Raw genomic sequence first — 57,671 nt, 5'->3', positions numbered from 1 at the left:
CGTTTGCGTGGTGCTGGGCGTGGCGGCTTGCTCGACCACCAGTCCAGGTGCCCAAGCGCCCGACATCCAGTATATTTTAGTCAACTTCACCGACCCGTCCGAAGCAGCGTTCCAAGAAGTGGCCCGTACCATCGGGGAGCAGAAAAACCCAGCCGTAAAAGTGGGTGTTGGTGTCATTGTCTCGTACTTAAGCTACCCGCCTGAAGAAGCCGCGGCCAGGCTACGGAGGTACCTGTCGTATGCCGAGCAATACGACCTACCAATCATCGTGCAGATCGATGGCGAGCAATGGTTGGAAAACCGCCCCGACCTGTGGAATTGGTGGGACCCGGACCAACCGGGGTTCAACCCCGAAAACCGGCACAATGTGGAGTGGACGAGCTGGGATCCGGCTGATGCTGTTAAGATTGGGTGGCGGGACTGGGGCCGGCAGCTGCGCGTGCTGCCCATGCCCAACCTCATGAGCCCCGCCTACCGCGAAGCCTGCCGCGCCGAAATGGAAAAGCTGGTTCCCATCGTGGTCGACTGGTACGCGGGGCTGCCAGAAGAGAAGCGCTACCTATTTGTCGGCGTAAAAGTGGGGTGGGAGAGCTCCATCGGCGTTAACAACTGGTACTACCCGGATGGGAATGACCTGCTCGACCGTCCGGAGAAGGACGACCCGAAATTCGGGAAAACCATTGACGATTTGCCGAGCCGCGGTGTAACGGCCATGGGTTATGCCGCGGTGACTACGCTGGGGCTGGCCAACGGCAGCGAACTGACCGAAGAACACCTCACCGAGGTGGTCCGTGTGCACCTGGAAGACCTTAGCCGCACCTGCGCGCAACTGGGTGTGCCCCGCGATCACCTGTTTACACATAGTGGGGGCTGGAGCCAGGGGGAATCCCTGTATACTGCCGCGCTCAACGAGTACGCCAGCCCGGGCTGGAGCTTTTACGACTTCGCGGGCAACCCCTCGCTGGATACGACAGCCATGAATGCATTGGCAATGAGCGATGCGCCGTATTGGGGAGCAGTGGAGTGGCTTTACAACGGCAAGCATGCCGATGATTGGCACACGGCAATCACGCAAACCTTGTCCCTACCCGCTATCAAGTACCTCTGCATTTACAATTGGGAAGGGATACGGGCGGACGAACAGTCGGTAAACGCCATAAAGCAGTTTATGGGGCAATAGGTCTGAAATATCGCATCGCTGTAAACCAAAATATGCTATCTTTAAGCCATCTAACTCATGTGCTAACAGCAAATAAACAGCTCAAACGATGCCATACAATAGGAGAACATTTATACAGCATGCCTCGGCGGCCGTGGCGGGGAGTATTGTTGTTCCCAGCCTAGCGTGGGGAAAAAAACACACCGTAATAGGTGCCAATGACAGATTGAATGTAGCATTGATCGGTTGCAAAAATATGGGGTGGGCCAACCTCACGGATTTTTTGACCCAAGAAAACACGCGATGCGTAGCGCTATGCGATATCGACCGGGGTATACTCGATGCCCGCGCCGCAGAGCTAAAGAACTTACAGGGAGCGGCCCCCGACGTGTATGGCGACTACCGGAAAATGCTTGATCGCCAGGATGTAGACATCGTCATCATCGCCACGCCTGATCATTGGCACTGCCTGCAATTTGTGGATGCTTGTAAAGCCGGCAAGCACGTTTATATTGAAAAGCCGATAGGGAACAGCATTGCGGAATGCGATGTGATGGTGCGTGCCGCTCAACGTTATGGAAACATTGTGCAAGTGGGGCAACAGCAACGAAGCGGCAAACTGTGGAAGGATATGGTTGCTTACATTCAAACGGGCCAGCTGGGGCGAATCGGTAACGTGCACGTGTGGGCCAATTTTGGTTATGCGGCGCTGGGGTCGCCTGTTCCCGATAGCTCCGTTCCGCAAGGTGTCGATTTCGATACCTGGCTGGGCCCTGCCCGCCAACGTCCGTTTAATCCGCAGCGGTTCCACGGCGTGTGGCGTCTTTTCTGGGACTATGGCGGCGGGTTGATGACGGATTGGGGCGTTCACCTGCTCGATATGGCACTCTGGGCGATGGATATCGACCACCTGGATGTAACTATCGCCGCTCGCGGAGGCAATTTCCTGTATCCCGAAGGCGCACATGAGACGTTTGATACACAGCATGTAATCTACGGATTTGATCATTTCACCATGACGTGGGAAAATCATGCCAGACCAGAACCGGGGCCTTACGGTAAACACTATGGGGTTCTTTTTAATGGAACCAATGGAACATTGGTGGCAAACCGGGAAAGCTGGGAAGTATATCCGGATCGTGAAAAAATAGCAGTAGAAAAACGAACGACGGACCATCAGGATCACCGGGATCATGTGAATGATTTCCTTACGTGCATTAAAGAAGGCCGGCGAAACACCGCTTGTCCCATCGAAGTAGGAAGCCTGTGTGCTAAATACGCGCAGATCGGAAACATCAGCGCACGGATAGGCGGAGCAGCATTGCGGTATGACGACAACAAGCGAACGTTCAACAATAAAGCGGCGGACGCCTATCTCAAGCCCCGATACCGTACGCCCTGGGTTTTTCCTAACGTATAACACCCCGGCTACAGCATACGTGCCTCATCCGAAGTGACCACAGGTAACGCAACTTTAATGTATCTTTGCGCGCTTAACGCCCGAGCATGCGCGCATACATCCAGCTATTCGATTTTAAGCAGAAGGTAAATTACAAAACCGAGGTCCTCGCCGGGCTCACCGTGGCGATGACCATGATTCCCGAGTCGCTCTCATTTGCTATTCTAGCGGGGTTATCGCCGCTTACCGGCCTATACGCTGCGTTTCTGATGGGCTTGGTTACCGCCATTCTCGGTGGCCGGCCGGGCATGGTCTCGGGCGGTGCCGGGGCCACCATTGTGGTGCTCATCGCGCTGGCTAAGGGCCACGGCGTGGAATACCTGTTTGCAGCCGTGGTCCTCGCCGGGCTGCTGCAGTTCCTGGTGGGCGCATTCCGCCTCGGTAAGTTCGTGCGGCTTATCCCCCAACCGGTGATGTATGGGTTTCTGAACGGCCTCGCCGTCATCATTTTCATGGCACAGCTTGAGCAATTCAAGGTCGCCGACGGCGGTATCACCGCCTGGCTGTCCGGCATGCCGCTTTACATCATGGGCGGACTTACACTGCTCACCATCGCCATCGTGCTGGCGGTGCCGCGCATCACTAAGGTCGTCCCCGCCTCGCTCATCGCCATCCTCGTGGTTTTCGGCCTCGTGCTTGGGTTCGGTATCGATACCAAAACCGTGGGCGACATTGCCAGCATCCAAGGCGGTTTCCCGTCGTTCCACATCCCCATGGTGCCGTTTACGCTGGAGACCCTGCAAATCATTTTTCCTTTCGCTTTGGTGATGGCCGGCGTTGGGCTGGTAGAATCGCTGCTTACGTTATCCATGGTCGATGAAATTACCAATACGCGCGGCAGCGCCAATCGTGAAGCTTTGGCGCAGGGTACGGCCAACGTGGTAAACGGCTTCTTTGGTGGCATGGGAGGCTGTGCCATGGTGGCACAGACGTTGGTGAACCTCAACGCCGGCTCGCGCGCGCGGCTGGCCGGTATTGTTGCGGCCATCACTATCCTGCTCATCATCCTGGTTGGAGCGCCGGTCATCGAGCGCATCCCCATGGCTGCGCTGGTTGGCGTGATGGTGATGGTGGCCATCGGCACGTTCGAGTGGGTGTCGCTGCGGATCATCAACAAAATGCCCAAATCCGATATTTTCGTGGGTATGCTCGTTGCGGTCATCACCATTGTGCTCCACAACTTGGCGTTGGCGGTATTGGTCGGTGTGATCATCTCCGCGCTGGTATTCGCGTGGGACAATGCCAAGCGTATCCGTGCGCGCAAACATATCGATGCCACGGGTGCCAAGGTTTACGAGATTTATGGGCCGCTGTTTTTCGGTTCGGTAGCCTGCTTCTTGGAGAAGTTTGATGTCGAGGGCGATCCAGACCAAGTGGTCATCGACTTTCGGGAAAGCCGCGTGGCCGATATGAGTGCCATCGATGCGCTCAACAAAATCACGGCCCGCTATTCCGCGGCGGGCAAGCAGGTGGTGTTGAAACACCTCAGCACCGACTGCCGCAGTAAGCTCAAGAAAGCCGAAGGTATTATCGTGGTTACGTTGGCAGAAGACCCCACGTATAAAGTGGTTGCCGATCGATAGGCTTTTTTGCAAGTAAGTTACCAATTACGGCTTAATCGGGTCTATGCAATTGATTCCTCCTACACGTTTAAAATCTTTTACATTACGAGTGTACAGATCTAAATTATGGATTATTGCGGTTGCGGCGATAATGCTATCACCCAATTTTAGCTTATAACGTCTTCTTATTTCAATCGCTTCATCAAAAATTGGTTGGTCGGGCGTTATGATTGATACGTAATCAAACACGTCTAAAAAATACATTTGATCAGCATCATTTAAACCATGGTAGCCTAAGACCTCCACACGAGAAATTTCAGACACATAACAATGGCAAATCACGGTCTTCCCGTTCTCGTCTCTCCCATTCTGCTGCGTCTCCGAACTGACTTTTGTTTGTAGCTTTAAAATTTAATATACGATCCTTCAACGCATCCGCTCGCGATTCGTCAACCGACGTAGTTTTTCTCTCCACGCTTACCTTTAGTTTCCTTGCCAATGCAATAATCTTAGCGATGCTTTGCTCATTATTCGATTTAACAATCAATTCCATAGCGGTCGGATATTCTTACTTAGACACAAATCTAGCTAATCTTGCTGTTAAAAGCAAGCGCTATTCGGCGGCAATCAAACACGTGGTGTTGAAGCACCTCAGCACCGACTGCCGCAGTAAGCTCAAGAAAGCCGAAGGTATTATCGTGGTTACGTTGGCAGAAGACCCCACGTATAAGGCTACTCTTTATCCCGGGTATTGCGCACCAGCGAAATGCCCGACAGGAAAAAGATCAACCCGATGACGCCCACCACAATCAGCTCACGCGTCCCGCCCGTTTGCTGTACCACCATGGCACCGGTGTAGATGAGGCCCCCAATACCCAATATGGTAAGGATGGTGCCGAAAATTCGCTTTACATTCATATCCGAGCTGTTTAGCCGTTTAAGGATATACAAATAACCGCCCGGATTGTTGGGCTATAAAATTATTTTTTCCCTCCCACCCCCCCACGTTGCTACTTTTCCGGTATTACCTTAAAAAAGCAGCATGGAAAACGAGTCATCACGTATCGAAGCGCTCCTCCGTAAATACCGGTCGGATACGATTTCGGAAGCGGAGCGGGCAGAATTACTGGGACATGCGGAAAAGCATGAGACGCTGAAGGCGCTGCTGCGCGATATGCGCCATTCGTTCGGGGAAGCGACCCGTGGCAACGCCGCTCCCGGTGGCGCAGCCCCCCACGACGTGCTTGATGACACCCGGGCCACGCGCATGCGGGCCGACATCTGGCGGTGGGTTGCCCCCGAAAAGGCCATCCGCCGTATTCCTCGATGGCGCATCCCCGCGGCGGCCGCGCTGGTGTGCCTGTTGGGCGCTGCTTATTTCCTTCAGCGCAATGCTGCCGAACCGGTCGTTTGGCAGCAGGTTGCCACCACAGCTGGCGAACAGCAGCGCCTTGTGCTGCCCGATAGTTCCGTGGTTTACCTCAATGGCAGCTCCACCCTGTCCTACCCGCAAGAATTCGGCGGCACACAGCGCGTGGTACATTTAGCTGGCGAAGCTTTTTTTGATGTATCGCGCAACCCGCAGCAGCCGTTTTTCGTGGTAGGGAAAGATTTTACCACCAAAGTATTGGGCACCGCCTTCAACGTAGATACCGACTTGGCGCCCGGTATTGCGGTGGCTGAAGGAAAGGTCCAAGTGGTGCGTATACCACAAGCGATCGTACAGCAGACCTTGGATCGATCAGCATCCTGGCAAGCGAGGGTTGGTCTGCGCCAGCCGGCACGGGTAGACGACGCATGGGCCGCTGAAGGCCCACGCAACGAGGCATTCGTCACTGCAGATCAATATGTATCGGTAGATACCGTATCGGGTATACTGGAGATCGGACAGGGCAGCGCTCCCAACTGGCGGGCGGGTGAACTCGCTTTTTATAACACGCCTATCGGGCAGATCGCCAAACAGCTAACCCGTTATTACGGCGAAGAAATTGCGGTTGAGGAGACCATCAGCGGCTGTGAAGTTACCCTTCCAGCCATGAACAAACCCCTCGAACAAGTGTTGAGTACGTTGGCGCGCCTGCGGCAGGGCAGTGTAGTGAAAATACAAGAAACATGGCATCTCCGAGGGCGGGGGTGCTGATCGTAAACTTCGATAACTAACCAACCTGATGATGAAGAAGAAAAAAGCCCCCGAATAATGAGCCTCGGCCCAAAACAACAAAGTCGGCAAAACCATGTTTCACCGACTCCTTCACTGAATGGTAGGTGCAACGCCAAGCCTGAGAAACTTGTTGCAGCTACCTGAGTCAATACAAATTATTTACCCTATTCAGTTATGCAAATATGCAAAAAATTATATGTTTAAGTAGTTGTATATCATCTAAATTCATTATGCGGTTATCGGTGTTTGTTTGCGTGTCGGCCATGGCATTAGGCTTAGTGTTCGCTGCCAATCCCGGATATTCACAACACGAGCTTGAGAAACGGGCGCATGTTGCGTTCAACGGCCTGCCGCTCGCCAAGGCACTGGAGCAGCTGCAGCGGCAAACGGGTGTACCGTTGGCGTATCAGCCATCGGCATTGCCGTCGTCGCCCGAGGTTACCTACTCGGCCAATAAGAAGGTGAAAGTCATATTGGCCGATGTGCTTAGCCAATACAACCTCACCTATGAGGTGAAGGATGGCTTCGTTTTACTCAAGCCGCGGCCCAAGCATACCGAAGCGATGCCCGTTACCGCTGCCGCGCCCCAGCCCGCAGAGATTACCGGCACGGTGCAAGATACGGCGGGCAACTTCCTCACCGGCGTAACCGTCTATGTGGCGGGTAGCCCCCAGATCGGATCGGCTACCGACATCAATGGTCGCTTCGTGCTCGCCGCGCCGCCAAATGCCACCTTGGTATTCACCTACCTCGGCTACGTGGAACAGCGGATCACACCGGGCGCCCAGCGCACGCTCAACGTGGTGCTTCAGGCCGCCGAAGAGTCGAGCCTGGACGAAGTCGTGGTGGTGGGCTTTGGCCAGCAGAAGAAAATCAGTGTGGTGGGTTCGCAAGCCACCATCAAGCCGGAAGAACTGAAGCTCCCCGTGCGCAACCTGTCCAACTCCATCATTGGCCGCATCCCCGGCATCATCGCCGTGCAGCGCAAAGGCGAGCCCGGGTATGATGGCTCAGATATCTGGATACGCGGCATTGCCACGCTCGACGCCGGTCTGAGCCGGCCACTGATCCTTGTAGATGGCGTACCGCGCAGCTTCAGCAACATCGATCCCGAGGATATCGAGAGCTTCACGGTGCTCAAAGACGCCTCAGCCACGGCCGTATATGGCGTGCGTGGTGCCAATGGGGTCATCATCCTCACCACCAAAAAAGGGTCGCCCGGCAAGCCGCGCTTCAACGTGCGCTACAACGAGGGCATCACCCGGTTCGTGAAGCTTCCCGAGTTTGCCGATGGCCCCACCTTCATGGAGATGGTCAACGAAGCAAACATCAATATGGGGCAAACGCCAACCTACTCGCAAGAAAAAATACAGGAAACGCGCGACGGTGCCGACCCGTACCTGTCGCCCAACGTCGACTGGTTCGATGAGCTGTTCCGCGATTTTGGCCGCATGCGCTCCATCAACGCCAACATCGACGGCGGTTTCGACCGCGCCACCTACTACGTTGGCCTGGGCTACTACCAAGAGGAGGGGCAGTACCGCGACGTGGAGACCATCGACTATGACTTCCAGTCTAAAGCCAAGCGGTTCAACGTCACTACCAACCTGACCTTCAAGCCTACGGTCACCACCGATATCCAGCTGGGCATTCAGGGATACCTCATGGTGGGCAATTCGCCCGGCAGGGGTGAGGGCGCCATCTTCGGGGCCGCGTATGAGCGTACGCCCATATCATTCCCCGCGCGGTATCCCGACGGGCGCATTGGCGACCTCAGCACCAGTGGCCTCACCAGCCCCTATGCCCTCCTCACCCAAACCGGGTATTCCACTTATTGGGACAACAACGTGATGTCCAACCTGCGCATCACCCAGCAGCTGCCCTTCGTGCTCGACGGCCTGTCGTTTACGGCCATGGCTTCGTTCGATGCATCCAACTACAACAAACAGAACCGCACGAAAGCATCTGACACTTGGCATGCCGAGCGGCGCAACGCCGAGGGCGAGCTGGAATTCATCCAGAAATACACCGGATCACGCTTCCTGAGCTATAACAAAGAGGCGGCCGGATCGCGGCAGCTGTACGTCGAGTCCGCGCTGAACTACGTTAAAACCGTGGGTGACCACAACGTCACGGGCATGTTCCTCTTCAACCTCAGCGACCAGTCCAATTCGCAGGCGGACAACCTGGAGTCTTCCCTGCCTTACCGCAGCCTCGGCATCGCCGGCAGGGGTACCTATTCCTTCCGGAATAAATACCTCGGCGAGGTCAACTTCGGCTATAACGGGTCTGAGAACTTTGCGCCCGAAAAGCGGTATGGCTTTTTCCCGTCGGTGGGCCTGGGATGGGTAGTCTCTGAAGAGCCGTTCTTCGAAGGCGTCAAGCCGGTGATGAACTTTCTGAAATTCCGCGCCACCTGGGGTAAGGTGGGTAACAGCAATATCGGCGGCCGCCGCTTTGCCTACCTCAATACCGTATACGAGAATGTAGACGGTTACCAATTCGGCAAAGACCAGAGCTACGGGTATAACGGTAAGGCGCAGAATGAAATCGGTGTCAACGTGGGGTGGGAAACCTCCATCAAGTACAACCTCGGCATCGAAGCTTGGTTTTTCAACAGCATGCTGAATATCCAAGCCGACCTGTTCAAGGAGCACCGCGAAGACATCTTCCTGCGTCGGCAGGGCTTGCCCGGTTACCTTGGCGTACGCAACGCACCCTATGGCAATATCGGCAAAGTAGACAACCAAGGCATCGAAGGGCAGCTCACTTTCCAGAAGGCGTGGGGCGACGTCCGTCTGCAGGTATTGGGCAACTTCACCTTCAATCGCAACGAAGTGGTGGAGGACGACCGCCCCTGGCCATACGAATGGCAATACCGCAAAGGGCGCAAGGTCGGCCAGAACTTCGGCCGCATTGCCCTCGGTTACTTCAAGGATGAAGCCGAGATTGCCAATGCCCCCTTCCATACCGGCACCGTGCGGCCAGGCGACATCCGCTACAAAGACATCAACGGCGACGGGAAAATTGACAGCAACGACGAGGTGCCCATCGGTTACGGCGACATCCCCGAGATCGTCTATGGCGCCGGCTTCACGTTCGGCTACAAGGCCTTCACGCTATCGGCACTCTTCCAGGGCATCAGCAACGTGGATATCCTCGTCAACGGCGAAGGCGTCTTCCCGTTCCGGTTCAGCACCAACAACGGTAACCTGATGAGCAACATCGGCGACCGGTGGACCGAAGCGAACCCCAACCCGGATGCGTTTTACCCCCGCCTGAGCATCGGCGAGCTCAATGCCAACAACGTTACCAGCACGCACTGGCTGCAAAACGGCCGGTACCTCCGCTTGAAATCGCTGCAGTTTGCATACGACCTACCCAAAGCCTTTGTGGCCAAGGCGGGCCTGCGGGGCGCAAACATCTTCTTTTCGGGCATCAACCTGCTTACCCTGTCGGAGTTCAAACTCTGGGATGTCGAGTTGGGCAATGGCCGGGGGTCTACGTACCCCAATGTGGCGACGTATAGCTTCGGCGCAACCCTGAATTTTTAAGAACCATCAACGAAGAATAACGAATGAGACGCATATATCTTTTATTAACCCTCCTGTCGCTGTCGCTTCTGCAGGCGTGTAATAGCTTTTTCGATCAGATGCCCGACGACCAGCTGACGCTGGACCTGGTGTTTCAAAGCAAGCAATATTCCGAAGAGTTCCTGGCCCATGCCTACAGCTACGTGCGCGACGAAGCCGACCGCAAGGGTGGGGTGCCGTTCGATCCGCTATCGGACGATTTCGATGTGCCCTATAGCGAGTCGCCCGCCTATCCCTTGAATATCGGCAACTGGAACGCCGCTTCCGGCAATTACAATTTTTGGCACGACTATTACCGGGGCATCCGCCAAGCCACTTATTTCATCCTGCACATCGAGGAGAACCGCGAGCTGCAGGGCATGGCCGGTGGCCCCCAGCTAATCAAACAGTACAAAGCCGAAGCCCGTTTCCTGCGCGCGTTTTTTTATTTCAACCTGCTGCGGCAATATGGCCCCGTCATCATCATCGGCGATGAGATCATCGATAGCGACCTGGAGGGGAGCGACCCCAAGATGAACCTGCCCCGCATGCCGTACGACGCGTGCGTCGACTACATCGTCAGCGAACTAGACCTAGCCGCCGTAGACCTGCCGCTGCACTTCACGGCGCAGAGCGAACGCGACTACGGCCGCGCCACCAAAGTAGCCTGCATGGCCGTGAAAAGCCGCCTCCTGCTCTATGCCGCCAGTCCGCAGTTCAATGGCAATACCGAATACGTCGATGTGAACAATCCCGACGGTACGCCCCTGTTCAACACTCAATACGATGCCACCAAATGGGAGCGGGCGGCGAAGGCCGCTAAAGACCTGATCGACCTCGATATCCTGGGGCTGTATAAAGTGGCCGGCGACGACGGCAACATCGACCCCTACCGTTCCTACCGGGATATCTTCCTTACCCCTTGGAACAACGAAGTGCTCTTCGCCCGCAAGAACAGCGACCTCGGCTGGCCTTACGAGAAGCATACCGCCCCCCGCCCCATTGGCGGCTGGCCCAGCTACTCGATTACGCAGCAGCTGGTGGATGCCTACGAAACCGCATCCGGCAAGCGCATCGACGAACCCGGTACCGACTACGTCGAAAACGGCTTCTCACAAGCCGACGGTAAGTATACCGAAGCGGGCACCTACATGATGTACGTCAACCGGGAGCCCCGGTTTTATGTCACGGTGCTGTACAATGGATCCTACTACCCGTCGCGCGTCAACGGCGACCAGCGGATGGAGTTCTTCCGCACTGGGTCGTCGGGGCGCGACGGCGCGCGTGACTACCCCCACACGGGCTACATCGTGGGCAAAAATGTATCGCCCAACTCAGATGTGCGCAATTCGCAGTTCATCTCCCGGCCGTATATCCTCTATCGCTATGCGGAAGTGCTGCTGAGCTACGTTGAAGCGCTCAACGAATCGTCGCCGGGGCATCCCGATATCGCCACCTACCTCAACGCCATCCGCGAGCGGGCTGGCCTTCCGGGCGTGCCCGAGAGCCTGGGCCAATCCGAAATGCGTGAGCGTATCCGCCACGAGCGCCGCATTGAGCTGGCCATCGAAAACCTGCGCTGGTCGGACACCCGGCGGTGGAAAATCGCCGATCAGACCGATGGCGGCGAATTCTGGGGCATGAATACCGGCGCAGGCACGTCGCTGCATGACCCCGCTTATTACCAACGGACCGTCTTCGAACGGCGGGTGTTCCGCAAGGAATATTACCTGTTCCCCATCCCGCAGTCGGAAATGGACCGCAACAGCAATCTCGTACAAAACCCCGGTTGGTAACTTAATCAGACAATAGAAATGAACAACATCAAGAATATATCCATCGGCTTGGGCATGGCGTTACTGGCGCTGGCGTGCGGCAAAGACACGGGTTTCGAAAATCCCGACCGCTTTGCGCAGGTCTACATGACACAAGCTTACGATCTGCCCAATATCAAGAGCCTGGCCATCGAATCCGATGCTCAACCGCTCTATTTCGGTGCGTCCTTCGGCGGGGTCAACTACCCGTCGCAAGACATCCATTGCCGCTTTGAGATCGCCTCCGAACTGGTGGCAACCTACAACACAGCCAATTTCACGGCCTACGAGCTGCTGCCCGAGGCGAGCTATACGATGGAAGGCTTGGAAGCCGTACTTAAGAAGGGCGAGCTCAGCTCCGATGTGCTGCGCATCGATGTGCATACGGAGCATGAAAGCATCGATGCCCGTAAGCAGTACATGCTACCGGTGCGGCTGGCTGCGGCCGAAGGCGGCCAATACCCCGTCAACGAGCAACTCCGTGTCACCTACTTCGTGGTGCGCACGGCCTATACCGAGCTGTCCAAAACTTCGTGGGAGATCACCAGCTTCAGCTCCGAAGAAACCGTAGGCGAAGGCCCCGACAACGGCCACGCCAAACACGCCATCGATGGCAACCCGGACACCTTCTGGCATACCCAGTACCGCGATGTCAATCCGGCGCATCCCCACTACCTGGTCATCGACCTGGGGAGCACGCAAGCCGTGCACGGCTTACGGATATTCGGCCGCAGCAGCTGGGCACCGGGGCGCCCGTTGGATATCGAGATACTGGTGAGCGACGACGAGGTCAATTGGACAGCTGCCGGCGCGTACGCGTTGGATGGCGACGTGGCTGAAAATGAGGTGTCCTTCATCGACAACGGCCAGAAAACGATCGATGGGCGCTACGTCAAGATCGTGGTCAACCGATCGTTCACCGACTCCAACCACACGTGCATCGCCGAAGTGGAGGCCTTCTGATTAATGCATTCCGCCGGGTGGCCGCAGCCGCCCGGCTTACTTTCGATTTAACGCATGAGAATTATAGCCATTACGTTGCTTTACCTGGCTTCCGCCGGAACATGGTCGTGCACCAAATCCGGTGCGGGCGATAAAGACGGCCCTGGTCCCGTAGACCCTAAGCCGGACGAAAAACAGCTCGACCCCGCCGACTATCCCGGCCTCTTGTGGATCTATGACGCTGCCGATTGGAAACACGAATCCCATCACGGGCAGGCCGACTTCGCGTGGTCTAACGCCGCTGCCACGCCCGAGGGGCTCACCCTGCGGGTGCAATCGACCGATGAGGTCGTCACCCACACGTTACTCCCCCTCACGCTGGAACCCGATGCGATCTACCGGTTCTCGGCCGATGTCAAGGTCGAAAACGTCTCCGGCGCTCATGGCGCCACTATCACCATCGCCGATGAGTGGTTCATGACGTCGCAAGACCTGGTGGGCATTGCCGACTTCAGGTCTAGGTCAATGGTCTTCCAGACACCGGCAGACGGCCGCGTGGCATTATGCCTTAGCTTGGGCCTGAACGGCAACCGGTCGACCGGCACCGCCTATTTCAAGAACCTGAAACTCGAAAAGCAGGACTTCTACACCCTGTCGAGCAAGCACCTGCGCCTGCGCGTCCGGCCCGAAGATGCTGCCGTGGTCAGCGAGCAAGCACTCACCGACTGGATGGAGAAGCTCGACCGCGTGTATGGTGCCTATACCGACCTCATCGGCGAGGCGCCCTACGGCGGCGAACCCATTACCATTTTGGCGGTTGACCAATACCCCCGTTCGTGGGCATATGCCGGCAATCCCATCATCTGGCACCGCGTTCACGTGCCCGCCTCGCTGCGCAGCGTAGCCGAGCGCGGCGATTGGGAGTTCGGCATCATGCACGAGATCGCTCACGATTTCTGCGCCGGGGACGACCGCTATCCCGGCACCACCGCCTATTGGAACTGGAACGATGAGCTGTTTGCCAACTTCCGAATGTACTATGCCCTGGATCAGCTCAACGGCTCGTTCGTGAATGGCGACAAGCTGTACACCGGCACGGGAGCCAAAACCTATTACCGGTCGGACGGCGGCGATTCATACGAAAACGCATTCCTGCAAGGGCGCTTCACACACGACGCGCTTATGTATACGCTCATCCGGCTTCAGGAGCGGATCGGCTGGGAGCCCTTCAAGCAGACCTTCCGGTGGCTGCATACCCACGAACACGCGCTCAGTTCAGACTGGGAGAAGTTTGATTTCTTTTTAACTAAATTGCAAAGCTATACCGAGGTCGACGTACGGGGCACGTACCCGCCCGGCGAACTGGCATTCATCCAAACGCATATGAATTAAAACGATGGTGAAAATTCACATGAGCATGCTTGGGTTGGCGTTAGCCCTATCCGGCCCGCACATTTCCAATGCGAACAGCATCACCGCAAACCGGATTGACGTCACCGCATACGGCGCCTATCCAGACGATGGCCAAAACGATGCAACTGCGCTCCGAAAGGCGATGGCTGCTGCCCGGAGCCAGCCCGGCGCAACGGTCTACTTCCCGCCAGGTGTGTACCGGTTTAGTGATGATGAGGCACGTCGCATCGAGTACGAGGCTATCAGCGGCCAGTATGGCGAAGATGTGCAAGGTCGCTTATTCAAGCCCGATGCCCCTTACGTCATCGCTTTAGACCTCGCCGGTAGCCGGGGAGTGACCGTAGAAGCCGCGGGGGCGACCCTGGTGCTGGAAGGGTGGTATGAGGCTGTGTCCATCACCGATGCCGAAAACCTACGCATCAACGGGCTTACGCTTACCTATAAGCGGCCACCCCATACCGTCGGAGTTATCGGCGCGGTAACCGACAGCTATTTCGATATGCAGGTGGACACCGGCCGTTATGCGATGCTCGACAGCACCGTGACCGGCCGCATCCATTTCTACGATGTGTCGAAAGTACGCGTATACACCGGTGCCTGGCACGATAAAAAGGAGTGGCTCAACGATACTACCATCCGGGTATTCTCGGGGGCCAAGCCGCAGCCGGGCGACCTGTGCATTTTTAGGCATTCGGCGCACTACCGGGCGGGAATCCTCATCAAGGAATCGAAGAATATCACCCTCGCAGATGTGACCATCCACAGCCAGCCCGGTATGGGTGTGGTGGGCCACCGCAGCGAAGACATCTTCCTGCGCAACCTACAGGTCATCCCCGAACCGGGCGGTGTGGTGTCTACCAACACCGATGCCACGCACTTTACCAGTTGCAAAGGGCGTATCGTGCTTGATGCCTGCAAGTTTGGCGGGCAGGGCGATGACTGCACCAACATCCACAACTATTATTACACGCTGTACCCGGATGCCACACGCAACGGTTGGGTAGACATCGCGGTGGAGCAGGCGGATCTCCATGCACTGTCGCTGGATTTCCCCGATGTGGGCGATACGTTGTCGCTGGTGGATCGGGAATCGCTAAAGCCGGCAACCACGTATACGGTACGTGGCGTAGACACCAGCCGCGGGGAGTGGCGGGTGTCCGTGCAACTCGACCGGCCGTTTTCGGGCGACGCGGCCAGCCATTACCTCACTAACGAAACCCGCCGGCCGGCCGTCGAGATCACCAACAACACGGTGCGTAGCCATCTGGCGCGCGCTTACCTCATCAAAACCAACCGGGTACGTATCGCCGGCAATACCATCCAGCAGAGCAGCGGTACGGCCATCCAGCTTGGCGCCGAAAGCGGCTGGCGTGAAAGCGGTCCGGTGACCGACGTCGTCATCGAAAACAATTGGATCGTGGATTGTGGCTACGGCCACGGCAGGCAGACCGGCACGGCCGTGAATATCGACGTATCCGGGATCGACGGTCCACCACCACCGCTCAACAAAAACATTATCATCCGCAACAACACCATCCAAGCTACTGGAGGGCAAGCCATCTACGTGTCGGGCACGGATGGTGCTTCCGTGAGCTACAACGCCATCAGCGGCAGCGACCGCGCCGTGCTGGTGGAACACAGCGCCAACGTAACCGTACAAGGCAACGGCTCACTTCCGGTAATCATCAACGATAACAAACAGCAATGAAGAACCCAATCACTTATCTTTTTATTTTCTTATGGACCTGCTGCATGCCCGGGGGGCTTACCGCGCAGCAGCGTTGGCAAATCGATACCGACGGCGGTATTCGCTGGGACGTGGATGGCCGCGTTCCGCATTACGACCACATCGAAATGAGCGGCCAGTACCTGTCGGCCGTGTTGCGCTATGGCGTCAATGCCGACGGGTCATTCAGCCTGGAGCGTTCGCTCGTGTGGCCTATGCTGCGCACCATCCCCAACAATACCCACGCCAGCCTCATGCGGCGGTTTGGCATCGACTACGTGTCGCAGCTGCAGGTGAATGGCCGGTCGCTCAACCGCGAGACCGTCAAATCCATGCGCCTCAACGGCCTGCTTTCGGTGGTGAGCGAGCTGGGTATCGGCGATAACCCCTCCAGTACAGGCCCTGCCCTCGTGGAGCTTACCCGCACGTACTTCCCGGCGATGGACCAGCCCGTTTTCTGCGAACGCTACGCCATCAAGAATATCAGCGACCACACCATTGAGCTCGCCGTGCCCACGCAGCAGGCCGTGTACCATACCGATCCTGCCAAGGGCGTATCCGGCAGCTATACGCTGCTTGCACAGCTCCATGCGCCGCCGGGCGAGGTGCAACATCTCAAACCCGGTGAGGTTTGCTACTTCGACGTGACTATCCAAGCTTATAGCGATAACCAAGTAGCCGTGGCCGTGGATGTTGCGGCGGCCGAGCAGACGCGCACCGCTTTTGTGGACCAACTATGGTCCAAGCTGGTGTTCCATTCGCCCAACGAGACGTTGAATACCGCGTTTGCCTTTGCCAAGATCCGGGCAGCGGAAAGTATTTTCAACACTAAAGGGGGATACATGCACGGGCCGGGAGGCGAGTCGTATTACGCCGCCATCTGGGCTAACGACCAAGCCGAGTACATTAATCCGTTTTTCCCGTTCCTACATTACAATATCGGCAACGCCTCGGCGTTGAACGCCTTCCGCCATTTCGCGCGGTTCATGAATCCCGAATTCAAACCCATCCCCAGTTCCATCATCGCTGAGGGCGACGACATCTGGGCCGGTGCGGGCGACCGCGGCGATGCGGCCATGATTGCGTATGGCGCGGCACGTTATGCACTGGCACGGGCAGACCGCGATGAGGCGGAGGAACTGTGGCCGCTGATTGAGTGGTGCCTGGAGTTCTCCCGGCGTAAAATCAACGACCAGGGGGTGGTGGCATCCGACAGCGATGAGCTGGAAGGCCGCTTCCCAGCGGGCGATGCGAACCTGTGCACTTCTTCGCTGTATTACGACGCCCTGGTGTCGGCCGCTTACCTGGCAGAAGAACTGCGGTTGCCGCGCCGGGTAGCCAACGGTTACCGCAGCGAGGCGAAACGTATGCGCGCGGCCATCGAACAGCACTTCGGTGCGACGGTAGAAGGCTTTGAAACCTACCGCTACTATGCCGGCAACGACGTGTTGCGGTCGTGGATCTGCATCCCGCTCACGGTAGGCATCTACAACCGCGCACCCGGCACCATCGATGCATTGCTTTCGCCCCGCCTATGGACGAACGACGGCCTGCTCACGCAGGCCGGCACGGAAACCTTCTGGGACCGGTCTACGCTCTATGCACTGCGGGGTATCTTCGCGGCCGGCGAAATCGAAAAAGCATCGGACTACCTGGCCCATTATTCGGCCACCCGACTGCTGGGCGAGCATGTACCGTATCCCATCGAGGCGTGGCCCGAGGGGAGCCAGCGCCACCTGTCGGCGGAGAGCGCGCTGTTTTGCCGCATCTTTACAGAGGGCATCTTCGGCATCCGGCCCACCGGTTTCCAGCGCTTTTCGATGACGCCCCGGTTGCCCGATGGATGGGGCCATATGGAACTGAACAATGTGGGCGCATTCGGCGGACAGCCGTTTGATATCCGCGTGGAGCGGGCAGCAGGTAAGCTTACCGTGGCGTTGCTGCGCGGCGGAACATCATTCAAAACGTACACCTTGCAGCCGGGAGAAACGATTCAGGTGATGCTGTAAACCATGGCTAGAAACACGATAAACACCTCATTCCTGTTGAGGTGTTTTTTTATGGCCTGCGTGGCCAGCGTCATGTGTTCTTTTACGGTGTAGTAAGAGATGCCCAACTGTGCGGCAGCGTCGCGGTAGGTTAGCCCATCCAGGCGGCACATCCTGAATATCCGCTGTCGCTGCGGGGGCAGTGCCTGTATGGCTTCTTCGAGCACGGCGTCGTACTCCCGGTGCTGTAAAATCGTATCTACCGCTTGCTCCGTCGGCTCAGGCGAAGCGGTAGCCACACCTGCTTTCGCCCGTTCACGTTTGGCGATGGTGTGGAGTTCGTTGAAGACTTCATTCCGCGTAATGCGGTAGAGGTAGCCCACAAAGGGCAACTTGGGGTTTATCCGGTGGCGGGTTTCCCAGATTTTCATGAATACCGTCTGCGTCACGTCTTCGGCCAGGTCTTTATCGCGGAGGTAATGGTAGGCAAAGGCGAAGAGCTTTTTCTGGAAAACATCGTATACCACCATGAAATCTTTTCGCGAGCCGGCGCTAAGGCCAATCAAGGTTTCTTCAGCAATGAGGTTTTCCGTTTGTATCATTTCATTGTAGTCCGGCAAGCCGGACCCAGGTCAATTGGGATACCCAAAGGTACTTGTTTTGAAGACAAAATCAAAGAAAAGATCAAAACAATGAAGAAGGGCGTTGTTTTGCAGAAACATTTCGTTAAATTTGCGTGATGGAAGCAGTAGTAATTCATCCCAAAAATAAAGAACAATTGGCTGCATTAAAGGCATTTGCCAAGGCATTGAAGATGGATTTCGAGACCAAATCAACTGACAGTCCGTATCAACCTGAATTTGTAAAGCGAGTCTTGGAAGCTGACAAATCTGCAAAAAAAGGGAATGTTATCCGGATTAAAGACGCCAAAAATATATGGGCAGATATTTTATAGACGTCGAGAAAAAGGCGAAAAAGCAACTTGCTGATATCCATAAATCGGGCAATAAAGCAGACATCAAAAAAATAGATACCATCTTTGTCGAGTTGGAGGAACATCCCGAAACTGGTACGGGCAACCCTGAGCAACTCAAATATGAATTAGCAGGTTTCTGGTCAAGACGTATTAATTCAAAAGACAGACTAGTTTATAGAATCAACGAACTCGAAGTGATTGTTACCGTAGTGTCTGCTAAAGGACACTATGGCGATAAGTAATCTCTAGTAACCCTTCAAGCACCTTAGTCATGAACAGAAGAACATTCATTGCCCAATCTACCGCTGCCGCCACGGCGCTGGCCGCCACCCCTGTAATCAACGCCTTTGCGGGCGCAGACCCCTTGTACGGTCATAACGGGATGACCTATAAGCAGGTTAACGGGTGGGGCGTACTAGACAATGGCAAATATCCGGTAAACGATTGCCACGAGATGGTACAAGACCGTCGCGGGCGCCTTTTGCTGCTCACGAACGAAACGCGCAATAACGTGCTGGTGTACAATACCAGCGGCAAGCTGCTCACCAGTTGGGGCCACGATTTCCCCGGAGCTCACGGGCTCACCCTGGCCGGTGAGGGGCGGGATGAGTTCCTGCTGATTACCGATACAGCGAGGCACCAGGTGTATAAAACCACGCTGGACGGCAAGGTGCTGTGGACGCTTGACGCACCCCTTGAATCGGAGCTTTACGACAAAGCGGAATCGTTTATACCCACCGAAACCGCCGTAGCGCCGAATGGCGACATCTATGTGGCCGATGGGTATGGCAGGCAGTACATCTTCGTGTATGATGCCCAAGGGAAACTCAAAAGCTGGTTTGGCGGCAAGGGCGAGGGCGACCAATACTTCGAGACCGCCCATGGCGTGTGCATTGATCACCGTACAGATACCCCCACGTTGTTAGTTACGGATCGTCCGCGCCAATGTTTCAAACGGTTTACGCTGGCCGGCGAACTAATAGAGATCATCGCGTTGCCCGGCGCCTGCGTGTGTCGGCCGGTGATCCATGGTACCCATCTTTATTCCGCGGTATTGCGGTCGCCCGATATGGATACGGCTGGCAGCGGCTTCGTGACCATCCTGGATGAAAACAACCGCGTAGTCAGCAACATCGGCGGTACGCCGCCAGTCTATACGGGCGATGAGCTCCAACCGATGGCCCAGCAGAGCTCCTTGTTTGTGCATCCGCACGATGTATGTGTAGACCGGGACGAAAACGTGTATGTGCCGCAGTGGGCATCGGGCAAGGTGTATCCTTATAAGTTTGAGCGGGTGTCCTAAAACTTTGGATACTAAAGCAAGCCAAACTTTGGCCCAGTTTTCGCTGTAACGGAAGCGGATGGAGCAAAGTGATTTCCCGATTCGTGGCGCTTCGGGTAAAGCAAAAAAAATGTACCTTTGCCCCATTCGAACGTTACATAACATACCACTAGCGAGTAAATCGATGATGCGATACCTCATATTGCTGGCAGGGCTTTTCTGCTTAATCACCGCCCAGGCGCAAACCCAAATCCCCGATGTTTCCAAAGTACGTGTGGAGCAACTTTCCGATGAGCAGGTACTTCGCATCATTACTGAAGCGGAGAAGCGCGGGTTGAATGATGAGCAGCTCATCCAAAGCCTTGGCCAGCGCGGCATGGTCGCCGGCGAGCAGCAAAAGCTCCGTGACCGCATCACCACCGTGCGGCAGCAGAAGCTTGGTGGTACGCGGGCAAACGATATTGTCACGCCCGATGACACTGGTCGTAGCGTTACCCAAGAAGTTGACGTGGTAGAGGGTGCTTCGCAAGAGCAAGTGCAACAAGATGATACCGGCCTTGCTATCTTCGGTTCCGAGCTTTTCCGCAATAACAATATCCGGTTTGAGCCCAACCTTAATATCCCCACACCCAAAGGGTATGTCATCGGTACCGGCGATCAACTGCTGCTCGACCTTACCGGCGATAACGTAGCCAGCTACCAACTGCCCGTTTCGCAGGAAGGAACTGTCAACATCGAGTACGTCGGTATTGTATCGGTTGCCGGCCTCACCATCGAAGCCGCGAGCGACAAAATCAGGCAGCAGATGCAAGGTACCTATCCCCAGCTGCGGTCTGGTAGCACCCGGTTATCGCTCACACTTGGCGATATCCGCAGCATCAAGGTTACCCTCACGGGTTTCGTTACCCGGCCCGGTACTTATACATTGCCGTCGCTGGCGAACGTGTTCAATGCACTTTATGCCGCTGGCGGCCCATCGACCAAAGGTACCTATCGGAACATCCAGCTTATCCGTAACAACCAAGTTGTTGAGACTATCGACACGTACGACTTCCTAACCAAGGGCGTTCAACCTGGTAATGTGCGACTGGAAGCGGGCGATGTGATTCACATCCCTGTCTTTAATCGGCACGTCTCGGTAGAAGGACTGGTCAATAATCCGGGTATCTTTGAGCCGCTCCCCAATGAGTCGCTGGCCGATGTACTCGGTTTCGCCGGCGAATTCGCCCCCGAGGCATACTCCGCTAAAGTGAAGGTGCTGCAGATTACCGATCGGGAACGTAGTGTGGCCGATATCTACGCCGATGATTACGATACCTACACGCCCCAGAATGGCGACCAGTATATTGTGGAGGAAGTGCTTGATCGGTACGCCAACCGCGTAGAGATCGAAGGCGCCGTGTTCCGCCCTGGCAAGTACGCACTGACCGAGGGCCTCACGTTGCGGCAGCTCATCCAGCGCGCCGATGGCCTCAAGGAAGACGCGTTTATGGCCCGGGCATACATCAACCGATTGAAGCCCGACAATACGCAGGAGCTGATTACCGTTAACCTCAACGACCTGATGGCTGGCAACGAGCAGGCCGACCATGTGCTGCAGCGGGAAGACCGCATCATTGTCTCTTCCATTTTCGACCTGCGCGAGGAATACACCGTTTCTATCAGCGGGCAGGTACGTCGGCCGGGGCAGTTTCCTTTTGTAGAGCAGATGACCCTTGGTAGCCTCATCCAGATGAGTGGGGGGTTGGCTGAGGCAGCCAACATCGAGTATGTCGACGTGGCTCGGCGGATACGCCGTAATACGAACGTGCAAGACTCCACTACTGCCGAGCTGGTGCGCGTTAAATTCGACAATCGTGAGGAAGCTTTGCAATCCGGTTTCGTGTTAGAACCGTTTGATATGGTAAGTGTGCATACCAGCACCGGTTACCAAGTGCAACGCATGGTACGTATTGAAGGCGAGGTAAACATGCCTGGCGAATACGCGCTGCTTAAAAAGGATGAGACCATTTCCGATCTCATCCGCCGTGCAGGCGGTGTTACTGAATTTGCCTACCTGCCCGGTGCCTCGTTGCAGCGCAAGGCGTCAGATGCGATGGTGGCGCGGGGCAATAGCGCGTTGACGGGCCAAGCAAAGCGTGAATTAGCGGAGCTGGAGAGAGAAGAAGCAGAAATACAAAGTTTAGCGTTAGAGAACATTCGGCAAGATAGTGCGGCAACCAGCCTATATTTTAGTAACTACGTAGGTATCAAGTTGGATAAAATACTCGACGGCAACCGCAAATACGACATCCCGTTGGAAGACGAAGATGTCATTGTGGTACCACGGCAATTGCGCACGGTGATTGTGCGGGGGCAGGTACTCAATCCCAACCGGATTGTATATCAAAAAGGAAAATCACTAAAGTATTACATTAATCAAGCCGGTGGCTTTACCGCCGATGCGCATAAGCGGAAAACGTTTGTGCAACACGCTAATGGAGCAGTTGAAGGTTCCATTTGGGGATATCCCAAAGTGCAGCCCGGCAGTGAAATCATCGTGCCTGCCAAACCGGAGCGTGAGCCACTAAGCGTACAAGCATGGATTAGTATGGGGAGCGTAGTGACCTCGATGGCCGCTGTAGTCGTAAGTTTATTAAGGTAAGCGAGATGGGAATTGAAACGAAATACGCAACCGAAGACAACGAGGCATCAACTAGGGACTTAATTTTAAGCATCCGAAATTGGCTTCATTACTTGGTGTCAAAATGGCTTATTCTTATTGTAGTTGGTGTTTTGGGTGGGATAGTCGGTCTGGGATACGCACTCATATATCCGAAAAATTACATGGCAACTACTACCTTTGTGTTAGAAGGTGGAGATGGGAGGAGCAATCTCGCCCAATACGCTGGTATGGCAGCAATGGTGGGTATTGATTTGGGCACTAATGCTGGCGGACTCTTTGAAGGTGACAATATTCTTGAATTATATAAGTCTCGGCGAATGCTAGCGCAGACATTATTGTCCCCTACCTTTTCGGACTCAACCGAACTACTTATTGAGCGTTACATTACATTTAATAATATTAAGAAAAGTTGGGGAAAAAATCCTGAATTGTTGTCGATAGATTTCCGCCAAGACCCAAATGAACTGAACGCTACAAACCGCCGTCAACGAGACAGTATACTAACAGAATTTACAAACGTGATAAAGGAAGATTTTCTGCGTGTTGATAAACCCGATAAGAAGCTTTCTATCATTCAGGTCCAAGTGACATCTCCAGACGAAGTGTTTTCGAAAGCATTCAATGAAAACCTAGTACGACGGGTTAACGATTTCTATATACAAACGAAGACAAAGAAATCAACGGATAATATTGAGATTCTTCAACATAAGGTAGACTCGGTTAGGGCGGCAATGGAAGGTGCAATATACTCTGCGGCGAAAGTATCCGATGCTACGCCAAATCTCAATCCTACACGACAGGCGCAAAGGGTTGTACCAGCTCAAGAAGCTCAATTTTCAGCTGAATCAAACCGGGTGATGCTTACCCAGTTGCTGCAAAATCTTGAATTAACCAAAATGAATTTGTTGCAAGAACAACCGCTCATACAATTGGTCGATCAACCAGTATATCCACTAGCAGTGAATCGGGTAGGTAAGATAATGGGCATTCTAGTAGGTGGATTTCTTGCTGTGTTTTTAGTGGTTACGTTCCTCATTGTAAAAAAATGGTATCACGACGTAATGACTGAAGATGCGTAAAGAGGCTTCCCTATACGCTCTTTTTTTGCAAAAGGAAAACAAATGAGTACTTTTGTTGCTCATTACGTAGAAAGGCTAAAATACGGTTTACCGATATAGTACTAATCTCTTTGTTATCAAATGAGCACTTATACCTGTTCAGAAACCATTGATGACGCTCGTATGGCGGCTATTGGTTTAAACCATGTGGGACTTTCTTTAGCAATCATGTTTGCTAAAAAGAGACTCAAAAATACGAGGCCATCGTCCTTGCGTGGCCCACGCCATGTTCTCTGAAATAGATATTCCACGATATAAGAAAAAGAATGGGGTCGTGTTTGATGCAAAAGCAATTTCAATCGAAAATGGATCGATGCCAAGTTATAATAATAGATAATAAAATTATAAATAAATGACAAAACATCTTGTTGTCTTTGGGACACGGCCGGAGGCCATTAAAATGGCACCATTGGTTAAAGCGTTTGAGAAAAGGCATGATGGATTCGATGTGAAAGTATGCGTAACAGCACAGCACCGCGAAATGCTAGATCAAGTGCTAGAGTTTTTTGGTATCCAGCCGGATTATGATTTAGATATCATGAAGGCGAATCAAAATCTTTTTACCCTTACTGCAGATATCATCACCGCAATTAAACCGGTATTAGATGAATATCGACCCGATTATGTTTATGTGCATGGCGACACCACGACTTCTACAGCCGTTGCTCTTTCGGCCTTTTATGCTGGAGCAAAAGTATGCCATGTGGAAGCTGGTTTGCGGACATATAATAAACTTTCGCCATTCCCCGAAGAATTGAATAGGCAATTGACAGGCCGCATTGCGGATATTCATTTTGCACCTACTACTGCTTCGCGAGATAATCTCATTGATGAACGTGTACCTTCCAGCACCATCGCGGTGACTGGAAATACAGTTATCGACGCTCTGTTGTATAGTGTTGACCGTGTGGAGCAAATTGATAACCAAGAGATTGAGAAACTTAAGTCTATCATTGATCATGAAAAGGAGTTGATACTCGTCACTGGCCACCGCCGCGAAAACCATGGACAGGGCTTTATCAATATCTGCAATGCACTTAAAGAAATTGCTCACTCTCAAAATGTGCAGATTATTTATCCTGTGCACCTCAACCCCAATGTGAAGCGTCCTGTGTACGAAATTTTAGGAGACGAACCTAATATCAAACTAATCGAACCGCTTGCTTATCCCGCTTTCGTATGGTTGATGAACCGCGCCAAACTGATTATTACTGATAGTGGCGGGGTGCAAGAAGAGGCACCATCTTTAGGCAAACCAGTTTTGGTGATGCGAGACACTACCGAGCGGCCCGAGGCAGTGGAAGCAGGAACTGTGATATTGGTCGGTACCGATCAAAAAAAGATTGTATCCGAATGTAGTCGCCTTTTAAATAATACAGAAACCTATGAAGCAATGAGCGTGTTACATAACCCTTACGGTGACGGTAAAGCTTGCGAACGCATTTTATCATTCATTGCCAACCAGATTTCACCAGTTTTACAAGACTAAATAAAAAATAATTACGATGAATAAACCTCAAGTTGTTACCATTGGTTTAGGTTATATCGGCCTCCCCACTTCGGCCCTTATCGCACAGAATGAAATCTCTGTTTTAGGTGTTGACATTAATCAACATGTGGTGGAAACCATCAATGCTGGCAAGATTCACATTGTCGAACCTGAATTAGATAAAGCCGTAGCTACTGCGGTATCTAACGGATACCTGAAAGCTGATACAACGCCGATTGGTGCAGATACGTACCTTATTGTCGTACCCACACCGTTTAAAGGTGATCATGAACCGGATATTTCCTATGTGCAGGCAGCGACAGAAGCAGTCATACCTCTGTTGAAGGAAGGGGATTTATACATTATAGAATCGACTTCTCCGATAGGGACAACGGAAAAAATGCGGGATTTAATTTTTAGTAAGCGCCCTGAGCTCGAAGGAAAGATATATCTTGCTTATTGCCCCGAACGTGTACTGCCAGGTAATGTAATGTATGAATTGGTTCATAACGACCGGGTAATCGGAGGCTTAAATGAAGCTTCTACCGAAAAAGCCATTGCATTCTACTGCCAATTTGTAAAAGGCGAGTTGCATCCCACAAATGCACGAACTGCGGAGATGTGTAAGCTTACCGAGAATGCGTCCCGTGATGTTCAAATCGCTTTTGCTAATGAGCTTTCTCTGATTTGCGATAAAGCTGGAATTAACGTGTGGGAACTAATCAAATTGGCCAACAAACACCCCAGGGTAAATATACTACAACCCGGTTGTGGCGTAGGCGGGCATTGTATAGCAGTAGATCCCTATTTCATTGTTTCAGACTATCCATTGGAATCACGCATTATTGGCAAAGCACGTGAAATTAATAACCATAAGGCATTTTGGTGTGCTGAGAAAGTAAAGGAGGCTCGCAAATCTTTCCAATTGGAGCATAATCAAGAGCCGAAAATCGCACTCATGGGGTTAGCTTTTAAACCAAATATCGACGATCTAAGGGAATCTCCTGCAAAATATATTGTTCAACGGATTTTGCAAGATGCGAATGACGAGGAATATTATATCGTGGAGCCTAACGTGCAGGAGCACTCGATTTTCAAGTTCACCGACTATCAGACGGCGGTTCAGAAAGCTGATATCATCGTATTTTTAGTTGCGCACAATGAATTCAAAACGCTAGAAATAGGGAAAGGTAAAATTGTTTTAGATTTTTGTGGAATTAAAGCTTAACATGACGGGCTATTTGATAGTAAATCCGTATTAAGTATTTTTTTTGAAAATCGCTGTGTTTTTAATTAAAAATAACATCATATGATAGTTATTGACGTTTGTACAGAAGATGAAGCTGAATAAGGACTTAATAGTTTCTTTTGCAATTTACGGCTTGGGGCTTTTATGTGTGCTTTTGGCCGATTTGCATGTTTCTAGTAATTTCAGTGATTTCAAGGTAGCAGAATGGGCATTTATTAAATCAACTGTGCTTATCGTAGGCACATTTTGCCTGTTGGGATATGATCAAATTTTTATACGCGATCAGAGCTTAATTAAGAGATTTTATTTAAAGTTCTTGTTTCAAAGTTGTATTATCGCGATTCTACTAATTGTTTTGCTCATGTGTGTTAAGGGGTATATTTTTAAAAACGCAGCCCTAATATCCATATGTGTATTATTATTAGCTGTTTTATCTTATTTCTCTTCAGCATCGCGTGCTAATTTTCATCTTTGGAAATCGCAATTCTCTACGAACTTTTGGAAGATAATATTGCTTTTCGGACTTTATCTGTTTGAAGGTGTTGACGCCGTTTATTATTTTCTTTTTGCCCTAGCTATTGGCACTGCAATATCTATCCCTTTAAAAGGATTTATTCCTAATCCCGAAAATGAAACTTGCGTGAAATTGTCAGATAAAGAGGCTATTGCAATTAGCTCTGCATTTTTGCTTCATAATATGACTTTAATTTTTGCCATTTACGGAGAGCAATTTATTATCAACTTGAGTAACGATGTTGAAGCCTCATCACATTTGTTTAAGTATACGGCAGTTTTCACGCCAATTGCCCTTAGCTTAAACGGGTTTTTGGGCTTTTATTTTGCGCCTAAAGTGAGAAAGGACAATAATATGTCAATACCAAGATACTGGAAGTTTTCAAAAAATATATTGTTGTATTCTGTTTTGGTAACAATATTTTCAGCTTTTGCAGGAATTTTATATATGATATTTTATATCAATATACCTGTTGGCGATTTGGACATATTTTTGATACTTTCATTATCATTTATGTGTATCACTAGAGGGCTTTACATAACTACTTCCGTTTGCTTAGGCGTGTTTGGAGATGCTAAGGATTTACGGTCCGCTGCGGTAATCACTGGAACATGTACGCTTTTCTATTTAATTTCGATTTTTATTATTCTTTTATATTTCAAAGGCATAACAGCAGCTTGGTTTATATCTCTAGCAACACTCGGAAACTGGCTTTTAAGGTTGATTATTTCTAACAAATTTACATTCAAAACATTGAAGCGGCTTCAGTATGCTTGAAAGTAATTCCATAGATCGGATTATCATTATTGCTCCGGTTTCAGCAATTTCGAAACGACTTCGGCTATCCAAATTGGTGAAATTTATATTCTGCAAGGATGAAGTTCACAAAGGTCAAGAATTTAAGGTTATCCATAAAGGTTGGGAGAGACTTAAGGGCGAAGGTCGAGAACTAGCTTTTTTTGATAAAATTGAAAAAGACTTGATTTTAAAAGGGGGGGGGTATGGCGGAAAGGTCAAATACATGTACTTCTTATGGATGGTAAAGGTTTTTTTTTCTTGCCTTAAACTAAAAAAAGATGAAGTTATTTGGGCACTCGGATTCGAAAGCGCTTTTCCTGTTCTCATTGCCGGTTTGTTTAGAAAATTCAAAGTTGTGTTTGATGATGCTGATCGTTTTTCACTTGTTTTTAACTTTCCAAAACCAATAAGCTGGTTGATAAAGAATTTAGAAGTTTGGACTTCTCGGAAAGCTTTTCAGCACATAATACCGGGAATTGAACGTTATGATTTTACGTCAAATAAATTTTATATAATAAAAAACACGCCTAGCTTCGACGAAATAGAAGCAGCGAAAAAAATATACCAGAAAAAGCTATGGCCTAAAGCAGATTTGATTATCAATATCAACGGGCTTTTAAGTAAAGATAGGGGGTTGAATATTGCACTCCAATTATCTCGGGATTTAAAAGATTATGATATTAAATTTATCCTTGCAGGGCGGCTCGCGTGCAAGGAAGCGGACGAGCTTTCTAAACAAGGTAATGTGTATTATTTAGGTAATGTAAGTAATGCCGAGGCATTAGCTAGTTATTTCGCATCGGACCTTGTTTTGACATATTTCGACCCACGTATAAAAATTAACCAATTAGCGGAATCGAATAAATGGGGAGACGCCATTAAGACAGGGAACGGCATTATTGTTAATAGCGAAGTTCAAACCGCACAATATTTGAGAAATGCCAATGCGGCAATTTCGTTTGATTATTCGGATGGCCAAGGTTTAGCCGAGCGGCTTAAGATATTAAGTAGGAATGCAGAAGAAAAGAATCAAATTAAGAAAAACGCTGGCTTGTTGGCAAATAAATATGGATACTTTGAGGAGCAGCTGACCTTATTTTTTAGACAAAATCAACTTGATTTGAAAGGTGATTTCTAATACCTTGGTGAGGTAATTATTTATGAAGGCGCGCGAGAAATATGGAGTTATATTTATGGTGCTGGGGTACGGGTTAATAAATCTCTCGCTGCTCGACAACTCCACAAGACAAGCGTTGGCGTTCAGCTCATTTGGGGTCGCCGCGATATTTGCGTTGCCAGAGAATCTATACGATATTTTTAAACGTAGGAAGGCACAGAGTTATGGCATTGCAATTTTTGTTCTATTGTACTGTTTTTTTATTAAAGCTACTTTAGGTACATATGGGGAATACGGCGCCAATAAATACCCTTACTTGCTTATCGTGGTCATTTTAACGTTCTTTTCTTTTCCTACTCTCCTTAAAAATGACCGGGCTCTCGAACTATTTTCTAAATTGCTTTTTTATGTAAGTCTCGTATATTGTTTGTTTGCAATCTTCTATTCGAATCCTAACGAGGGAAGGAGAAGCGAGATGGGGCTTAATCCAGCCATAATGGCTAGGCTGTGTATGATTGCAGGCATATACATTGCTTCAGTTATTTATTACAAAGGTGTCAATGCCCTGCGAGTATTAATATTGTTGTTGTCGATATCAGCCGTTTTCTTTACAGCTACAAAGACACCAGTACCAGTGTTCATTGCCTCATTTTATTTTGTCACCGCGAGAAAGTTAAATCTGAAGAAAGGACTACGAATACTTTTTTTTCTAACAATAGGGTTAATAGCTTTATATCTCGTTCTTACGTACGTTGTTCCAGAACAATATTCTAGCAGAATTTTGAGTCCTGAAGGGTTGTCTTATGAAAATCAGTCGACAGAAGGCAATAGGTTACAACTTTATGGCTTAGCTTTAGCAATCATACAGGATAATTTTTGGGGAGTAGGATTTGGCGGATTTGCGAAATTCCATTCCTTTATCGTTGCGCCGCATAACTTGTTTTTGGAGGCAGCCGTTGAGATGGGAACGCTGATTGCGTTGCTGTTTTTATTGTGGTCAATGAGAGCGCTGCTGATCGTAAGAAAAATTCCATTGGAGAATGGAATATACTCCACTTTTGTGTCTATTCTGTATGTTTATTCCTTTATCAGCATGTTGTTTGCTGGTGAATTGACGATACAATCATTCTTGTTTTATTTGACAGGGACTTATTTGCTTTTTCATTATAGAAAGATGGGCACAGGGAAAAATGATGTCACAAATACTCGAAATTCACACTTAGCCACTTGAGGACAGAGGGTATTTTATGAATTCGTGAACGGAGAGTAACGATATTTTGGTGTCCTTTTTGCTTCTTCCGTTTAGAGAACGGCAATGTGATAAGAGAATTATTTAAATGAACGATAAATAGTTAAAAATGAAACGTCAAATATTAATTGGCTTGTTCTTTATATCATTTTTATCTTCTTGCTTCGGGGATAACAATGACATTGTAATTGTATCTAATAATAGAGCTTACGTAGATATTGTCGTAGAAACGGACGCCAGCGACCAAGTCAAAGATGCTGCAAAGTTTTTTCAAAGGATGGTAGAGGAAAGTACTGGAGTCAAATTAGAAATTAGAAGCCAGAAATCGAATTTGCCAGCATTGTTTATAGGGGTGGCGCCGGGATCAAATTTAGATAGTGGCACTTTGGATGAAGACGGGTTTATTCTGTCAGGTTTAGGGGATGATGATTTCGTAATAGTCGGGGGAAGTGACTGGGGAACGGAGTTTGGCGTGTATGATTTTCTTGACAGGTTTTTAGGTATTAAATGGCTTATGCCGGGAGATAAATGGACGGAGATACCAAAATCAGCCACTATTATCGTACCCAAAACAACAATAGAATCGAATCCGCATTATTTATCTAGGAGACTTGCCCCAATTAATGTTCTTGAAACCAATAGTCAGGGAGTATGGGGCCGTCACAATCGTTTACGAAACCGCATTGAATTTAATCACAATCTTTTCCGCATTTTTCCTGTTGATGAATTTGGGAAATCAAATCCGGAATTTTATCCACTAATCGGAGGGAAACGATATATCCCTAAAGATAAAAATGACCAAACTTGGCAACCCAATTTTTCTGCTAAAGGAATTGATGATGCGGCGGCCGAAAAAATAATTCGCTCCTTTGATAAGAATCCACAACTTACATCAGCTTCTTTAGCTATTAATGACTCTAAGAATTTCGACCAGTCGAAAGCGTCTGCGAGTAGAAGAAGTGGAAAAACAAACTATTTAGGTGATCAGGATGTTTCCGATGAGTATTTTTCATGGGTCAATTCAGTTGTAAGGAAAGTAAATGCTAAGTATCCTGATAAAAAATTCGGACTTCTGGCTTACAATAATTTAGCTGAGCCACCAAGTTTTGAGATTGATAAAAATGTGGTCCCCTTCATTACTTATGAACTCCTAAAATGGGTAAAACCTGAGCTTAAAAAGCAAGGACTCATAAATACCCAAAGATGGGATAACGCCGCTAATCGGGTCGGTTGGTATGATTACGTCTATGGATTCAGCTATTTGTTGCCTCGTGTATGGTTTCATCATATGAAAGATTATCTAATACTTGGAGTAGAGAATAATGTGCAATACTATGTTTCTGAACTATATCCAAATTGGGGGGAGGGACCAAAAGCTTGGTTATTGGCGAAACTATTATGGAATCCATACCAAGATGTAGATTCTTTATTAAACGAATGGTACGTAGCCGCAGTTGGGGACAAAGCGGCACCAAAGCTTAAAGATTATTATGAGATTTGGGAAAATTTTTGGACAGTCGAAGCTCCTAAAACTTCTTGGTGGACAGACAATGGTCAGTATTTAGCATTTAATAACGATAAATATTTAAGTGCAGTTACGGAACAGGATATTATTAAGTGCGATCAATTAATGCAACAAATGCAAGACTTAGCTGCAACCGATACACATAAGGCACGTGTTAATGATCTTTTAAAAGCATGGAAGTTATACAGAAGTGCCATTCTCTATTATAAAAACAACAAGAAGGTAATTGTCATAAATAGTGGAAGAACCCAAGAATCATCCTTTGAAAAATTCGCTGATGGAAGTAAATTTGAAAACGTTCTTGATTCCCTTGAAAGCGATAGCTTGCTTGAACTTGCTGTCGGTTACATTAGAAGATATTTCAATCCTCAAACCTCCAAGCTAGGGTCTCAGACATTCCTCAAGGAGAATAAAATAGACAAAGAAAAATCACTCACTGTAATGAGTAGGGTTAGTGATAGATTGGCGAAGAACGGTTCTTTTGAAGAAGGAAAAGCTGGTTGGGGCTCTTGGTTAGGTAAGACTGATAAAGGTAATTTTTCTATCTCAACGGATAAAGTTAGGTCTGGAACATCTTCATTAGTTGGTAGCAATATTAATCTAGGTAGTATCTACCAAGACTTAGCATATCAAAAGGGAAAATATATTGCAAAGTTAAGTATATTAGTTCCTGATGACAATACGTCGGGGGAGTTTAACGTTTTGATGAAAATACTCGATAATCAGAAGAAAACAGTTAAAAACCGTTACATGTCACAAGAACATACAGTTCCATTTATACCTGGTGAATGGACGGATATAGCTGTTGAGTTTGATATTGAAAGCTCAGAAAATCAATCGAATCCGTCATTAATAAGATTTCAAATCGATTTGAAAGGATTTGCCCACACAGCCGTTTTTGTGGACAACGTAGAAATTAGCAAGTACGAATAACCGTGGGAAACAAATTTCATCTTAATAACGAATATGAATAAACTAGAAATATACAAGCGACTTCCGATCTTTCTACAAAATTTAGCTTGTAGTTACGAAGGTTTTAAGTTAGCGAAGTCTAGGATGGGTGGAGGATTTCCAACTTTTTTGACCGAGTACTTAGAAAGAAATAAATGGCCATTTGAGCGACTAATAGAATATCAGAGTCTAAGATTGCAAAGAATGGTAAATCATTGCGTTGAGACAGTACCATACTACAATAGAGTTTTTAAAAAAACTGGGATTATACCGTCAGATATTAAGACCGCTGAGGACCTCAAGATTTTGCCGATCTTAACAAAGGAAGAAGTAAGACAGAATCCGAGCGAATTTATCTCATCGAAATATAAAATTGACCGTCTTGTTAAAATTCAAACAAGTGGCTCTACGGGTAGTTCACTCGTGTTGTATTACACCATTGACCAGCTCCAAGAGCAATTTGCCCTATGGTGGAAGTATAGGATTTGCATAGGTATTCCTCTTGATATGTGGTGTGCCGATTTTGGATCTAGGACGATTGTCCCAATTGAACAGACTGACTCGCCATTTTGGAGGGTTTCATCTCCATTACGGCAAGTAAAGTTCAGTGCATTTCATATTAACGAAAAGAACGCGATCGAATACTTTAACGAAATTAAGAAACGAAAGTTAACTTGGATACATGGATATCCTTCCATAGTAACGGCGTTTGCAGCGAGCTTGATTGCTAATAATCTGAGTCTTGACGGACATATAAAATATGTAACGGTAGGAGGAGAGAACATTTACGATTTTCAACGGAATATGATGTATAAAGCGTTCGGCGTCCGACCTTATAGCCATTATGGGTTAGCAGAATGCGTAGCTAATTTTTCGGAAAATTCCAACCATGAATTGATTGTGGATGAGGACTTTTCTGTGGTAGAGTTTGTGGAGAGCAATGGTACTTATAGAATTGTAGGAACGAACTTGGCCAACCTCTCTATGCCGTTATTGAGGTATGACACGAATGATATTGCGACAATAGACACTTGCTGTAGTAAAACGGGATATCGGAAGGTGCTACACGTTGATGGTAGAAATGGAGAATATGTATTACTAAAATCTGGTGGAAAAGTTGGGTCGTTGTCTGCATTGTTTACCGAAACAGATTCGATTATTGAAGCTCAAATTCATCAAAAGAAAGATTATTCATTGGATATTCGATATGTGTCAAATAGCAGCTACGAGCATATCTCAAAAGATTTAGAGGGGGTGAGAGAGAAGCTAAGAGAACGTCTAGGCGACGATATCATTTTTAATTTTATCAAAGTTGAGAAGATTGAAAGAACACAACGAGGTAAATTGCGGTATGTAGTTTCTGATTTCGAAAACTACAAGGAAATTTCAATGGGTGGAAATTAAGCGGGTGCCGATAGAGTCAGTATTTTACGGCTCACATTAGGTCTGCCAGTTAGATTGTATAAAACGACATATTATCAAGAGGTACTCTTGTCATGAACAAAAATCGAGTATGGTTGGAAATTGATTTAAATCAACTAAGATTGAATTACCGTGAGATTAAACAACATGTTTATCCAGCAAATGTTTTATGTGTCTTAAAAGCAAATGCTTATGGATTAGGTGCGCCAAGGATAGCTCGTGTATTAGCAGATGAAGGGGTCAGCGGATTTTGTGTCGCAAATTATGCTGAAGCCGAGGAATTATTAGAAATTGGCGTTCCTGTTCAAATACTAGGAGGCGTTCTTGATTATGAAATAGAAAAATCAATTTCTCGAAATATAGTGTTGGGAATAGTTGACTCCCCAACCGCGTACAGGATTAGTGAAAAAGCCATAAGTCAGAACATGGTCGCAGAGTGTCATATAAAAATTGATTCAGGAATGGGACGGCTGGGAATAATATTAGACAGGGCGGTTGATGAAATTAGGGGTTTGATTAGTCTGCCAAATATTAATTTCACCGGCTTATATTCTCATTTTTCAATGGCCTATAAGAAAAATGATGAAAGTACTTTAAAACAAGTAACCGCGTTCAATCATGTCGTTAAAGTTTTAAAGGAGGGGGGGATTAACTTCCCTAAAATTCACATCGCAAATAGCGATGCAAACAATAATTATCGGGGTCTTACTAATGTATATCCGTTTAATTATGTTAGGACGGGGATTAATCTATTAGGTTTTGTAGATGCAGAAAGCGAGAAAGTTATAAATGTTGAACCAATAATTAAGTTCAAAACTCGTTTAATAAGCTTTAAGCGAGTTTTAAAGGGTACTTCCGTTGGTTATGGACGTACATTCACATTAGTGAAAGATACCTTGATTGGGATAATTTCAATTGGATATGCTGATGGCTTTCCCTTATGTATGTCAAATACCGGGTACGTAATAATCAAAAAAAAGAAATGCCCTATTATTGGTAGGGTTTCTATGGACTACACGACAGTATCCTTAAATGGTTTTGAAGAATCCGAATTGAGTATAGGAGAAGAGGTTACTTGTATTGGAAGCGAAGACGGTAATCAAATTACTGTTGAACAATGGGCAAAAATTAAGGGTACCCATCCCTATGAAATTTTATGCTCAATTGGAGACAGGGTTGAGAGAGTTTATAATGATGAGAAACAACATGAAACAAATAATACAATCTTTTAAAACCGGAGAAACTATATTAGAAGAAGTGCCAGCCCCCCAAGCCCGTAAGGGGGCGGTGCTTATCCAAACGACTAGAAGCTTAGTGTCATTGGGGACAGAGCGAATGCTCGTAGAGTTTGGAAAATCAAACCTAATTCAGAAAGCCAGACAACAGCCGGATAAGGTTAAGCAAGTATTAGATAAGATTAAAACAGATGGTTTATTGCCTACCTTAGAGGCCGTATTTAATAAGCTGGGGGAACCTCTTCCACTAGGTTATTGCAATGTTGGCAAGGTCATAGCTGTTGGTGACGGCGTTAGTGAGTTCAAAGTCGGCGACCGGGTTGCATCAAATGGACAACATGCTGAATTTGTTTGTGTGCCGAAAAATCTGGTGACGCTAGTTCCAAAACAAGTAACGGATGAAGAGGCCACGTTTACAGTTGTAGGCTCTATCGGGCTTCAAGGCATTCGCCTATTAAAACCAACATTAGGTGAGACTGTGGTAGTTGTAGGTTTAGGCCTGATTGGACTAATTACAGCTCAACTACTTGTTGCGCATGGCTGCCAAGTGATTGGTGTGGATATCGACGAACATAAATTAGCAATTGCTAAACAATGGGGAGTAATTACTTTTAATCCAAAAAGTGGTGATGTCGTCAAATTTGTAGAAGAGCAAACAAATGGCATTGGGAGTGATGGCGTAATCATCACCGCTTCAGCAAAAAATAATGAAATCGTATCTCAAGCAGCTCGTATGTCGAGAAAGCGAGGACGCATTATACTTGTCGGAGTGGTTGGATTGCAATTGAGTAGAGCTGAATTTTATGAGAAGGAATTAACTTTTCAAGTTTCTTGTTCCTATGGGCCGGGCCGATATGATGATAGTTATGAGCAGCAAGGAGTTGATTATCCATTACCTTTTGTGCGTTGGACGGAGAAAAGAAATTTTGAGGCTGTACTTCAAGCAATTGGTTCGGGAAAGTTAAGTGTCAAGGAGTTAATAACCGAGTTGATTCCATTGGAGAATTATCTCAGTATTTACGGTGATATTAGTTCGAGTAGATCGATTGCTTCAATTTTGACGTATAAAGACACCCCAACAAAACCTGTCCATACTGTAGAAATTCGCACTCCTTCTTTCTCTGCTTCAAAGGGCGTCATTGGCATTATTGGTGCAGGAAATTTCACTAAAATGACGATGTTACCGGCATTGAAAGGTAGCGGTGTTCAACTCAAGTATATCGCTAGCCAGAGCGGAGTTTCCGGTACGGCACTTGCGCAGAAATATGGCTTTTCGCATTCGACAACCGACTATCGCGTGATATTTGAAGACGATCAGGTAGATATCGTGTTGATTACCACTCGCCATAATCAACACGCGTCAATGGTTATTGAAGCATTAAGTGCAGGGAAGCATGTTTTCGTAGAAAAACCATTGGCGCTTAATCATGAAGAGCTTAATACGGTTATCACTGCGCAACAAGCGTCTGGTAAAACTGTATCAGTTGGCTTTAATCGCCGTTTCTCACCTCATTCTGTAAAGATCAAAAGATTACTCGGTAATGCGCCGATGAACGTTGTTGCAACAATGAATGCAGGGTTTATTCCAGCAAATGTATGGGTTCATGACCCAAAGATAGGCGGCGGGAGAATCGTCGGAGAGGCTTGCCACTATATAGATTTAATTTCTTATTTCACCGGGAGTGTTGTCAAATCAGTATGTATGAATGCAATGGGTGTTAACCCTGACCAATCCACTGATAACGCTTCTATTTTACTTCGCTATGAAAATGGCTCTACCGGGGTTATCAACTACTTTGCAAATGGTTCTAAATCTTATGCAAAAGAGAGAATTGAAGTCTTTTCACAAGAACGCACTCTTATACTGGACAATTTTAGGAAGACAGAAGGATTCGGCATAAATGGGTTTTCGAAGTTGAAAACGACTCTGGATAAAGGACATAAGACTCAATTTCAGACATTAATTAAGCTGATCGAAACCGGAGGAAGTGAGCTCATTCCTTTTAGTGAGATTGTCAATACAACCAAAGCTTCTTTTGCAGCTATTGAAAGTTTAAAGACCCAAAGATGGGTTGATATAGACTAGACTGATGAATTTGAATCTTACAATTCAATTGTGTCGGAATATGGGAGCTAGATATGTTTGGTATCGAGTCCGACATGAACTTGAAATGAGGATGGGATTATTGAAGAAGAGGCATCCTACACATTTCCCAAGTATAACTAAGATTGGGTTAAACGAATGGAGAGACTTAGCATTTCATTTTTGGCCACCTGCTAAAGAAACTATATGTTACCAAAGAACCCAAGATTCCACTTTAAAGACTGAAGCAAAAAGAATCCTTGGGGGAGAACTCCTCTTTTTTAGTGCAGAATGGAAATGCCTAGGCTTAAGTTATGACTGGATAACAAATCCAACCAACGGTTACCGATATAGTATAAAAAGCCACTGGAGCGAAATACCTGATTTGTCACCGGAGACGGGAGATATAAAATACGTTTGGGAAAAATCTCGATTCTCATATCTATTGACATTAATCAGATATGATTATCATTTTAATGTTGATCTCAGTGAGTTCATTTTCTCTGAAATTGACTCATGGATTGAACATAACCCAATCAATAGAGGCCCAAATTGGCGTTGTAGCCAAGAAATTTCGCTTCGGATTTTTAACTGGTACTTTGCTCTTTCTTATTATAGAAACAGTACTTCTTTGACAGAGGAGAGGTGGAATCGTATTCAAGAGGTGATTTTTGCATCTTTGCATCATGTTTTTAATCACATCAATTTTTCCCGAATTGCGGTGCGTAACAATCATGCAATCACCGAAACTTTACTTTTAGCAGTTAGTAACATCTTGTTTCCTTTCATTGAAGAAACTAAAAAATGGTCAACCTCAGGACGAAAATGGTTTGAAAAAGAAATTGCTTATCAGATATATAATGATGGCACATTTCTACAATTTTCTATGAATTATCATAGAGTAGTTATTCAACTCTTAACTTTGGGGATAACAATAACTGAGAAGGCAAGCTTACCTTTTTCTAAGCATGTCTATGACCGGGCTTATAAGTCACTTGAATTTTTATACCAATGCTTGCAGGATGAAAGCGGCTGGTTGCCGAATTATGGTTCTAATGATGGAGCTCTTTTTTTTCCACTTTCAACGTCCGATTATCGAGATTTTCGACCCCAACTTAATTCTCTACACAAGCTATTGACAGGTGAGAATTTATTTAATGAACTGTCCAATAAAGAGGAAATACTTTGGTGGAACTTTGTCGATAACAACAAAAACTTCCTCCCGGTAAAGAAGTTTTATGGAATTAAAGAGTACTCCATTGGGGGGTATGTTATAATTCGGGATGAGAGAACGTTCACCTTTGCTAGATGCGGTTCACATAAAGATAGACCGGCACAAGCGGATAATTTGCACATTGATATTTGGGTCGATGGAAAAAATATAGCGAGGGACTCTGGATCATATAAATACAATACAACAAAGGAGGAATTGGATTATTTTATGGGATCAGCTTCTCATAACACGGTTATGGTAGGTAACCAATCTCAAATGTTAAAAGGAAGTCGATTTATTTGGTATTATTGGACACAAAAAGTATTTTCTAAAGTCGTTGAAGATGATAATTCATTTATGTTTGAAGGACAGATAAAGGCTTTCCGATTTTTGAATGAAAAAGCAGAACACTACAGAAGAATCGTTAAACTGAAGGGACAATTTAAGTGGATAATTTTCGATAGGCTTTATCATTTGGAAGGGGAAAAAAAAAGTCAGTTATGGCACATTGATGATTTTGATATTCAATTCAGGGCTATTGAAAAAGGAAGGGTGTTGCCACATGCGTCTATCCTATCGTTTAATTCCAATTATTATGGTGTTAAAGAAGAAGGGAAAGCCACCTCTTTCCAGTTTAAAGACGAAATTGAGACTCAGCTAACTTATCAACCATGAACATCCTTTTACTGCACCAATATTTTCTCGAAGACGACGACCCAGGAGGGTCAAGATGGAATGAGATGTCAAAAATATGGACCGATCATGGACACAAAGTAACGGTTATTGCGGGGATGATGCACGCAAATGGATTAGAAAAGCGACAAGAATATAAAGGGAAGTATTTTATAAAAAAGAAACAAGGAAAAATAGCAGTTCTCCGCACACATGTGTCTGAATCTTATAATAGTGGTTTTATCGGAAGACTCTGGGGATACTTTTCTTTCATGTTTTCTTCGATGTGGGCTGGCGTCTTTAAAGTCAAAGGCAAATTTGACGTAGTAATTGTAACCTCTCCACCATTGTTTGTCGGGGTAAGTGGTTATATAATTTCTCGGTTCAAGCGGATTCCCATGATTTTTGAAATTCGAGATTTGTGGCCAGAATCTGCTATTGACACGGGAGTGTTGACGAATACGTATGTTATCAAAATGGCCTACCGGTTTGAGGCTTTCATTTATCGCAAGGCAAAACTTATTAATGTGCTGACCCCGGCTTTTCAAAAAACACTACTTGAAAAAAAAAATGTGCCGACCGATAAGTTGATTATGATTCCAAATGCTGCCGATTTTTCGCTTTCTGAAGATATCTTGAGAGATTTTGATAGGAATACCTTCCGCCGAGAACATGATTTGGAAGGTAAGTTTGTCATCATCTACGTTGGTGCCCACGGAGTTGCTAATCACCTTGAGCAGTTACTTTACGCTGGCAAGAAACTTGAGGACACAAATATCTTATTTTTACTTATTGGCCAAGGCATGGAAAAAAGGCGTTTAAAGAAAATGGCGCATGATATGAACGTTATAAACGTTCGTTTTTTAGATCCTGTTCCTAAAAAGGAAGTTTTCAAATTTATAATAGCATCAGAAATAGGAGCGTCTGTTTTAAAGCGAGTAGATACTTTTAAGACGGTTTATTCCAATAAGACCTTTGATTATTTCTCCTGTAAGAAACCGATATTGATGGCAATAGACGGGGTATCAAGAGCATTGGTTGAAACGGCACAAGCAGGTACGTATGTTGAGCCAGAAAATCCAGATGCTTTCGATCGTGAAATTAGACGTTATTTAATGAATCCGGATAGGTTAGAGGAAGAAGGACACAATGGATACGTATATGCAAAAGAAAATTTTGATCGTACGGTACTTGCAAAAAGGTATTTGGAAGCGATCGGAAAAGTTCAGAACTATTAGTCATGATGTATAGAAAATTTTTCAAGCGTATGATTGATATTTTGGCTTCGTTACTCATTGTGATTTGTTTATTCCCGCTATTTTTATTTTTGTACTGTCTCGTAAAACTAGACTCTCGAGGGCCTTTCTTTTTCAAGCAAGAAAGATTAGGGTACCTTGGGAAGACGTTTAAAGTTTACAAAATAAGAACCATGATAGATAAACAAAGGAAGGTACATAAAGAAGTTTTTGTTGGTAATAGTGAGGTAACAAAAGTAGGAGGCGTACTACGACGTTTTAAAATAGACGAGATACCTCAAATTCTAAATGTACTGATAGGAGATATGTCGTTGGTGGGCCCTAGGCCAGGATTAGTTTCTCAGCTCAATGAATTGGACGAAAATGGTAAGTTTAGGCTAAATGTAAAGCCTGGATTAACAGGTTTAGCTCAAGTCAATGGTAATATTTACCTATCTTGGCCAGAACGCTGGAAATACGATAAATACTACGTAGACCATCTTTCGTTTCCGATGGATTTGAGTATTGGGTTGAAAACGATTTTAATCGTATTTAAAGGTGAAGAAAAGTTCATAAATAAGCCTGAATAATATGAAAATAGCTCTTATAGGTGCGGTATCGAGTACTCTGGCCACTTTAAATAAACTTGTTGAGCATAAAATGGAACTAATTTCTGTTTTAGGATATGAGCCAAAAGATAGTACATTAGTGAGTGGATACTCGAATTTAAGAGAAGTATGCTCAACTCATCACATTTTTTATAAACCCTTTACTAAGATCAACACCCCGGATGTCGTTCAAATCTTAAAGACCCAATCTCCAGATGTAATATTTATTGTCGGGTTATCTCAATTGGTTTCGGAAGAGATTTTGGAGTTGCCCACTTTAGGCTGTGTTGGATTTCATCCCACGAAGCTTCCTAAGGGTAGAGGAAGGGCACCGATAGCATGGTTGGTCTTGGAGGAAAGTCTGGGTGCAGCTAATTTTTTCCTGATGGGGAAAGGTGCAGATGATGGGCCGATTTTTGTCCAAAAGGACTTTGCGGTTGATATAAACGATGATGCATCTTCGATTGAAAGCAAGATTCTTTGTGCCATCGACAATTGCTTAGATAATTGGCTGCCCAAGTTAAAAGAGGGAATTTGGGAACCTGTACCTCAAGATGAAGCGCAAGCAACATATTATGAGAAGCGAGCTCCTGAAGATGGTTGGATTGATTGGACTGATAATAGTGAAAAGATTGATCGATTAATTAAAGCGTCAGCAAAGCCGCACCCGATGGCCTATTCATTTCATAATGGGAGGAAGATTTTAATAAATAGGAGCAGGCTTGAAATGCAAATGCCCATTAGGGGAGTTTCTGGGCGCATATTAAGGCTAAACAAGATTGGCGAAGCACTGGTTCAATGTGGTGACGGGCTGTTGTGGATAAGTGAGTTCATTTATGATAATGGTGACGAGGTTCAACTAAGAGTGGGACAGAAGATAGGATACTATGCTGAGTTGGAAATATATTCACTCCGTCAACGAATAATTGAATTAGAAAAAAAAATTAATAACTTATGAAGAAAGTCTTAGTACTTGCTCCTCATGCGGATGATGAGATTTTGGGTTGTGGTGCCACTATGGCACGCCATATTCAACAGGGTGATAAGGTGTGGGTAGCGGTCATGACCAACGCGAGTTCGGGTGCTCCGGAGTTGTTTTCTAAGGAAGTGGTAGATTCGATAAGGAAAGAAGCGTTGAGCGCTCATGAATATTTAGGAGTAACAGAAACTTTTTTTTATGAATACCCGGCTCCTCAATTAGAGGCTTACCCATCGTATAGAATAGCAAACTCCATTAATGAACTAATTCGCCAAAATGAAATAACTACGCTATATATTCCCTTTCGAGGAGATGCGCATAAGGACCATGCGGTTATTTTCAATGCTGCGTTGACGGCTGCCAGACCCATAAATAATTGCCCTGTAAAGGAAATTTTCGCCTACGAAACACTTTCGGAAACAGAGTGGGCAGCCCCGTTTGGTGACGACGCTTTCATACCAAACACGTTCATAGACGTAAGTGATTTTATTGACCGAAAGCTTGAAGCGATGGCATATTTTGGTTCGCAACTTAAATCAGTACCTCACCCAAGATCACTCGAGATAATTCGAAGCCTTGCGCAAGTGAGAGGCTCAACAATTGGAGTTCATTATGCCGAGGCTTTTTTTCAGCTTAGGCGAATAATTTGAAGTAAGTAACTTTCTTTTGCTAATTTGCCCCAATCTCGAAAATGCAGTTTTGTAAATGAGAAAGAAAATGTCTGGAATTGAGAAGTCACAGGTTGGAGATCGTGTCTATTTGATTGGGGCAAGCGGTCATGCAAAAGTGGTGATGGATATCGTTGGTAAAAACAAACAATTTATCACTGGTGTTTTCGATCGAAACACTGCCATCAATAAGCTCCTCGATTTCGTTGTAAAGCCGCAACCAAGTCAAAGTTGGCCGGACGATGGTTTTTATTTGGTGTGTATCGGTGATAATAAAATAAGAAAAAAGGTGGTGGAAGATTATGCTGAAAGGCTAATCTACACACAGGCCATTCATCCCTCGGCAAATGTTTCGTCTTATGCGACGATAGGTAAAGGTACTGTGGTGATGGCGGGCGTCACTATCAATCCGGATGCAAGTATAGGGAAGCACGTTATTCTAAATACCAACTGCTCTGTTGATCACGAGTGTATGATAGGTGATTTTGTCCATATCTCACCGAACGTTGCGTTAGCCGGAAATGTATCCATCGGTGAGGGAACACATGTTGGTATTGGTGCTTGTGTGATTCAGGGTATTCAGATTGGTAGATGGTGCACTGTCGGAGCTGGATCGGTCATCATCAGAGATATTCCAGACGGAGCAACAGTGGTCGGCAATCCTGGTAAAGTAATTAAAATAAAAGATTCAATATAGATGAACTCAAAAATCTGGCTCTCCTCGCCCCACATGGGCGATAAGGAGTTTGAATACGTAAAAGAAGCATTTGATACCAATTGGATTGCTCCGCTCGGACCCCACGTAAATGGGTTTGAAAAGGATATAGAAGCACGGCTAGGTGAAGGTGTTTACGTTGCCGCTTTAAGTTCCGGTACCGCTGCCCTACATCTTGCGCTCATCCAACTAGGTGTCCGGTACGGCGATGAGGTGATTTGCCAGTCTATGACGTTCTCCGCATCTGCCAACCCTATCAAATATCAGGGTGCGATTCCCGTCTTTGTGGATAGCGAATCCGACACTTGGAATATGGATCCCGATGCCTTGCGCGACGCCATCCGCGATCGCTTTTCAAAGGGTAAGAAACCTAAGGCTATCATCGTCGTCCATCTGTATGGTATGCCTGCAAAGATGGATGAAATCTTAACCGTCGCGAAGGAGTTTGATATTCCGGTTATAGAAGACGCTGCTGAAGCATTGGGATCTACTTACAAGGGGAGGGCAGCCGGGACATTTGGTGAATTCGGTATACTGTCATTTAACGGAAACAAAATTATAACCACGTCTGGCGGTGGAGCACTGGTAGCGAAGGATGAAGAAAAGATTAGATATGCACGGTTCTTAGCGACCCAAGCGCGAGATAATGCGCCGCATTACCAACACTCGCATGTGGGATATAATTACCGAATGAGCAATGTGTGTGCGGGCATTGGCCGCGGGCAAATGGGGGTCTTGACTGAGCGTGTAAACAGACGAAGAGAGATTAATCAATATTATCACGAAGTATTTAGAGCGCTGCCCGGAGTGACATTCCTTTCCGAGCCGTCGGCTGATTACTATTCAAATTTTTGGCTAACGACAATTTTGGTGGATCATCCGGAAATCACCCGTGAAGACATCCGACTGGCATTGGAAGCAGAGAACATCGAGGCCCGTCCGCTTTGGAAACCGATGCACCTTCAGCCGGTTTTTGAGGGTTGTTCATTTTATGGTGACGGTACCTCAGAGAAATTGTTTGATAAAGGCCTATGTCTGCCGTCTGGTTCTAATTTGACCAGCTGCGATTTAGAAAGGGTAGTCGATTGCATTACGAATCTATCTTGGTAAATTTGACCATGCGGGAAAGTTAAGCATGATTGCGGAGCAGAATTTTAAAGCCTCCCATCCACCAAACTACGCTCCAAACACGCCTTAGTGTCGAAAATAACGCCATTACGGCGTTTTACTTTTTGGTAATCAAACTGCAAAAACTCACGATGGGCAACAGCGACAACAATCGCATCGTAAACCACGCTTTTATCCACTTCATTTAATATATCTATGCCAAATTCGCGTTTTACCTCGTTAGCATTGGCCCAAGGGTCGTAAATATCTACTGCAAGCCCAAACTGTTTTAATTCGTGGTAAATATCGACAACCCGCGTGTTCCGGATGTCTGGGCAGTTCTCTTTAAACGTGATGCCCATGATAAGGGCCCGGGAATCTTTGATTTTGTGGTCTTTCTGAATCATCAGCTTCACCACCTTCTCAGCCACGAAGGCGCCCATGTGATCATTGACCCGGCGGCCTGATAGGATGACTTGTGGGAGGTAGCCGAGCGACTGTGCCTTATGTGCTAGATAGTAGGGGTCTACGCCGATGCAATGGCCGCCCACCAAACCAGGCTTGTATTTCAAAAAATTCCATTTTGTACCTGCTGCCTCAATGACGTCATTTGTATCGATGCCTATACGGTCGAAAATCAATGCTAGCTCGTTAACGAAGGAGATATTGACATCGCGCTGCGCATTTTCGATGGCCTTCGAAGCCTCGGCCACCTTGATGCTGGGCGCTTTATGCGTGCCCGCCTCAATGATAGAACAATACAGGTCGTCTACGCGGTCTGCGATTTCGGGCGTGGAGCCGCTGGTCACCTTCTTGATTTTCGTTAGTGTTCTGATTTTCTCGCCAGGGACGACCCGCTCGGGAGAATAACCAACAAAAAAGTCGTTGTTCAACAGGAGGCCTGAGGCCTCTTCAAGAACAGGAATGCATATCTCTTCCGTGCAGCCGGGATAAACGGTAGATTCGTAGATGACGATATCACCTTTCGTTAATACGTTACCCAGCATCTCCGACGCATTGATCAACGGCCTCAAATCGGGTGCTTTGAACTCGTCTATTGGGGTGGGTACGGTGACAATGAAAGTGTTATACGAGCGAAGGTCTTTAATGTTAGCCGAAAAGCTTAACTGTTTTATTCGGGTAACCTCTTGTAAGGCGTTTAGATCTGCCTCTTGCGTCCGGTCTATCCCTTCCTTTAAGTCAGCAATGCGTTTTTCATTGATGTCGAAGCCCAGTACATGGTACCTCTTAGCAAACTCGATAGCAAGTGGCAGGCCCACATAACCCAGTCCGATAACAGCGATACGGGCATTTGCTACGGTATTTTTTAAATGGTTATTTGTCATTTTTTGTGCACTTCATCTTAACCTCCGTGCTGTGTATTACTTCTGCCCATTCGAAAGGAATACGGCCGCGCAAAAGTACGAAAATATCACGACCCTAAGGACGGTACGCCGCGTTGCATATCGGCATCGCAGGAGATTAGGGTAGAGAGATGCTGAAATTAATCATTGGCACCGAACAGAAAAGATTCAGCTTCATCTTTAAATGCAGCTATATACTTCGAAAAGACCAACATGTTAAAAAATAACGGCACCGATAGGTTCCGATTATTTTTAATTTCGTTATCGAGGTAGTCTGCCAAATCGGACAACGACGCTACTTTTTTGGTCAATTGAAAATCCTCGTGGCTGTTATTCAACCTGACTTCCCGCTGATTGTTTTTCAGATCACTGAAATTCAAGTCAATCCTACTGATCCCGACAAACTCTGGCTTAGCGCCCTTTTCTAACCATCGATAATAACCAAGTACTTTGGTTTGCACGACTTCACTTGTAGACTTACCCCGCCGGGTACTTTCTTCCAGCAATTCCCTTTCCATCGCCTTTCTCATGGTCTTCATGAAATCCATGTCAACCACGTCATCGAAATCGCATGAACCGCTGCCCGTTGGTACAATCAGGCCACTGGACGACTGTGCCTTATGATTCTGAATCCAGAAGACAAGATAGTGGTCTTTGGTAATAGCGATGGTGCTCACACCGATATGGTTATTGAAATTGCTTTCTGATATACGCTCCAGGTAAAAGCCGTTACGTCTTTTCTTCACCGGGTTTTGGGCGGTAAAATCGGCTACGATATTCCCTGCGGCGTCCTCAATATATTTCCCAGCCACGAAGTTGGTCAGCATCGTATCGAAGTAGGTTCCCTTGTGGCATTTAATTGGCTCGCCGGGAACGATATCAGCCGATAGGCAAAATTTCTGTTCGTTGAAATAGTCCTTTTTTAATGCATTACTTTGCCGATAGCTGATTTTGAGGAAAAGACTGAGTTTATCGAAATTCTCGGCGATAAATTCCCTTACCCTTTGTTGTGTGCCTTTGCAGAATTCAAAGGCTAACCCGGTATTATTTTTTTGGGTTAAAAAGTCGTTTATACTTTGAGAATAAACGATTTTGGCCGTCTTAATGTGTTCTCTTGTCCTGTATTTATGGGCAATCAGTTGGTAATCTCCTTCGAGTTGGATTTTGCGGAAGATGATATCTTTTGAACGTATCGTCAAACTATCCAGTTTGTTATCTGTGGTAAGTCCCTTAACCAGCATGTAGGTGTCCCACAGCAACTTGCCGGCGGTAATGACCATTATGCCGATTGATGACTGGAATATCGACGAATGAAAGATGACATCATAGCTTGCGGTGCAGAATAGGATAACGTTGATCAGCGAGATAAGCCGCTTCCATTTGTTATACCTGAGGATATAGGCGTAGTAGCTAAACTTGTTTTTCATCACGTTGGCTATAGAACACGAATCGATGCAGCGTTGAGTACCATTACGTCGGTAAAGCTACTGCCAATCCCCTTCCTCAATCGCCCGGTCTCTAATCTTCATGGCATTGATCAAAGCCTCGCTCTCGTCTTTTGCCAAGGTATAGCAATACAAATCGCCACTGTCCAGTATATAGTCGTTCGCCATGGCCAGTTCAATATCTTGTTCCCTATTTCCCCTATCGATACAGATATCGCCCTCCGCGCCAAATATTATTTTGATCGGCATTCTTTCCGGGTCTGCTTCAAAATAAGGATTCAGCTCCTGTTCAAATATGACGTACTTTCTGTTCGTCTTAAATCGGTTGGTATATTGCAGGGCCTTCTCTTTACTGTCAAATACTGCTCGCGGCGGCGCTTCACTTGAGTCGTCAACGATGTAGATTTTCTGATGTGCCATAAAAATTAGTTGTTTTAAAATACCTGTAAATAATAAACCTTTCAACAAACTTCAATACGGTATTATCGAGTATGTGGCTTGCGTATAGAACAGGCGCTCTTGTGGTTTCTTACGCTTTTTGAGAATTACGATATGCTTGCTCCAACTAATTTCTCGTACCAATGGTACGAGATTTATATCTGACTGATACTCATTGTAAAATTGAGCCATTAACCATAGATTTCCTATAGAGAAACCGCCCACGCCAGGGAATTCTTTCTGGAGTTCTTTGGATAGCTTAGGCACAATACTTTTGCCCCAACCCTCTTTTTGTTTTTCAGAAATGTCCTTTCCGATATCCCAATACAGACTAATCAATTCCGTATTGACCACTTTCAGTGCGTCATACTGAGCCTTACGTATCCGTTCTTTAATTTCTGCGATGAACTGATTTTCCTGCTTGACTAACTCCATGGTTAATTTTTCCTCCCATAATACCCTTCAAACAAACTGCCCGGTTCTTTACCGATTGCCTTTTCAATCAGTAGGAGTTCATATGCTTCGGGCGAGCCAGTTCTAAAATAGATTAGTTTTATACGGCTCAACGGTATTCCCGTTTTCGCTGCAACTTCTTCGGGAGTGTTTACACTTTTTTGTTCGAATTGTGCCATAAAGTTGCCAAACTCGTTCCTCTTTGGTAGGGTGTATTCGCCTAGTGTCAAATCTAAGTCTGGGTAAATGATCGATGCAGCGTTGACAGCCGTATCACTAAAGCCGGTATATAGCTTGTAAAACTTTTTGGAAGTTAACCCCTCCCTGTCGTCGTTTTTTAGCTTGCTTAGCTCGCTCTGAGAAATAATTTTCTTTTTTAGGAATTCTTGCTCCGTCCACCCTAATTGGCCCAACTTGCGTTCGATGTACGTATACGCTTCGTGCTTGGGGGCGATAACCTCATTATTTTGGTCTCTTTTTAACATCAAAAAAAGCAATTATTCTTTTTGTTTAAATTTTATTATTTGGAATAAAGTCCTTATATTTGCTCAATGCGATTGAAGCATAGGCCATATTGGCTTTGAAATATTAATGAGTCTCGAAACTCGATTGAAGACCAAGTTCGAGGCGGTAAGTTGAAAGTCCTTTCCTTTCAAAATGCTTACATTTGCATTTTGGAGCAGGGAAAGGGCCTTGCCGTATCACTTCTGTCTTGGTCTTCAAATTGAGTGCAGGAGTGTTAGCAAGGTACCTACCCTGCTTTTTCATACCACATCTGGCGACTCGTTAACATAACCAAGAGATTATGAAAGCGAGAACCAAAAACCCACGAACCACGTTCCTCCGCAACCCCGTTGCCGGAAGCACTCGCCTGCAGACTGCGTTGCGGCTGTGCGGGGCTACATTCAATGCACTTACAAAGAACGTCATATGTGCCCCTGAATAGGGGCAGCCGAAAGATTTATCGGGCAAAAACAGGTGCAGGTATAAACCCACGCCAGCAAAGCGGCACAAGAAAAGCCGCTGGCAACTGCCCGGTATCACCGACCCTGCGCCATAAGAAAACTGCGTCGTTTGCTTAGGTGGGGAGCGGTTGTCTGCCTTCGGTCTATAAATTTTCACCCTAAAGGTAGGTGCTTAGCCCTAAATTCGCAAATTTTAGCTGGTTTTTCTTATCGGCGTTGGCGGTCGGCTTTTAGAAAGTTATTTCTTAAACCGTTAAAAACCAGCGACGAAATGAAGCAAAAATTACGCGTAGGGGAGAGGCATGCCCTATCCAAACATAAACGAAAACAAACTACAATACGATATTTCAGCCTTTTGGCTGTACTGACGAGCATGTGTTTGTATGCCGTGAAGCAGGTCTCCGCCCAAGCGGCGGAGCCTGTGGCTACGGCAGTTGCAGACATCAAGCCGTTGCAAATAGGCGATACCATTCCCGAATGGTTATGGCACCATCCCATGCAAGTGGTGAACCATCCAGCGCATAAAAGCACCATAACATTAAGCGAATACCAAAATAGAAAATTAGTCATCCTTGATTTCTGGTCTACATGGTGCAGCAGTTGCATTGTATCAATAAATAAACTTCAATCTGCCGTTGGAGATTTTCCGGGCTCATTTGCGCTGCTTCCCATTACAAAGCAGGGAAAGGATGTGGTCATTCCATTCGCTAAAAAAAGAAACTGGTCATTTGCCCTTCCAGTTGCGGACACGCTACTGCATAACATGTTTCCTCATCGGGGTATCCCGCATCTCGTTTGGTTAAAAAATAACCGGGTGATAGCCGTAACGAATTCAACATACGGAACAGCGGCTAATATCAAGCGGTTATTGGATGGTGAAGTACCGGAAGCAGTACTTTACATGAACAGGCCTGTGAAAGCCGTGGATGTCTCCAAAGGGTTGGCAGATCAGGCAGGCCACAACCACTCCGAACATATGGAGATTTTTGGATATCTGCCCCAGTTTGAAAAAACCTCCAGGGTCATGGCCAAAGAAAAAAAGGTATATATGGTAAATCTTTCCCCGAAAGAGTTGATTGCGAAAGCATATACGGGAATAATTCCACCCGGCGATAGCGATAAACTTATCTTTTCAGAACTACCGGATTCCACAGACGCTCGCTTGCACCCGGACCCTGAAATGACGGCTTATCAAAGGGACCAGTGGAAAGAAAAATATAGTATCAGTTATCACCTCTGTCTGCCAAATGCAACTTCACGGGCTGATTTATTCGACCGCATGAGAGACGACCTGAACCGATATTTCGAAACCAATGGGGGATTTTATGCTTCCATCGGCAGCAAAGAAATCACCACGTGGGTACTAAGCGGCACACCACAGGCCCATGCGATAGCGAAAGGTGGGCCCGATTCGACTTCCATCACCAACTCGCATTACGTGATCAGGAACCAATCCCTCGATCAGTTCCTTTATCATTTAAAAACAGCCAATGCGTCGTCCATACCATTTAAAAACAACAGTAAATACGACGGCAATGTAAACATCACCTTAAACACCCCATTGAAAGATTTGCCCGCCGTCCAGCGGGAACTTAAACCATACGGTCTTGTTTTGACCAGGAAATCCATAAAAACGCCTGTCATAATCGTTAAACCAACTACAAAAAAATGAGATACCCAATTCTATTCCTGTTTGTGCTTTTTTCCTATCGCCCGGCTGTTGCGCAGCTCGTTGTAAGCGGCAAGGTAGTTTCCGATCCTGGCAATGAACCTCTCGTAGGTGTGTCCGTTACCCTGAAAGGGCAACCGTCAGGAACGCTCTCGGACGTTGCGGGGACTTTCCATATCACGGTACCAAGCGATAATAGCATCCTTGTATTTTCTTTAGTAGGTTTCAAATCGAAGGAGGTCCGCGTGTCTTCAGATCACTTGCTGGTATCTTTAGCGGATTCGGTTACCACGCTGGACGAAGTAATCGTATCTACCGGTTACTATGAACTGCCCGAGGAAAGGGCAACCGGTTCTTTTACGTTTATTGATCAGGAGCTGCTTAACCGCAACCCCGCCCCGGATATCATCAGCCGATTGGAGGGCATTACCAACGGTCTGCATTTTGACAGAAGGCTGGCTGGTGCAGGTACAGCTTATGAGGATGATTTCAGTTCCCTCAGGGTAAGAGGTATCAGTACCATTCATGGAAACGAGGCCCCTTTGGTTGTGGTCGACAATTTCCCTTACGAAGGGGATATCAACAATATCAATCCTGAGGATATCAGGTCCGTAACCGTATTGAAGGATGCCGCCGCTGCGAGTATCTGGGGAGCCAGGGCTGGAAACGGTGTGATCGTACTGACTACAAAACGGGGAGCATTCAACCAACCGGTCCGGGTTTCATTCAATAGCAACGTGATAACCGGTAGTCCACCCGATTTGTATCAGAATCGTAACTATATACCCACCAAACCATTCATCGAGTTTGAACGCGAAATGTTCAACCGTGGACTTTACGGCCGGGATGCGTGGACACCGCTGACCCCCGTAGTAGATCTGCTGACCATGGCAGAAGAAGGTGCAATCAGTAATGAGGAGGTTAATTACCAGATTGGTCTACTCATGGAAAAAGATATCCGGCATGAAGCAAGTCGCCACCTTTACCAACGGCAACTCAACCAGCAATATTCCATACAGGCAACAGGCGGAAGTAACTCGCTGATGTACTTTCTGTCGGCCGGATATAATCAAAACAGGGCATCGATTGTTGGAAACGGGCAAAACCGGATCACACTGAATGCCAACAGCACATTCAAACCCCTACAGGGCTTGTCCATTTCCCTCGACCTCGGCTTTTTACAACGAAGCAGCAACCATAACGGTACCGGATTGAATAATGTCATCGGACGCTATCCTTACGCGTCCTTATGGAATGAGGATGGAACGGTTGCCACGGTTGCACGCGATTACCGCCCATCCTTCGCAGCTGACGCCGTTTCCAACGGGCTGCTGGATTGGAATTATTATCCCATGCAGGACATAGCGCTTGCCAACAATACCGCATCCGCTATTGAAAACCGGATACGTGCGGCTGCAGCCTATCAGTTGGCCCCCGGCTTGTCAATGGAAGCTAAATACCAGTATATCGGTAATAAAGGAGAAAGCCACAATCTTTACGATCCGCAGACATATTATGTGCGGGATTTAGTGAACCGGTTTACACAAGCCAATGGTCAGCAGGTCTTCCCGTATGGCAGCATACTGGATGAGGGCATCAACAGACTGGCAGCCCACTCCTTCAGGGCGCAAGCTAATTATAAAACCGAGTTTTCGGGACGGCATGCCGTCACGGCGCTCGCGGGCGCTGAAGTGAGGCAGGAAAAAACTTCCGGAGAAAGTTTCAGAATCATCGGATACAATGACGATGTACTTACTTATCAATCTGTGTTTGATTATCTGACGCGCTATGTCACGCAGCCCCGCGGCACGAGTGTGCGTTTACCTGCTCCGGCATTCAGTTTAAGTGATCTCACAGACCGCTATTTATCATATTTCAGCAATGCTTCGTATTCATTGGACAACAAGTATACACTGTCCGGAAGCATTCGTTGGGATGCCTCAAATCTATTCGGAGTGAAGATCAACCAAAAGGGAGTACCGCTGTGGTCGCTCGGCGGAAGCTGGGTGATTTCAAACGAGGCATTTTACAACACGCCTGCCATTCCATACCTGAAGGTACGCCTTACCTATGGATATAATGGCAATGTAAACAAATCGGTATCTGCATATACAACCGTCAAATATAGCAATGATACGGATACCGGCTTGCCGAGAGCTGAAATACAAACCCCGGGGAACCCGCAACTACGCTGGGAAAAGATCGGGGTTTGGAATTTTGGTGTCGATTTCAAGGCGGTAAACAACCGTTTGACGGGCAGCCTGGAATACTACCGTAAGCAGGCCTTGGATCTGCTGGGAAGCAACATCGTTTTTGATCCCACAACGGGCTATAGCCAGAGTGGATTATATTTGAATTACGCTGATATGCTTACCCGTGGCGTCGATATCACGCTTACGTCACATAACCTCACCGGCGCATTCAGGTGGCAGTCAGATTGGTTGTTTAACCATACGTCCAATATCATCACCAAGTATTTTGCCGACGAAGATCTCAACGCATTCAGGTACACAAATTCCTTTGGAACACCACCCAGGGAAGGCCTGTCAGTCGATGCGATTCTGAGTGCTCCATGGTATGGTTTGGATACCGAAACCGGAGACCCGCTGGTGATGAATAACGGGATGCTGGATAAAGACTATACGGCATTTGCAAACGGACTACGTTTTGAGGATCTGGTTGATCATGGTGTAAGCGTACCTCAGTACACGGCTGCCTTCCGCAATACGTTTGGTTGGAAAAATATGAGCGTGGGGATAAATATTACCTATAAAGGCGGATATTATTTCAGGCGGAGCTCTATCCAGTATGACAATCTATTTAGTGTAGGGGCAGGCCATATTGATTACCTGAAGCGTTGGCAGCAGCCCGGAGATGAGTTAAAAACACAGGTCCCGTCTCTTCCGGCATCAACCGTAGCAAATCGGGATGTGGTATACAGCAATTCAGCATTGCTGGTAGAGAAGGGCGACCACATTCGATTGCAGGATATCCACCTCAATTATCAGTTTGGACCGAATGTATCCTTACTTGGCCTTAAACGATTACAGCTAGCCGTATATATGACAAATTTAGGCATCCTATGGCGATCAAATAATCAGCATCTGGACCCCGATTACCCAAATGCGACGCTGTTGCCGACGCCCAGCGCAGCTTTCAGTTTGCGGGCGGAATTATAATAACCTTTAATGTTTTTCAGCTATGAATCATAACATAACTTCAAGAAGTATTTGGACAATAATAACCGTAGTCTTCGTGTTAACCTCGTGCGGGGAAGAATGGCTGGAAGTCCGTTCCGATAAAAAGCGTGTGGTGCTTCAACGCGTAAGCGATGTCCAAGCTTTGCTTGATAACTCCTCCACGATGAACGAGGCGGTAAACCCTTCATTGGGAGAAGTGAGTTCAGATCTCTACGTTATTACAGATACCCGTTATAATGCGTTAACCAATATGGAACAACGCAATGCCTATACTTGGGAAGTAGATATCTATGAAGGGGCCTCCTCCAGTAATTGGAGCAGGCCTTATCGGCAAATATTATATGCAAACTTAGCTTTGGAGGCATTAGAAACCGTGGAAGACAAAAACCGCTATCCGGATGCAGTCAACAATACAGCAGGAAGTGCACTGTTCTTTCGATCATGGGCATTTTATCAATTAGCCCAACTATTTTGTGTGCCTTTTAACGCGGAAACTGCGCGAAGTGATTTAGGTATTCCGGTCAGGTTGGATTCGGACATCAACGTGCGTTCTGTCCGGTCTTCTGTATATGACACGTACATGCAAATCAACAATGATCTTGTAAAAGCGATACCCTTGTTGCCGGAAAAGCCGCAGGTTCCAACCAGGCCTTCCAAGGCAGCCGCCTACGCATTGATGGCAAAGCTCCAACTTGAGATGGCAGACTATTCCAAAGCAGCAGCATATGCAGATTCCTGCTTGCTATTGCACGGTGCATTGATCGACTACAATACCATCGATTTGGAGAAAGCATATCCTTTTTCATTATTTAATGACGAAGTGATCTTCCATACAACAATGGTTTCTTCCGCGATGTTTAGCCGGGCATCCAACTACATGATTGATCCTGACCTGTTTAATGCTTACGATGACAACGACCTTCGTAAAGCCGCATTTTTTAAAGCAAATGGCGACGCTTGGACATTTAAAGGGAATTATACCGGAAATACCCGATATTTTTCGGGTATTGCAAGCGATGAGGTGTATTTGATAAGTGCTGAAGCCTATACGAGGAGCAGAGACTTGGAAACCGCCCGTGACCGGTTGACAACATTATTAGCCCATAGATATAGCGGGCATTCTTACGGGATACCTCCGATAAGTGATGAGGTTGGATTGATGAAGTTCATTATTAATGAACGGAAAAAGGAGCTGCTGTTCAGGGGAATCAGGTGGGCTGACTTGCGGAGGTTTAATAAAGAAAAGGAATTTGAAACGACATTATATCGCATGGTGGATGGAAGGTCTTATGAGTTACCGCCCAATGATAAGCGATATGTGCTACCTATTCCAGACGAGGTAGTTCTGCTGACGGGTATAGCTCAGAATATACGATAACACGTATTCCTATATTTACAAAATCATTGCAGCTTTTTACGCTGCAATGATTTCTTAATTATGACATTAATATTATTCCTCCTCTTGGTATCGAACGCCTGCGGTTTCCTCCCCATCGTCGTCCTCAAGGTCCGTCAAGGAAATATTGTTGACAGGGGGGGCAGTTAAGGGGCTTGCTGAAGCAAAGGCTACAGCACAAATTGGGAGTTCATCTTCGGGAGAAAGGCAAAGCTCATCATCTAAATCCCCGGGGTCAATCGGACTAGCGTTGATAGCGCCATCGGTGTGGTCAACTTTAAACCAATACAAGTCCATTCGAAGTGATTTTTCTGATAATGCAGAAAGGCCGATTCTGTCAAAAGTATTGTACTCCGTTTTCTTCCTAACCGTTTCTTTGTCTATATTCTCCACTGGTCCTGCCAAAGTGTTTGCCGCAACAAGCTCTGCCACTTCCGTTTTATCGTTCGAAACTTGAACTTTCTCCTGAGCCACGCCTACCTGCACAGCCATAAAGAATACTGCAACTGACAGTATTCCTGTGATTATGTTTTTTATCTTTTCCATAATCGTAAAAAGCATTTATTATACGGAAATGCTTACCGTTTTATAAGTTAAAAAATTGGATTTAATCTATTAATCGGCTGACCGGGCCGCCGTCTCCCAAACACCGGAATGGAAGCAAAGGTGGTGGTATGCCACCAACCGGAATGCGTTTATCCACGGCCCTGCGCCGGAACAAAGCGAACCGACGGTTACCGGTGGATATGTGGTAGATCGGCCGACTGGCCGGTCTGCTTAATGTTTCCCGCTGCTGCTCCGCGTTGCTGGAACAGTCAGACTTTATGGCTACATAACCGATAGCCTGGATAATAAGTGGTATTTTAGGGGCTGCTGAATTCATAGTAACATCCATTTATAGCAGCAAAAATACGCCAAACCCGCCCCTGCTGTTGGCAGATATCCGGCATGGGTAGTGGTAAATATTTGGCATGGGAGCGATTTGCTGTCGATTTTTGGTGGAATGATATGCAGAGCGGTTGATTAACTATTGTTTTTTACCTATCTTTGAGTAATTGTGATATGACAGTGGATATGGCACAAAATCAATTGTTAGAAAAAGTACGGAAAATACCGCCCGCTTATCAACAGGAGGTTGAGGATTTTATAGATTTTATCCTAACGAAGAAGCGTGTGCCTAGTGAGCAGAGGAAAATGCCTAGGAAAATTGGGCTCCTCAAAGGGAAGCTACAGATGGCGGATGATTTTGATGCCCCGTTAGACGACTTTAAAGATTATATGTAAGCATGGGGCAATACCTTTTGGATACACACACACTCCTATGGCTCCATGATGATAGTCCTCGACTTTCCAAATCCGCTCAATCCATTATTCTCGAATCGTCGAATGATCTCCAAGTAAGCATGGCTTCGTTTTGGGAAATTACCATTAAAAAAGCCCTTGGAAAATTAGTATTAGCCTATTCCTTAAGTGAGTTGTACGAAGCTTGTGTTGTAGGTAATATTACGGTGGTCCCTATTCAACTTTCCAACTTGATTCAGCTAGAAGGCCTTGACTTCCATCATAAGGATCCATTCGACAGGCTCATCGCGGCCACGGCAATCGATATGGGCATGCCCATAATTTCTGTTGACCCAAATATTGATAAGTATCCCGTTAAGGTGATTTGGTGATTTATTCGCGCTCCTTACCTTCTTTTCATTTCACTCGGCGCCGCCCCGAAATATTTCCGGAAAAGCTTATTGAATGCCTGCACATCTGAAAACCCCAGTTGGTAGGCCACCGCGGATACACCCAATCCGTCTTCGCTGAGCAGCCTGTAGGCGGTGTCCATCCGCTGCCGCATCAGGTAAGCTTGCAAAGACTGCCCACAATGCCTTTTGTGCATGCGGCTAAGGTGACCGGCCGTAACCCCGAAATGGTCAGCGATTTCGGCCACGGTAAGGGGCTTTCCGCCAAGCAGCAAGCTGTCTGCAATGTGGTTGCGGGCCGATAGGGCCAGCTCCAGCGTAGTCGAAACGGGCTTCCCGGCTACATCATATTCGTCGTAGAGCTGGCGCGTCAAATGGGTAATC

General features: G+C 47.2%; 50 protein-coding genes (2 of these 50 only partly in view). 37 read left to right on the top strand and 13 right to left on the bottom strand.

What is annotated here, in order from left to right; translation table 11 throughout:
• From VNQ80_RS09630 to VNQ80_RS09620, 3 genes are all read left to right on the top strand, one after another.
• On the top strand, positions 1 to 1,180 hold the 3' portion of the coding sequence (locus VNQ80_RS09630) for a hypothetical protein (RefSeq protein WP_325637901.1). It extends 47 nt beyond the left edge of the window; the window shows 1,180 of its 1,227 coding nt (coding positions 48–1,227); the start codon falls outside the window, past its left edge; its stop codon occupies positions 1,178 to 1,180.
• A gap of 88 nt (positions 1,181 to 1,268) precedes the next feature.
• Positions 1,269 to 2,579 (top strand): Gfo/Idh/MocA family oxidoreductase, encoded by a 1,311-nt coding sequence (locus tag VNQ80_RS09625; protein ID WP_325637899.1) that lies wholly within the window; start codon positions 1,269 to 1,271, stop codon positions 2,577 to 2,579.
• An 86-nt stretch (positions 2,580 to 2,665) separates the two neighbouring features.
• On the top strand, positions 2,666 to 4,201 hold the full coding sequence (locus VNQ80_RS09620; RefSeq protein WP_325637897.1) for a SulP family inorganic anion transporter: 1,536 nt from the start codon (positions 2,666 to 2,668) through the stop codon (positions 4,199 to 4,201).
• 24 nt (positions 4,202 to 4,225) lie between these two features.
• Here the strand turns inward: VNQ80_RS09620 and VNQ80_RS09615 are convergent, their stop codons facing one another.
• The 3 genes from VNQ80_RS09615 to VNQ80_RS09605 all read right to left on the bottom strand — a co-directional run bounded on the left by VNQ80_RS09615 (position 4,226) and on the right by VNQ80_RS09605 (position 5,098).
• Positions 4,226 to 4,504, bottom strand: coding sequence for a type II toxin-antitoxin system VapC family toxin (locus tag VNQ80_RS09615; protein ID WP_325637895.1), 279 nt, complete (start codon positions 4,502 to 4,504; stop codon positions 4,226 to 4,228).
• Positions 4,497 to 4,733, bottom strand: coding sequence for a hypothetical protein (locus VNQ80_RS09610; RefSeq protein WP_325637893.1), 237 nt, complete (start codon positions 4,731 to 4,733; stop codon positions 4,497 to 4,499). Before VNQ80_RS09610 ends, VNQ80_RS09615 begins: the two co-directional genes overlap by 8 nt.
• 179 nt (positions 4,734 to 4,912) lie before the next feature.
• Complete coding sequence (locus VNQ80_RS09605; protein ID WP_325637891.1) at positions 4,913 to 5,098, bottom strand: hypothetical protein; 186 nt, start codon at positions 5,096 to 5,098, stop codon at positions 4,913 to 4,915.
• 124 nt (positions 5,099 to 5,222) lie between these two features.
• Between VNQ80_RS09605 and VNQ80_RS09600 the strand changes: the two genes are divergently transcribed.
• The 4 genes from VNQ80_RS09600 to VNQ80_RS09585 all read left to right on the top strand — a co-directional run bounded on the left by VNQ80_RS09600 (position 5,223) and on the right by VNQ80_RS09585 (position 12,690).
• Positions 5,223 to 6,320: a FecR domain-containing protein gene (locus VNQ80_RS09600; RefSeq protein ID WP_325637889.1), complete on the top strand. Its 1,098-nt coding sequence runs from the start codon at positions 5,223 to 5,225 to the stop codon at positions 6,318 to 6,320.
• A gap of 284 nt (positions 6,321 to 6,604) precedes the next feature.
• Positions 6,605 to 9,895 carry a TonB-dependent receptor gene (locus tag VNQ80_RS09595; RefSeq protein WP_325637887.1) on the top strand — a complete coding sequence of 1,097 codons (3,291 nt, stop codon included), beginning with the start codon at positions 6,605 to 6,607 and terminating at the stop codon, positions 9,893 to 9,895.
• Positions 9,896 to 9,918: 23 nt separating this feature from the next.
• Positions 9,919 to 11,709 (top strand): RagB/SusD family nutrient uptake outer membrane protein, encoded by a 1,791-nt coding sequence (locus VNQ80_RS09590; protein WP_325637885.1) that lies wholly within the window; start codon positions 9,919 to 9,921, stop codon positions 11,707 to 11,709.
• A gap of 18 nt (positions 11,710 to 11,727) precedes the next feature.
• Positions 11,728 to 12,690, top strand: coding sequence for a BT_3987 domain-containing protein (locus VNQ80_RS09585; protein WP_325637883.1), 963 nt, complete (start codon positions 11,728 to 11,730; stop codon positions 12,688 to 12,690).
• Positions 12,691 to 13,032: 342 nt separating this feature from the next.
• Here the strand turns inward: VNQ80_RS09585 and VNQ80_RS09580 are convergent, their stop codons facing one another.
• Positions 13,033 to 13,158, bottom strand: a complete 126-nt coding sequence (locus VNQ80_RS09580; protein ID WP_325637881.1) for a hypothetical protein — start codon at positions 13,156 to 13,158, stop codon at positions 13,033 to 13,035.
• Between VNQ80_RS09580 and VNQ80_RS09575 the strand changes: the two genes are divergently transcribed.
• From VNQ80_RS09575 to VNQ80_RS09565, 3 genes are read left to right on the top strand one after another with little or no spacing between them, the layout of a single operon-like run.
• Positions 13,147 to 14,061 carry a hypothetical protein gene (locus VNQ80_RS09575; protein WP_325637879.1) on the top strand — a complete coding sequence of 305 codons (915 nt, stop codon included), beginning with the start codon at positions 13,147 to 13,149 and terminating at the stop codon, positions 14,059 to 14,061. The genes VNQ80_RS09580 and VNQ80_RS09575 overlap by 12 nt on opposite strands.
• 4 nt (positions 14,062 to 14,065) lie before the next feature.
• Positions 14,066 to 15,790 (top strand): right-handed parallel beta-helix repeat-containing protein, encoded by a 1,725-nt coding sequence (locus VNQ80_RS09570; RefSeq protein WP_325637877.1) that lies wholly within the window; start codon positions 14,066 to 14,068, stop codon positions 15,788 to 15,790.
• Positions 15,787 to 17,817, top strand: a complete 2,031-nt coding sequence (locus VNQ80_RS09565) for a hypothetical protein (RefSeq protein WP_325637875.1) — start codon at positions 15,787 to 15,789, stop codon at positions 17,815 to 17,817. The genes VNQ80_RS09570 and VNQ80_RS09565 overlap by 4 nt, the downstream gene beginning before the upstream one ends.
• Here the strand turns inward: VNQ80_RS09565 and VNQ80_RS09560 are convergent.
• Positions 17,802 to 18,398 (bottom strand): RNA polymerase sigma-70 factor, encoded by a 597-nt coding sequence (locus VNQ80_RS09560; RefSeq protein ID WP_325637873.1) that lies wholly within the window; start codon positions 18,396 to 18,398, stop codon positions 17,802 to 17,804. The two genes, VNQ80_RS09565 and VNQ80_RS09560, sit on opposite strands and share 16 nt — an antisense overlap.
• A 137-nt stretch (positions 18,399 to 18,535) precedes the next feature.
• Between VNQ80_RS09560 and VNQ80_RS09555 the strand changes: the two genes are divergently transcribed.
• The 21 genes from VNQ80_RS09555 (at position 18,536) to VNQ80_RS09455 (ending at position 44,669) form a co-directional block, all read left to right on the top strand.
• The gene (locus VNQ80_RS09555; protein ID WP_325637871.1) at positions 18,536 to 18,751 is read left to right on the top strand and encodes a DUF2683 family protein; all 216 of its coding nucleotides are present in this window, start codon (positions 18,536 to 18,538) and stop codon (positions 18,749 to 18,751) included.
• The gene (locus tag VNQ80_RS09550; protein ID WP_325637869.1) at positions 18,733 to 19,014 is read left to right on the top strand and encodes a Txe/YoeB family addiction module toxin; all 282 of its coding nucleotides are present in this window, start codon (positions 18,733 to 18,735) and stop codon (positions 19,012 to 19,014) included. The genes VNQ80_RS09555 and VNQ80_RS09550 overlap by 19 nt, the downstream gene beginning before the upstream one ends.
• A gap of 29 nt (positions 19,015 to 19,043) precedes the next feature.
• The gene (locus VNQ80_RS09545) at positions 19,044 to 20,075 is read left to right on the top strand and encodes a hypothetical protein (protein ID WP_325637867.1); all 1,032 of its coding nucleotides are present in this window, start codon (positions 19,044 to 19,046) and stop codon (positions 20,073 to 20,075) included.
• 163 nt (positions 20,076 to 20,238) lie between these two features.
• Entirely contained in the window at positions 20,239 to 22,698 is a 2,460-nt protein-coding gene (locus VNQ80_RS09540) for a polysaccharide biosynthesis/export family protein (protein WP_325637865.1), read from the top strand.
• 5 nt (positions 22,699 to 22,703) lie between these two features.
• Positions 22,704 to 23,798, top strand: coding sequence for a lipopolysaccharide biosynthesis protein (locus tag VNQ80_RS09535; RefSeq protein ID WP_325637863.1), 1,095 nt, complete (start codon positions 22,704 to 22,706; stop codon positions 23,796 to 23,798).
• A 391-nt stretch (positions 23,799 to 24,189) separates the two neighbouring features.
• Positions 24,190 to 25,326 carry a non-hydrolyzing UDP-N-acetylglucosamine 2-epimerase gene (gene wecB / locus VNQ80_RS09530; RefSeq protein ID WP_325637861.1) on the top strand — a complete coding sequence of 379 codons (1,137 nt, stop codon included), beginning with the start codon at positions 24,190 to 24,192 and terminating at the stop codon, positions 25,324 to 25,326.
• 16 nt (positions 25,327 to 25,342) lie between these two features.
• Positions 25,343 to 26,554, top strand: a complete 1,212-nt coding sequence (gene wecC / locus VNQ80_RS09525) for a UDP-N-acetyl-D-mannosamine dehydrogenase (protein ID WP_325637860.1) — start codon at positions 25,343 to 25,345, stop codon at positions 26,552 to 26,554.
• A 109-nt stretch (positions 26,555 to 26,663) separates the two neighbouring features.
• Positions 26,664 to 27,866 carry a hypothetical protein gene (locus tag VNQ80_RS09520; RefSeq protein WP_325637858.1) on the top strand — a complete coding sequence of 401 codons (1,203 nt, stop codon included), beginning with the start codon at positions 26,664 to 26,666 and terminating at the stop codon, positions 27,864 to 27,866.
• Positions 27,859 to 29,025, top strand: a complete 1,167-nt coding sequence (locus VNQ80_RS09515; protein ID WP_325637856.1) for a hypothetical protein — start codon at positions 27,859 to 27,861, stop codon at positions 29,023 to 29,025. Before VNQ80_RS09520 ends, VNQ80_RS09515 begins: the two co-directional genes overlap by 8 nt.
• Positions 29,026 to 29,047: 22 nt before the next feature.
• Positions 29,048 to 30,235 (top strand): O-antigen ligase family protein, encoded by a 1,188-nt coding sequence (locus tag VNQ80_RS09510; RefSeq protein WP_325637854.1) that lies wholly within the window; start codon positions 29,048 to 29,050, stop codon positions 30,233 to 30,235.
• 127 nt (positions 30,236 to 30,362) lie between these two features.
• Positions 30,363 to 32,711, top strand: a complete 2,349-nt coding sequence (locus tag VNQ80_RS09505; RefSeq protein WP_325637852.1) for a DUF4838 domain-containing protein — start codon at positions 30,363 to 30,365, stop codon at positions 32,709 to 32,711.
• Positions 32,712 to 32,744: 33 nt separating this feature from the next.
• Entirely contained in the window at positions 32,745 to 34,133 is a 1,389-nt protein-coding gene (locus VNQ80_RS09500; RefSeq protein WP_325637850.1) for a hypothetical protein, read from the top strand.
• A 92-nt stretch (positions 34,134 to 34,225) separates the two neighbouring features.
• Positions 34,226 to 35,383, top strand: a complete 1,158-nt coding sequence (alr, locus tag VNQ80_RS09495; protein ID WP_325637848.1) for an alanine racemase — start codon at positions 34,226 to 34,228, stop codon at positions 35,381 to 35,383.
• Positions 35,343 to 37,472: a bi-domain-containing oxidoreductase gene (locus VNQ80_RS09490; protein WP_325637846.1), complete on the top strand. Its 2,130-nt coding sequence runs from the start codon at positions 35,343 to 35,345 to the stop codon at positions 37,470 to 37,472. The genes alr and VNQ80_RS09490 overlap by 41 nt, the downstream gene beginning before the upstream one ends.
• A gap of 91 nt (positions 37,473 to 37,563) precedes the next feature.
• Positions 37,564 to 39,357 (top strand): alginate lyase family protein, encoded by a 1,794-nt coding sequence (locus VNQ80_RS09485; protein WP_325637844.1) that lies wholly within the window; start codon positions 37,564 to 37,566, stop codon positions 39,355 to 39,357.
• Positions 39,354 to 40,592, top strand: a complete 1,239-nt coding sequence (locus tag VNQ80_RS09480) for a glycosyltransferase family 4 protein (RefSeq protein ID WP_325637842.1) — start codon at positions 39,354 to 39,356, stop codon at positions 40,590 to 40,592. Before VNQ80_RS09485 ends, VNQ80_RS09480 begins: the two co-directional genes overlap by 4 nt.
• A 2-nt stretch (positions 40,593 to 40,594) precedes the next feature.
• Positions 40,595 to 41,179, top strand: a complete 585-nt coding sequence (locus tag VNQ80_RS09475; protein ID WP_325637840.1) for a sugar transferase — start codon at positions 40,595 to 40,597, stop codon at positions 41,177 to 41,179.
• A 1-nt stretch (position 41,180) separates the two neighbouring features.
• A complete protein-coding gene (locus VNQ80_RS09470; protein WP_325637838.1) occupies positions 41,181 to 42,155 on the top strand; it encodes a methionyl-tRNA formyltransferase in 975 nt (324 codons plus the stop codon).
• A complete protein-coding gene (locus VNQ80_RS09465; protein WP_325637836.1) occupies positions 42,152 to 42,826 on the top strand; it encodes a PIG-L deacetylase family protein in 675 nt (224 codons plus the stop codon). The genes VNQ80_RS09470 and VNQ80_RS09465 overlap by 4 nt, the downstream gene beginning before the upstream one ends.
• 55 nt (positions 42,827 to 42,881) lie before the next feature.
• On the top strand, positions 42,882 to 43,541 hold the full coding sequence (locus VNQ80_RS09460; RefSeq protein WP_325637834.1) for an acetyltransferase: 660 nt from the start codon (positions 42,882 to 42,884) through the stop codon (positions 43,539 to 43,541).
• The gene (locus tag VNQ80_RS09455; protein ID WP_325637832.1) at positions 43,542 to 44,669 is read left to right on the top strand and encodes a DegT/DnrJ/EryC1/StrS family aminotransferase; all 1,128 of its coding nucleotides are present in this window, start codon (positions 43,542 to 43,544) and stop codon (positions 44,667 to 44,669) included.
• A 44-nt stretch (positions 44,670 to 44,713) separates the two neighbouring features.
• Here the strand turns inward: VNQ80_RS09455 and VNQ80_RS09450 are convergent, their stop codons facing one another.
• The 5 genes from VNQ80_RS09450 to VNQ80_RS09430 form a co-directional block, all read right to left on the bottom strand.
• Positions 44,714 to 46,012, bottom strand: coding sequence for a nucleotide sugar dehydrogenase (locus VNQ80_RS09450; RefSeq protein ID WP_325637830.1), 1,299 nt, complete (start codon positions 46,010 to 46,012; stop codon positions 44,714 to 44,716).
• Positions 46,013 to 46,170: 158 nt separating this feature from the next.
• Positions 46,171 to 47,457 carry a hypothetical protein gene (locus tag VNQ80_RS09445; RefSeq protein ID WP_325637828.1) on the bottom strand — a complete coding sequence of 429 codons (1,287 nt, stop codon included), beginning with the start codon at positions 47,455 to 47,457 and terminating at the stop codon, positions 46,171 to 46,173.
• 57 nt (positions 47,458 to 47,514) lie between these two features.
• A complete protein-coding gene (locus VNQ80_RS09440) occupies positions 47,515 to 47,895 on the bottom strand; it encodes a hypothetical protein (RefSeq protein ID WP_325637826.1) in 381 nt (126 codons plus the stop codon).
• 51 nt (positions 47,896 to 47,946) lie between these two features.
• Positions 47,947 to 48,348 (bottom strand): DUF1016 N-terminal domain-containing protein, encoded by a 402-nt coding sequence (locus VNQ80_RS09435; RefSeq protein WP_325637824.1) that lies wholly within the window; start codon positions 48,346 to 48,348, stop codon positions 47,947 to 47,949.
• A 2-nt stretch (positions 48,349 to 48,350) separates the two neighbouring features.
• Positions 48,351 to 48,851, bottom strand: a complete 501-nt coding sequence (locus VNQ80_RS09430; RefSeq protein ID WP_325637822.1) for a hypothetical protein — start codon at positions 48,849 to 48,851, stop codon at positions 48,351 to 48,353.
• 320 nt (positions 48,852 to 49,171) lie between these two features.
• On the opposite strand from VNQ80_RS09430, the gene VNQ80_RS09425 reads away from it, so the two are divergent.
• The 4 genes from VNQ80_RS09425 to VNQ80_RS09410 all read left to right on the top strand — a co-directional run bounded on the left by VNQ80_RS09425 (position 49,172) and on the right by VNQ80_RS09410 (position 55,578).
• Positions 49,172 to 49,312, top strand: coding sequence for a hypothetical protein (locus VNQ80_RS09425; protein ID WP_325637820.1), 141 nt, complete (start codon positions 49,172 to 49,174; stop codon positions 49,310 to 49,312).
• A 290-nt stretch (positions 49,313 to 49,602) separates the two neighbouring features.
• Positions 49,603 to 51,003, top strand: a complete 1,401-nt coding sequence (locus tag VNQ80_RS09420; protein WP_325637816.1) for a TlpA family protein disulfide reductase — start codon at positions 49,603 to 49,605, stop codon at positions 51,001 to 51,003.
• Positions 51,000 to 54,179: a SusC/RagA family TonB-linked outer membrane protein gene (locus VNQ80_RS09415; RefSeq protein WP_325637814.1), complete on the top strand. Its 3,180-nt coding sequence runs from the start codon at positions 51,000 to 51,002 to the stop codon at positions 54,177 to 54,179. The genes VNQ80_RS09420 and VNQ80_RS09415 overlap by 4 nt, the downstream gene beginning before the upstream one ends.
• 22 nt (positions 54,180 to 54,201) lie before the next feature.
• Complete coding sequence (locus VNQ80_RS09410) at positions 54,202 to 55,578, top strand: RagB/SusD family nutrient uptake outer membrane protein (protein WP_325637812.1); 1,377 nt, start codon at positions 54,202 to 54,204, stop codon at positions 55,576 to 55,578.
• 72 nt (positions 55,579 to 55,650) lie between these two features.
• Here VNQ80_RS09410 and VNQ80_RS09405 read toward each other — a convergent pair whose 3' ends face one another.
• Positions 55,651 to 56,142: a hypothetical protein gene (locus tag VNQ80_RS09405; RefSeq protein ID WP_325637810.1), complete on the bottom strand. Its 492-nt coding sequence runs from the start codon at positions 56,140 to 56,142 to the stop codon at positions 55,651 to 55,653.
• 61 nt (positions 56,143 to 56,203) lie between these two features.
• Positions 56,204 to 56,479, bottom strand: a complete 276-nt coding sequence (locus tag VNQ80_RS09400) for a hypothetical protein (protein WP_325637808.1) — start codon at positions 56,477 to 56,479, stop codon at positions 56,204 to 56,206.
• Positions 56,480 to 56,670: 191 nt separating this feature from the next.
• On the opposite strand from VNQ80_RS09400, the gene VNQ80_RS09395 reads away from it, so the two are divergent.
• Positions 56,671 to 56,880 (top strand): type II toxin-antitoxin system VapB family antitoxin, encoded by a 210-nt coding sequence (locus VNQ80_RS09395; RefSeq protein WP_325637806.1) that lies wholly within the window; start codon positions 56,671 to 56,673, stop codon positions 56,878 to 56,880.
• A gap of 2 nt (positions 56,881 to 56,882) precedes the next feature.
• Complete coding sequence (locus VNQ80_RS09390; RefSeq protein WP_325637804.1) at positions 56,883 to 57,269, top strand: type II toxin-antitoxin system VapC family toxin; 387 nt, start codon at positions 56,883 to 56,885, stop codon at positions 57,267 to 57,269.
• Between the two features lie 14 nt (positions 57,270 to 57,283).
• On the opposite strand, the gene VNQ80_RS09385 is transcribed toward VNQ80_RS09390, so the two are convergent.
• Positions 57,284 to 57,671: the end of a helix-turn-helix transcriptional regulator gene (locus VNQ80_RS09385; RefSeq protein ID WP_325637802.1), read on the bottom strand. It continues 566 nt past the right edge of the window; the window shows 388 of its 954 coding nt (coding positions 567–954); the start codon falls outside the window, past its right edge; its stop codon occupies positions 57,284 to 57,286.

It is taken from the genome of Parapedobacter sp. (assembly GCF_035556095.1).
Classification (GTDB): Bacteria; Bacteroidota; Bacteroidia; order Sphingobacteriales; family Sphingobacteriaceae; genus Parapedobacter.
This window is presented reverse-complemented; position numbering and strand designations above follow the sequence as displayed.

Coding starts and splice junctions, on each gene's coding strand:
- VNQ80_RS09570 (WP_325637877.1), top strand. CDS start 14,066: ATGGTGAAAATTCACATGAGCATGCTTGGGTTGGCGTTAGCCCTATCC.
- VNQ80_RS09460 (WP_325637834.1), top strand. CDS start 42,882: ATGAGAAAGAAAATGTCTGGAATTGAGAAGTCACAGGTTGGAGATCGT.
- VNQ80_RS09425 (WP_325637820.1), top strand. CDS start 49,172: ATGAAAGCGAGAACCAAAAACCCACGAACCACGTTCCTCCGCAACCCC.
- VNQ80_RS09595 (WP_325637887.1), top strand. CDS start 6,605: ATGGCATTAGGCTTAGTGTTCGCTGCCAATCCCGGATATTCACAACAC.
- VNQ80_RS09545 (WP_325637867.1), top strand. CDS start 19,044: ATGAACAGAAGAACATTCATTGCCCAATCTACCGCTGCCGCCACGGCG.
- wecB (WP_325637861.1), top strand. CDS start 24,190: ATGACAAAACATCTTGTTGTCTTTGGGACACGGCCGGAGGCCATTAAA.
- VNQ80_RS09480 (WP_325637842.1), top strand. CDS start 39,354: ATGAACATCCTTTTACTGCACCAATATTTTCTCGAAGACGACGACCCA.
- VNQ80_RS09395 (WP_325637806.1), top strand. CDS start 56,671: ATGGCACAAAATCAATTGTTAGAAAAAGTACGGAAAATACCGCCCGCT.
- VNQ80_RS09420 (WP_325637816.1), top strand. CDS start 49,603: ATGAAGCAAAAATTACGCGTAGGGGAGAGGCATGCCCTATCCAAACAT.
- VNQ80_RS09430 (WP_325637822.1), bottom strand. CDS start 48,851: ATGTTAAAAAGAGACCAAAATAATGAGGTTATCGCCCCCAAGCACGAA.
- VNQ80_RS09475 (WP_325637840.1), top strand. CDS start 40,595: ATGATGTATAGAAAATTTTTCAAGCGTATGATTGATATTTTGGCTTCG.
- VNQ80_RS09405 (WP_325637810.1), bottom strand. CDS start 56,142: ATGGAAAAGATAAAAAACATAATCACAGGAATACTGTCAGTTGCAGTA.
- VNQ80_RS09440 (WP_325637826.1), bottom strand. CDS start 47,895: ATGGCACATCAGAAAATCTACATCGTTGACGACTCAAGTGAAGCGCCG.
- VNQ80_RS09550 (WP_325637869.1), top strand. CDS start 18,733: ATGGGCAGATATTTTATAGACGTCGAGAAAAAGGCGAAAAAGCAACTT.
- VNQ80_RS09585 (WP_325637883.1), top strand. CDS start 11,728: ATGAACAACATCAAGAATATATCCATCGGCTTGGGCATGGCGTTACTG.
- VNQ80_RS09625 (WP_325637899.1), top strand. CDS start 1,269: ATGCCATACAATAGGAGAACATTTATACAGCATGCCTCGGCGGCCGTG.
- VNQ80_RS09515 (WP_325637856.1), top strand. CDS start 27,859: ATGCTTGAAAGTAATTCCATAGATCGGATTATCATTATTGCTCCGGTT.
- VNQ80_RS09415 (WP_325637814.1), top strand. CDS start 51,000: ATGAGATACCCAATTCTATTCCTGTTTGTGCTTTTTTCCTATCGCCCG.
- alr (WP_325637848.1), top strand. CDS start 34,226: ATGAACAAAAATCGAGTATGGTTGGAAATTGATTTAAATCAACTAAGA.
- VNQ80_RS09610 (WP_325637893.1), bottom strand. CDS start 4,733: ATGGAATTGATTGTTAAATCGAATAATGAGCAAAGCATCGCTAAGATT.
- wecC (WP_325637860.1), top strand. CDS start 25,343: ATGAATAAACCTCAAGTTGTTACCATTGGTTTAGGTTATATCGGCCTC.
- VNQ80_RS09450 (WP_325637830.1), bottom strand. CDS start 46,012: ATGACAAATAACCATTTAAAAAATACCGTAGCAAATGCCCGTATCGCT.
- VNQ80_RS09500 (WP_325637850.1), top strand. CDS start 32,745: ATGAATAAACTAGAAATATACAAGCGACTTCCGATCTTTCTACAAAAT.
- VNQ80_RS09605 (WP_325637891.1), bottom strand. CDS start 5,098: ATGAATGTAAAGCGAATTTTCGGCACCATCCTTACCATATTGGGTATT.
- VNQ80_RS09465 (WP_325637836.1), top strand. CDS start 42,152: ATGAAGAAAGTCTTAGTACTTGCTCCTCATGCGGATGATGAGATTTTG.
- VNQ80_RS09510 (WP_325637854.1), top strand. CDS start 29,048: ATGAAGGCGCGCGAGAAATATGGAGTTATATTTATGGTGCTGGGGTAC.
- VNQ80_RS09470 (WP_325637838.1), top strand. CDS start 41,181: ATGAAAATAGCTCTTATAGGTGCGGTATCGAGTACTCTGGCCACTTTA.
- VNQ80_RS09560 (WP_325637873.1), bottom strand. CDS start 18,398: ATGATACAAACGGAAAACCTCATTGCTGAAGAAACCTTGATTGGCCTT.
- VNQ80_RS09490 (WP_325637846.1), top strand. CDS start 35,343: ATGATGAGAAACAACATGAAACAAATAATACAATCTTTTAAAACCGGA.
- VNQ80_RS09410 (WP_325637812.1), top strand. CDS start 54,202: ATGAATCATAACATAACTTCAAGAAGTATTTGGACAATAATAACCGTA.
- VNQ80_RS09575 (WP_325637879.1), top strand. CDS start 13,147: ATGACGTCGCAAGACCTGGTGGGCATTGCCGACTTCAGGTCTAGGTCA.
- VNQ80_RS09590 (WP_325637885.1), top strand. CDS start 9,919: ATGAGACGCATATATCTTTTATTAACCCTCCTGTCGCTGTCGCTTCTG.
- VNQ80_RS09485 (WP_325637844.1), top strand. CDS start 37,564: ATGGGATTATTGAAGAAGAGGCATCCTACACATTTCCCAAGTATAACT.
- VNQ80_RS09555 (WP_325637871.1), top strand. CDS start 18,536: ATGGAAGCAGTAGTAATTCATCCCAAAAATAAAGAACAATTGGCTGCA.
- VNQ80_RS09455 (WP_325637832.1), top strand. CDS start 43,542: ATGAACTCAAAAATCTGGCTCTCCTCGCCCCACATGGGCGATAAGGAG.
- VNQ80_RS09435 (WP_325637824.1), bottom strand. CDS start 48,348: ATGGAGTTAGTCAAGCAGGAAAATCAGTTCATCGCAGAAATTAAAGAA.
- VNQ80_RS09620 (WP_325637897.1), top strand. CDS start 2,666: ATGCGCGCATACATCCAGCTATTCGATTTTAAGCAGAAGGTAAATTAC.
- VNQ80_RS09505 (WP_325637852.1), top strand. CDS start 30,363: ATGAAACGTCAAATATTAATTGGCTTGTTCTTTATATCATTTTTATCT.
- VNQ80_RS09540 (WP_325637865.1), top strand. CDS start 20,239: ATGATGCGATACCTCATATTGCTGGCAGGGCTTTTCTGCTTAATCACC.
- VNQ80_RS09400 (WP_325637808.1), bottom strand. CDS start 56,479: ATGAATTCAGCAGCCCCTAAAATACCACTTATTATCCAGGCTATCGGT.
- VNQ80_RS09565 (WP_325637875.1), top strand. CDS start 15,787: ATGAAGAACCCAATCACTTATCTTTTTATTTTCTTATGGACCTGCTGC.
- VNQ80_RS09445 (WP_325637828.1), bottom strand. CDS start 47,457: ATGAAAAACAAGTTTAGCTACTACGCCTATATCCTCAGGTATAACAAA.
- VNQ80_RS09600 (WP_325637889.1), top strand. CDS start 5,223: ATGGAAAACGAGTCATCACGTATCGAAGCGCTCCTCCGTAAATACCGG.
- VNQ80_RS09520 (WP_325637858.1), top strand. CDS start 26,664: ATGAAGCTGAATAAGGACTTAATAGTTTCTTTTGCAATTTACGGCTTG.
- VNQ80_RS09390 (WP_325637804.1), top strand. CDS start 56,883: ATGGGGCAATACCTTTTGGATACACACACACTCCTATGGCTCCATGAT.
- VNQ80_RS09535 (WP_325637863.1), top strand. CDS start 22,704: ATGGGAATTGAAACGAAATACGCAACCGAAGACAACGAGGCATCAACT.